The sequence below is a fragment of the Staphylococcus sp. NAM3COL9 genome (assembly GCF_001431205.1).
Classification (GTDB): Bacteria; Bacillota; Bacilli; order Staphylococcales; family Staphylococcaceae; genus Staphylococcus.
In genome coordinates this window covers 1-57,671 of sequence record NZ_LGPC01000008.1, presented here as the reverse complement: position 1 = coordinate 57,671, position 57,671 = coordinate 1, and the positions used below count along the sequence as shown (strand labels likewise).

Annotated in this window: 49 protein-coding genes, 2 rRNA genes and 1 other annotated feature (1 of these 52 running past the window's edge); of the genes, 3 read left to right on the top strand and 48 right to left on the bottom strand. The window is 34.8% G+C overall.

All coding sequences use genetic code 11. The annotated features are described in order from the left end of the window. The 16 genes from ACA31_RS02090 to ACA31_RS02020 all read right to left on the bottom strand — a co-directional run. Positions 1-596, bottom strand: partial view of a sialate O-acetylesterase gene (locus ACA31_RS02090; RefSeq protein WP_057511730.1) — the 5' portion only. 244 nt of this gene lie to the left of the window's left edge; the window shows 596 of its 840 coding nt (coding positions 1-596); it begins with the start codon at positions 594-596; its stop codon lies off the left edge, out of view. Positions 597-911: 315 nt separating this feature from the next. After that, positions 912-1,361 (bottom strand): hypothetical protein, encoded by a 450-nt coding sequence (locus tag ACA31_RS02085; RefSeq protein WP_057511729.1) that lies wholly within the window; start codon positions 1,359-1,361, stop codon positions 912-914. Further along, positions 1,349-1,711 (bottom strand): hypothetical protein, encoded by a 363-nt coding sequence (locus tag ACA31_RS02080; protein WP_057511728.1) that lies wholly within the window; start codon positions 1,709-1,711, stop codon positions 1,349-1,351. The genes ACA31_RS02085 and ACA31_RS02080 overlap by 13 nt, the downstream gene beginning before the upstream one ends. Positions 1,712-1,828: 117 nt before the next feature. Further along, positions 1,829-4,177, bottom strand: a complete 2,349-nt coding sequence (locus ACA31_RS02075; protein ID WP_057511727.1) for a CDP-glycerol glycerophosphotransferase family protein — start codon at positions 4,175-4,177, stop codon at positions 1,829-1,831. A gap of 161 nt (positions 4,178-4,338) precedes the next feature. Further along, complete coding sequence (wecB, locus tag ACA31_RS02070; RefSeq protein WP_057511726.1) at positions 4,339-5,469, bottom strand: non-hydrolyzing UDP-N-acetylglucosamine 2-epimerase; 1,131 nt, start codon at positions 5,467-5,469, stop codon at positions 4,339-4,341. A gap of 499 nt (positions 5,470-5,968) precedes the next feature. Next, entirely contained in the window at positions 5,969-6,931 is a 963-nt protein-coding gene (locus tag ACA31_RS02065; RefSeq protein ID WP_057511725.1) for an ornithine cyclodeaminase family protein, read from the bottom strand. Positions 6,932-6,940: 9 nt separating this feature from the next. Beyond that, positions 6,941-7,360: a hypothetical protein gene (locus tag ACA31_RS02060; RefSeq protein ID WP_057511724.1), complete on the bottom strand. Its 420-nt coding sequence runs from the start codon at positions 7,358-7,360 to the stop codon at positions 6,941-6,943. A gap of 108 nt (positions 7,361-7,468) precedes the next feature. Next, a complete protein-coding gene (locus tag ACA31_RS02055; protein WP_057511723.1) occupies positions 7,469-8,245 on the bottom strand; it encodes a 3-hydroxybutyrate dehydrogenase in 777 nt (258 codons plus the stop codon). A gap of 9 nt (positions 8,246-8,254) precedes the next feature. Next, complete coding sequence (locus ACA31_RS02050; RefSeq protein ID WP_057511722.1) at positions 8,255-8,902, bottom strand: 3-oxoacid CoA-transferase subunit B; 648 nt, start codon at positions 8,900-8,902, stop codon at positions 8,255-8,257. Further along, positions 8,895-9,599: a CoA transferase subunit A gene (locus tag ACA31_RS02045; protein WP_057511721.1), complete on the bottom strand. Its 705-nt coding sequence runs from the start codon at positions 9,597-9,599 to the stop codon at positions 8,895-8,897. The genes ACA31_RS02050 and ACA31_RS02045 overlap by 8 nt, the downstream gene beginning before the upstream one ends. Positions 9,600-9,776: 177 nt before the next feature. Next, on the bottom strand, positions 9,777-10,733 hold the full coding sequence (locus ACA31_RS02040; RefSeq protein WP_057511720.1) for an accessory Sec system protein Asp2: 957 nt from the start codon (positions 10,731-10,733) through the stop codon (positions 9,777-9,779). Beyond that, positions 10,723-13,077, bottom strand: coding sequence for a CDP-glycerol glycerophosphotransferase family protein (locus tag ACA31_RS02035; protein ID WP_057511719.1), 2,355 nt, complete (start codon positions 13,075-13,077; stop codon positions 10,723-10,725). The genes ACA31_RS02040 and ACA31_RS02035 overlap by 11 nt, the downstream gene beginning before the upstream one ends. 329 nt (positions 13,078-13,406) lie before the next feature. Further along, entirely contained in the window at positions 13,407-13,913 is a 507-nt protein-coding gene (locus ACA31_RS02030; protein ID WP_057511718.1) for a GNAT family N-acetyltransferase, read from the bottom strand. Positions 13,914-13,938: 25 nt separating this feature from the next. Further along, positions 13,939-14,511 carry a GNAT family N-acetyltransferase gene (locus ACA31_RS02025; protein WP_057511717.1) on the bottom strand — a complete coding sequence of 191 codons (573 nt, stop codon included), beginning with the start codon at positions 14,509-14,511 and terminating at the stop codon, positions 13,939-13,941. A gap of 245 nt (positions 14,512-14,756) precedes the next feature. Beyond that, positions 14,757-14,930, bottom strand: a complete 174-nt coding sequence (locus tag ACA31_RS13215) for a CDP-glycerol glycerophosphotransferase family protein (protein ID WP_301335867.1) — start codon at positions 14,928-14,930, stop codon at positions 14,757-14,759. Positions 14,931-15,275: 345 nt separating this feature from the next. Beyond that, a complete protein-coding gene (locus tag ACA31_RS02020; protein ID WP_057511716.1) occupies positions 15,276-16,466 on the bottom strand; it encodes a glycine C-acetyltransferase in 1,191 nt (396 codons plus the stop codon). 191 nt (positions 16,467-16,657) lie between these two features. On the opposite strand from ACA31_RS02020, the gene ACA31_RS02015 reads away from it, so the two are divergent. Beyond that, positions 16,658-17,839 (top strand): M20 family metallopeptidase, encoded by a 1,182-nt coding sequence (locus ACA31_RS02015; RefSeq protein ID WP_057511715.1) that lies wholly within the window; start codon positions 16,658-16,660, stop codon positions 17,837-17,839. A gap of 370 nt (positions 17,840-18,209) precedes the next feature. On the opposite strand, the gene tuf is transcribed toward ACA31_RS02015, so the two are convergent. The 28 genes from tuf to ACA31_RS01880 form a co-directional block, all read right to left on the bottom strand. Then, complete coding sequence (gene tuf, locus ACA31_RS02010) at positions 18,210-19,397, bottom strand: elongation factor Tu (protein WP_057511714.1); 1,188 nt, start codon at positions 19,395-19,397, stop codon at positions 18,210-18,212. Between the two features lie 222 nt (positions 19,398-19,619). Continuing rightward, the gene (fusA, locus tag ACA31_RS02005) at positions 19,620-21,710 is read right to left on the bottom strand and encodes an elongation factor G (RefSeq protein WP_057511713.1); all 2,091 of its coding nucleotides are present in this window, start codon (positions 21,708-21,710) and stop codon (positions 19,620-19,622) included. Positions 21,711-21,829: 119 nt separating this feature from the next. Then, on the bottom strand, positions 21,830-22,300 hold the full coding sequence (gene rpsG, locus ACA31_RS02000; protein ID WP_057511712.1) for a 30S ribosomal protein S7: 471 nt from the start codon (positions 22,298-22,300) through the stop codon (positions 21,830-21,832). A 70-nt stretch (positions 22,301-22,370) separates the two neighbouring features. Further along, positions 22,371-22,784: a 30S ribosomal protein S12 gene (gene rpsL, locus ACA31_RS01995; RefSeq protein WP_057511711.1), complete on the bottom strand. Its 414-nt coding sequence runs from the start codon at positions 22,782-22,784 to the stop codon at positions 22,371-22,373. A gap of 95 nt (positions 22,785-22,879) precedes the next feature. After that, positions 22,880-23,134 (bottom strand): ribosomal L7Ae/L30e/S12e/Gadd45 family protein, encoded by a 255-nt coding sequence (locus ACA31_RS01990; protein WP_057511710.1) that lies wholly within the window; start codon positions 23,132-23,134, stop codon positions 22,880-22,882. A gap of 158 nt (positions 23,135-23,292) precedes the next feature. Continuing rightward, the gene (gene rpoC / locus ACA31_RS01985) at positions 23,293-26,892 is read right to left on the bottom strand and encodes a DNA-directed RNA polymerase subunit beta' (RefSeq protein WP_172793146.1); all 3,600 of its coding nucleotides are present in this window, start codon (positions 26,890-26,892) and stop codon (positions 23,293-23,295) included. A 168-nt stretch (positions 26,893-27,060) separates the two neighbouring features. Then, positions 27,061-30,612 carry a DNA-directed RNA polymerase subunit beta gene (gene rpoB, locus ACA31_RS01980; RefSeq protein WP_057511708.1) on the bottom strand — a complete coding sequence of 1,184 codons (3,552 nt, stop codon included), beginning with the start codon at positions 30,610-30,612 and terminating at the stop codon, positions 27,061-27,063. Positions 30,613-30,811: 199 nt separating this feature from the next. Further along, on the bottom strand, positions 30,812-31,420 hold the full coding sequence (locus tag ACA31_RS01975) for a class I SAM-dependent methyltransferase (RefSeq protein ID WP_057511707.1): 609 nt from the start codon (positions 31,418-31,420) through the stop codon (positions 30,812-30,814). 259 nt (positions 31,421-31,679) lie between these two features. Beyond that, positions 31,680-32,048: a 50S ribosomal protein L7/L12 gene (gene rplL, locus ACA31_RS01970; RefSeq protein WP_057511706.1), complete on the bottom strand. Its 369-nt coding sequence runs from the start codon at positions 32,046-32,048 to the stop codon at positions 31,680-31,682. A gap of 40 nt (positions 32,049-32,088) precedes the next feature. Next, positions 32,089-32,598 (bottom strand): 50S ribosomal protein L10, encoded by a 510-nt coding sequence (gene rplJ, locus ACA31_RS01965; RefSeq protein ID WP_057511705.1) that lies wholly within the window; start codon positions 32,596-32,598, stop codon positions 32,089-32,091. 61 nt (positions 32,599-32,659) lie between these two features. Further along, positions 32,660-32,807, bottom strand: a sequence feature (ribosomal protein L10 leader region). Positions 32,808-32,892: 85 nt separating this feature from the next. Next, positions 32,893-33,588, bottom strand: a complete 696-nt coding sequence (gene rplA, locus ACA31_RS01960; RefSeq protein ID WP_057511704.1) for a 50S ribosomal protein L1 — start codon at positions 33,586-33,588, stop codon at positions 32,893-32,895. 230 nt (positions 33,589-33,818) lie between these two features. Beyond that, positions 33,819-34,241 carry a 50S ribosomal protein L11 gene (gene rplK, locus ACA31_RS01955; RefSeq protein WP_002508574.1) on the bottom strand — a complete coding sequence of 141 codons (423 nt, stop codon included), beginning with the start codon at positions 34,239-34,241 and terminating at the stop codon, positions 33,819-33,821. A 337-nt stretch (positions 34,242-34,578) separates the two neighbouring features. Next, complete coding sequence (gene nusG / locus ACA31_RS01950) at positions 34,579-35,127, bottom strand: transcription termination/antitermination protein NusG (RefSeq protein WP_057511703.1); 549 nt, start codon at positions 35,125-35,127, stop codon at positions 34,579-34,581. A gap of 14 nt (positions 35,128-35,141) precedes the next feature. Continuing rightward, positions 35,142-35,321: a preprotein translocase subunit SecE gene (secE, locus tag ACA31_RS01945; protein ID WP_002484168.1), complete on the bottom strand. Its 180-nt coding sequence runs from the start codon at positions 35,319-35,321 to the stop codon at positions 35,142-35,144. A gap of 130 nt (positions 35,322-35,451) precedes the next feature. Then, a complete protein-coding gene (gene rpmG / locus ACA31_RS13035; RefSeq protein WP_002508576.1) occupies positions 35,452-35,595 on the bottom strand; it encodes a 50S ribosomal protein L33 in 144 nt (47 codons plus the stop codon). 137 nt (positions 35,596-35,732) lie between these two features. After that, positions 35,733-36,263, bottom strand: a complete 531-nt coding sequence (locus ACA31_RS01940; RefSeq protein ID WP_253721351.1) for a sigma-70 family RNA polymerase sigma factor — start codon at positions 36,261-36,263, stop codon at positions 35,733-35,735. Between the two features lie 111 nt (positions 36,264-36,374). Continuing rightward, a complete protein-coding gene (locus tag ACA31_RS01935; RefSeq protein ID WP_057511701.1) occupies positions 36,375-36,899 on the bottom strand; it encodes an NYN domain-containing protein in 525 nt (174 codons plus the stop codon). Beyond that, positions 36,896-37,645, bottom strand: a complete 750-nt coding sequence (gene rlmB, locus ACA31_RS01930; protein WP_057511700.1) for a 23S rRNA (guanosine(2251)-2'-O)-methyltransferase RlmB — start codon at positions 37,643-37,645, stop codon at positions 36,896-36,898. Before rlmB ends, ACA31_RS01935 begins: the two co-directional genes overlap by 4 nt. 7 nt (positions 37,646-37,652) lie before the next feature. Next, complete coding sequence (locus ACA31_RS01925; protein WP_057511699.1) at positions 37,653-38,039, bottom strand: Mini-ribonuclease 3; 387 nt, start codon at positions 38,037-38,039, stop codon at positions 37,653-37,655. Position 38,040: 1 nt separating this feature from the next. Further along, complete coding sequence (gene cysS, locus ACA31_RS01920) at positions 38,041-39,441, bottom strand: cysteine--tRNA ligase (protein WP_057511698.1); 1,401 nt, start codon at positions 39,439-39,441, stop codon at positions 38,041-38,043. Beyond that, entirely contained in the window at positions 39,425-40,066 is a 642-nt protein-coding gene (cysE, locus tag ACA31_RS01915) for a serine O-acetyltransferase (RefSeq protein ID WP_031266086.1), read from the bottom strand. Before cysE ends, cysS begins: the two co-directional genes overlap by 17 nt. Before the next feature lie 344 nt (positions 40,067-40,410). Then, a complete protein-coding gene (gene gltX, locus ACA31_RS01910) occupies positions 40,411-41,868 on the bottom strand; it encodes a glutamate--tRNA ligase (RefSeq protein WP_057511697.1) in 1,458 nt (485 codons plus the stop codon). Between the two features lie 442 nt (positions 41,869-42,310). After that, positions 42,311-43,369 carry a PIN/TRAM domain-containing protein gene (locus ACA31_RS01905; RefSeq protein ID WP_057511696.1) on the bottom strand — a complete coding sequence of 353 codons (1,059 nt, stop codon included), beginning with the start codon at positions 43,367-43,369 and terminating at the stop codon, positions 42,311-42,313. 71 nt (positions 43,370-43,440) lie between these two features. After that, positions 43,441-44,817: a DNA repair protein RadA gene (gene radA / locus ACA31_RS01900; protein WP_057511695.1), complete on the bottom strand. Its 1,377-nt coding sequence runs from the start codon at positions 44,815-44,817 to the stop codon at positions 43,441-43,443. 347 nt (positions 44,818-45,164) lie between these two features. Continuing rightward, positions 45,165-47,627 (bottom strand): ATP-dependent Clp protease ATP-binding subunit, encoded by a 2,463-nt coding sequence (locus ACA31_RS01895; RefSeq protein WP_057511694.1) that lies wholly within the window; start codon positions 47,625-47,627, stop codon positions 45,165-45,167. Positions 47,628-47,638: 11 nt separating this feature from the next. Then, the gene (locus ACA31_RS01890; RefSeq protein ID WP_057511693.1) at positions 47,639-48,649 is read right to left on the bottom strand and encodes a protein arginine kinase; all 1,011 of its coding nucleotides are present in this window, start codon (positions 48,647-48,649) and stop codon (positions 47,639-47,641) included. Continuing rightward, positions 48,642-49,193 carry a UvrB/UvrC motif-containing protein gene (locus ACA31_RS01885; protein WP_057511692.1) on the bottom strand — a complete coding sequence of 184 codons (552 nt, stop codon included), beginning with the start codon at positions 49,191-49,193 and terminating at the stop codon, positions 48,642-48,644. Before ACA31_RS01885 ends, ACA31_RS01890 begins: the two co-directional genes overlap by 8 nt. 16 nt (positions 49,194-49,209) lie before the next feature. After that, a complete protein-coding gene (locus ACA31_RS01880) occupies positions 49,210-49,671 on the bottom strand; it encodes a CtsR family transcriptional regulator (protein WP_057511691.1) in 462 nt (153 codons plus the stop codon). A 155-nt stretch (positions 49,672-49,826) separates the two neighbouring features. Here ACA31_RS01880 and ACA31_RS01875 point away from each other — a divergent pair, with 155 nt between their 5' ends. Beyond that, a complete protein-coding gene (locus ACA31_RS01875) occupies positions 49,827-51,041 on the top strand; it encodes a NupC/NupG family nucleoside CNT transporter (protein WP_057511690.1) in 1,215 nt (404 codons plus the stop codon). Positions 51,042-51,092: 51 nt separating this feature from the next. On the opposite strand, the gene pdxT is transcribed toward ACA31_RS01875, so the two are convergent. After that, positions 51,093-51,668: a pyridoxal 5'-phosphate synthase glutaminase subunit PdxT gene (pdxT, locus tag ACA31_RS01870; RefSeq protein WP_057511689.1), complete on the bottom strand. Its 576-nt coding sequence runs from the start codon at positions 51,666-51,668 to the stop codon at positions 51,093-51,095. A 1-nt stretch (position 51,669) separates the two neighbouring features. Further along, a complete protein-coding gene (gene pdxS, locus ACA31_RS01865; RefSeq protein ID WP_057511688.1) occupies positions 51,670-52,557 on the bottom strand; it encodes a pyridoxal 5'-phosphate synthase lyase subunit PdxS in 888 nt (295 codons plus the stop codon). A gap of 100 nt (positions 52,558-52,657) precedes the next feature. Here pdxS and pdxR point away from each other — a divergent pair, with 100 nt between their 5' ends. After that, a complete protein-coding gene (gene pdxR, locus ACA31_RS01860) occupies positions 52,658-54,043 on the top strand; it encodes a MocR-like pyridoxine biosynthesis transcription factor PdxR (protein WP_057511687.1) in 1,386 nt (461 codons plus the stop codon). 323 nt (positions 54,044-54,366) lie between these two features. On the opposite strand, the gene rrf is transcribed toward pdxR, so the two are convergent. Together rrf and ACA31_RS01850 are read right to left on the bottom strand one after the other, a co-directional pair. Further along, positions 54,367-54,481, bottom strand: a 5S ribosomal RNA gene (gene rrf, locus ACA31_RS01855). Positions 54,482-54,562: 81 nt separating this feature from the next. Continuing rightward, positions 54,563-57,486: ribosomal RNA gene (locus ACA31_RS01850) — 23S ribosomal RNA — on the bottom strand. Positions 57,487-57,671: the final 185 nt, after the last annotated feature.

Sequence of the window (57,671 nt, the reverse complement as noted above, 5' to 3'; positions counted from 1 at the left end):
GTTAAATCTTGCGCCGTTACATAGAAACAATTATCTTTTGCTTCTGCTACAGTTTTAATCACTTCATTAATTTGAGTGTATTCTGATGCACTTTGACCAAATGCTTCTTGTCCTAAGAAATCTCCTAGCAAGCCCATTACAAACGGTAATTGAGGCACATTAAGTGCTTGTCTAAAATGATTCACGACTTGATTTAACTTAGTTTCGTAGTCAAGATGTTTGCCGTCTAAACTATCACTTTCCCCTTGATGCCATAATATTCCGATGAGATCACTGTTTTCCATTGCAAATTCAGCTTCTGAAATCGCATGTCGCGTTAACACTTGATTCTCTGCCCAATCATCAATCGATGTGCCACCATCTGCACAAGGAATTAAGCCAATCGTTTCATCTGGATGATCATCTAACCACAATTTAGCAAACGATGCTACAGGACCTATACCTGCGACAGAGCGATCACTATGTATCGGTTCGTCCATCATCTGCCATCTACCATTTTTCAACACTTGAATACGCTCATCTATGATCGGTTTCACACTATCAATAAAGCCACGCCCTGCCATATTTGATTGTCCTATAAGTAAAATTGATTTCATATAAATTCCCCTTTCCATTTTTGGAATGTATTTATTATTAATAATAAACATCATACCTTATGTGTGTATCTGGTTGAAGTAAAAAGGAATTTGAGTGTGATTTGCCATAAAAAATGACTACCAAGTTAATGATAGCCATCTTTAAGTTATTCACTTTGTTGTTTCAATAGTTTTTGGTAAAAGTAATTCGCTACTACGATATCAACGATGGCTACGCCTAGTGTATAGACTAAAGTATGAGTAATATTGTGTTTATAAACTCCTCTTACTTAGTTATTTTGTCTTTATGAATTATAACTAATTTATTTATTAAGATTATTTATCTTTCAAAAGTAACACATTTGAGTTAACCCTTTTTAATCGTGTACCTTTCATAACTTTATTACTGGTAATAATCCTTAACGCAGATTTAGTAAATGGTATATTATCCATTACTATACTGTTGTGAGATTTGAGACTAGTATTTATTATAATATTATTATTACATTTCTTTTCATCAAGTAAGTTATGAAGCTCTAATAAATCTTCAAATTGCTCATCATTGATTCCTGTATAAAAATAAATGATAGTTTGAGATAAATTTTTTTGATTATAAATGTCTGGATTAAAAAATATATTTTCGAAATAACTTTCTAGATGATTATTATCTGTTGGAAAGAAAAGTTCTTTATATTTAAATAGTTTTTGATTAATATACTTTATAACATGCACCTGTGGCACTAATGAAAAAATATTATCTATGTTTGGATTTATCAAACCAAACAATAAACAGCAGTTCCCCCTTTACTACTTCCATACGCAGTAACTGTAACATAATTTTTACTTCCAATTAATTCCGTTAAAGACTCATTCACTTCTTTTATAATATTATTCCCTTCATTAAACATATACCAACCATAACTTTTAGAATAAAAATCCTCAATAAAATAGTAATCTGAATATGTGTCTTTAGAAAAATTAAACCATGTATATTTTTCATGTGCTTTTTTTATATCTTCCATTGAAGCTTCATTATTAAGGATTTTATCAAATAAAGCATTTGAAATTCTTCCTGCGCTTTGAAAAACAATAGTTAAATTGGAGTAATTATTATCAACCAATTTACCCTGTATCAAAATTCAATCAGCCCCTAAAATCATTTCATAATTTAAATTTTTAGATAATTAGCCATTAATAAATGGTTTTAAACAGTTAATAAGATAAAGTTATTTGAAATTAACTTTATCATTCAATTATAAAATCTTTATTTTCTCAAGTTCTTTTACAATACGTTTTGTATTTTGTCCATCTGAAAACTCATTTATTTTAAGGTATTTATCTATATATTTTTGTTCTAATTTACAATCTCGTTCAATAGCCTGTTTAACGAAGTAGTATAATTCATCTATGTTTTCTGCAACAGGTCCTGGAGCATTCTGCTCATTTATTGGAGGGATTGCTTTATAATTTTCAATCAAATAGTCCTTTTCTTCCCAATAAAATATAGGATAAGCTCCCCTATAAATAGAATCATAGATTGCAGAGGAATAGTCTGTAATAAAGATTCTTGACACTTTCAAAGCATTACTAGGATTGGGTTCAATAATATCTCTATATTCAGGCATATTATCATAAATAAATTCCGAAAATTTATTATGTGGAACTATAAGTAGCTTATCTAAAAGTCCATTTTTTTCAAATACGTTAATCACTTTCATAATAGCTTGAAAATAACTGGTTTTTGTAATATCCCCTGAATATATTAATCTTTCTTCCCAATATCTATATGTTGGCATATATGCTATTTTATCAGCATCTTCGTTTAACTTTGCTTCATCAAAAGTAGCTAATCCGGTTTTTATTAAATCTTCTTTATCGTAACCCATTTTATAAAATTGTTCTGCTTCCAAATCTGATGATATAACATTTTTAATGTTATTATACTTATTATATTGTTTATGAAAACCATATGCCATCGGGTTATCAACTGGTTTTGCAAACATTATACCATGTTGCAAAAAAACGCTTGGTGTTTTCATTATTTTGTTTCTTAATGAATCTATATACAATCTATCATTAATTAAATGATTAGGTAATTCCGATGAAATGAAGTACTTAGAATTATAAATTGATTTGAAATGTTTAATACTATATTTTTTTATCAAGTTTTTTCCATACTTTTTTTTCAAAGTCTTATAATAAGGTGCATTACCATCTAATATAAAATAATTTTTACTATTATTTGAAGAGGATTTAATAGCTTCATCAAACACTTTTATTGCTGATTCTTCAGCACGTTCACTTTTCTTCTCGAAAAACAAGTTTATATTTTGATTTGTCTTATTTTTTTTGAAGAATTTAGCAATATAAATTTTCAATTTACTTGACGATTTATATTCTGGAGAATAAGGAATTGAAGTTAACGTAACATTGCCTCCGAGATTATTTCTAAATATCATTGTATTATTCTCGTAATGAGTTGTTTTAAATGTTTTCATAGGTTTTGAGTATGGGTTTAAGCTAACATTATGCAAGACATAGTTTTCGTTACCACACAATAAATTACTATGTATTCTATTAGTTTCTTTAATATCTTCATAAGCAATTTTACCAAGAACAAGTTGATTTAAGACTTTAATTTTCTTGAATGGCCTATAGAACTTCCCAACTTTATTATTTTTATTTTGCATATATAACGTATCGTATTTATGTTTTGCTTTATAACCATTATGCTTAAACAGTCCTATTAAATAAAAAGCTTTACGTGTTGATATTACTTTTAACATAGTTCTATATTTGGACATTAATTTGGCATTAGACCGTAAGATATGGACTCCATTTGATTGATTATAAATAAAATACCGTCTATTTTGGAATGAGAAGTATGCAAGAATATGTTCGTTTTTGAGACCCCTGCTAGCTCTTATGCCATTAATTGCTGTTGGAGTAATTCCTATTCTATTAATATTAATGACATAATCATCACCATTTTGTTTGTTTTCTATTTTTAAATTATTCGCATTGATAAATTCCACATTAATATATTTATTAAGATATTCGATATTAAAAGGTGTTTTTTTAAATTTTATTTCTTTTAAAAACCTATCATAAGTGATGAATATTTTAATGTTATTATATTTAATATTAGCAAGACCAATATATCTTTGCCTATCATTAAAATCAATATTCAACTTTTTAAAAATTTTATTTGCAATAATTTTTTCATCTGTTGTATGTGCAAAAAAATCATCAAGCTCAAACAACAGATCATCACCTAGTTTTATTTCTGCAATATAACCTTTTTTGAATTCTAATTTAATGTTACTTTTATTCAAATTCTTAATTTCCACATCAAAAATTTGCTTATATAATTCACATTTTGTAATGAAAACTTTATTATTTTTAACGTAAATTAATAATCGATTATCTATACTAGCTATCAAACGATTTGATACTTTAATATCACATATATACGTATTATCAATATGGTCGATATCCAAAGTACAGTTTTCTGTTGTCCTTGGATCAACATATATAATGAAATTATTTTGAATATCGAAATCAAATAAATTGCTGTATTTTTTCACTTTCATTCCTTGCATTATTTACAACTCCCTAATTTATATCCAAAAAACTTACCCTCATTTATTACTATTTCTCAATATATTATTTAAATTCTGCTTGATTTTCTATATTTAAACTATCAAAAACATTTTACTCATTAATTTCTTTCTATTTCTTTTACTCTGTATTTAAACATAAGTTACACAAATGGCTTCGGTTTTTCACTAGTAATCCCAAAATAATATTTTATATTTTCACAAATTCTCTGAGAGGCATATCCATCCCCATATGGATTACGTGCTTCGCTCATTCCTTCATAATAGTTTTCATCTTCTAACAATTGTTTTGTATTTTCATAAATAGCTTCCATTGAAGTACCTATAACTTTTAAAGTTCCTGCTTCTACACCTTCTGGACGTTCAGTTGTATCCCTTAAGACTAAAACTGGCTTACCTAAAGATGGTGCTTCTTCTTGAACCCCACCTGAGTCAGTTAGAATTAAATGACATTGATTGGCAAAGTTATGAAAATCAATCACATCTAAAGGTTCTATCAATTCTATTCGATCATGATCCATTAAATATGATTCTGCTATTTTGCGGACTTTAGGATTTTTATGCATTGGGTATACCACTACAACATCATTATATTCATCGGCAATATTTTTAACTGCTTTAAAAATATTGTGCATTGGTTCACCTATATTTTCACGTCTATGTGCTGTTAATAAAATAATTCGTTTCCCTTTATGTTTTTCAGTAATATTTGAATGATAATCGTTTTTAATTGTTGTTTTCATAGCATCTATTGCAGTATTTCCAGTAACAACAATTGTTTCTTCAGCCTTATTTTCTTCTTTTAAATTTCGAGCAGCATTATCTGTTGGGGCAAAATTCATATCAGCTATTGTCCCTACCATTTGTCGGTTCATTTCTTCTGGAAATGGCGAATACTTGTTCCAAGTACGTAATCCTGCTTCCACATGACCAATTGCTATTTGATTATAAAATGCTGCTAAACCACCAGCAAAAGTTGTCATTGTATCACCATGAACTAGTATCATATCCGGCTGTTCTTTCTGTATAACTTCATCTAATTTTGTTATAACTTTAGAAGTTATTTGTGACAAAGTTTGATTTTTTTCCATAATATCCAGGTCATAATCTGGGGTGATTTCAAATGTTTTTAAAACTCCATCTAACATTTCACGATGTTGAGCAGTAATTACCACAATCGGTTCTAAATCTTCCGATTGTTTTAGTTCTTTAACTAATGGCGCCATTTTAATTGCTTCTGGACGCGTTCCAAAAACAGTCATAATTTTTTTCATAATTATTTTCTCCCTTTTCTTTTAGATTGGCTATTTTCTAATATTTCATCCAATAACATTTCCGATATTTATTTAATCCTATTAATGAACTTCCCAAAACATTAATATAATCAAAGTTAAATAAGTTAAAACTCTATTTTTATATTTATTACAATATCATTATATATTGAAAAGTGTAGTTAGTCTATACTATTTATATTTATATATATTTCATACATTGGAATAACAAAATTCAATCTATATCTCAAACCTTTATAAATATGTTTTTTTATAAATTATATATATTAAAATTATTAATTTGATATTATCGATGATGTTATTATTATTTAAGAGCATTTTATTTCACATCCTAAAACAGAAATCTTAAATTTTCTCTAAATTCAGAGTAATGTTTTTTTACATAAAAAAAACCCCTATAAATTAGACTTGAAGTCCAATTTTCAGAGGGATTATCATTCATCTAACCTTCAGAACGCGTTTTACAGATCAAATAATTCTCTTATTCACTTTGTTGTTTCAATAGTTTTTGGTAAAAGTAATTCGCTACTACGATATCAACGATGGCTACGCCTACAGATTTGAAAATCGTAATCTCATCTTTTGATAGTCTACCTTCTAATTTTGAAGAAACAATGTTTCCGAGTTCTCCGTATAAGCTATCAGCTTTAAATACACCTTCTGCTACAGGGTTAATTAAGTCTCCTGTTTCTTCCATGGCCGCTTCTACTGCTTCTACAACGACTTTGTCAGCATCAGCAATAGCTTGAGATGGCAATTCTTGCATATCAGGTTTAAATGAACCGACAGCATTTAAATGAACACCTGGTGCTAAACGTTTATGAAATACTGGTTCTGAAGCATTGGTAGCAGTTACGATGACATCTGCGTCTTCTATTGTCTCGTCTACATTATCAAACACTGTTAAATCTAGGTCTGGATATGCACTTTGCAGTTGTTCAGCAAAGCTAACAGCTTTTTCATAAGTGCGATTGTATAGCTGTATACGGTCAATCGCTCTTACAGCAAGTACTGCTTTAATTAGACCTTCCGCTTGATCGCCTGTACCTATGACACATAATGTTTTAGCGTCTTCACGTGCAAGATATTTCGTTGCCACACCTGATATCGCACCTGTACGTATCTTCGTTAAATAAGAACCTTCAAGTACCGCTAATGTTTCACCTGTTTCATAATCAGATAAAATAACAGATCCCACAATCGTTTTCTTGCCAATTTTAGTATTATTCGGCGCCACGGTGACTGTCTTAAGCCCGACAATTTTTAATTCATCTGACAATGCCGGCATTACGAGATAACGATTTTCTTCATTAAAAGGCAACGAATAGCGCAATGGTGTATCCGTCTTACCTTCTGAATATGCACGTAAGGAGTCCGCTACCGCTTCAACAATTTCTTCCATATCTAATAATTGCGCTTGTTCTTCCGCATTTATAAAAATCATAAGACACCTCTACCCCGTATTATTTGTTTCAAAAATGTCAGTTTTCTTTTCAAATTTTTTCTCGAATAATATTAAGAGCCCAAATAAAACGACTATGATTAATAATATAAGCCAAGCTAAACTATTTTTGATAAACATAAAGTCAAAAAAGATTGCCGCCATCAGTCCATAAGCAATCATATCTTTAATGTATGAAATCCAATAGTCAGCTTTCACACTCATAAATGTGTTTATATTTGAATCTTGTGTTTGTATATCATATAAAGTTACTTTTAATCTCCGAATTACAATGAAAATCAATATTAAAATCATAACTGCAGTGAGCATTTTATGATACAAACTATTTTCTAGTATTTGTGACATTGTGATACAAGTAATAGTAAAAATAATAGATACCCAACTTGTATCATTTGCGTCTGGACCTTTCATCAGTATTTTACCCTCAAGTCATCAATATATTAAGTTCTCTATAACATAACATATTTTTATTGAAGATTATCATCTATTTAGTATTAAATATTATTTTTATCTTTTTAATTATTGAACAGTATAGCCGCCATCTATTAAAATGGCTTGTCCTGTGACACTTTTAGCACTATCACTACATAAGAATAACGCATAATCTGCGATATCTTTAATATCTAATAAGCGTTTTTGTGGAATCAGCGGATATAATACGTCTTCTAACACTTGCGCTACCTCAACGCCTCTATCTTTAGCTAAATCTGCCATTTGATTACGTACGAGTGGCGTATCTATGTAACCAGGACAAATCGCATTGACTGTAATGCCCTCCGTCGCCGTTTCCAAAGCTGAGACTTTTGTTAAACCGATTATGCCATGTTTCGCGCTATTATACGCCGCTTTTCCAGCAAAACCAATCACGCCATTAATTGAAGCCATATTTAAAATACGTCCAAATTGTTGTTCTTTCATAATCGGTAATGCATATTTTGTTCCAATAAAACTACCTGTTAACATGATATCAATCATTTCTCTGAACTTTTCAGTTGGAAATGATTCGATACTTTCAACATGCTGTAAACCTGCATTATTAAATAAAATGTCTAAACGCCCATACTTTGCTACAGTGACATTAATCATTTGCTTAACAGCTGCTTCGTCAGTGACATTTACTTGAACTGGCATGCAATCGTAACCTTGGCCTTTCAAATCATGCGTTTCTTGAGCCAATTTTTCATTATTCAAATCAGCTAACACGACTTTAGCTCCATTTTCTAAAAATACTCTAGCAATCCCTAAACCGATGCCACTTGCAGCACCTGTAATAATGACTACTTTATCTTTGACCATTCTACACACCTACTTCAAATAATTTTCAAATTGCGCTTCTGTATTTGCTTCAACTTCTTCTAAAGTGACACTATCTTGTAATTCAACAAGCTTCATCACTCCGTTTTCAAATTGAAATACGGCTAAATCTGTAATTAACGTGTTGACGACACCTGCACCAGTAAGTGGTAATTCACATTGTGCTTTAATTTTAGATTCACCATGTTTATTCATATGATCCATAATAACGACGACCTTTTGTGCGCCGACGACTAAATCCATCGCGCCACCCATACCTTTGACTAATTTACCTGGAATCATGTAATTGGCTAAATCTCCTGTTTGTGAGACTTCCATGCCGCCAAGGATTGCTAAATCGATATGTCCACCACGAATCATAGCGAAGGATTCCGCATTATCAAAATACGACGCACCTTTTGCAGCAGTTACTGTTTCTTTACCTGCATTGATTAAGTCTGGGTCCACTTCGTCATCTGTTGGGTATGGCCCGATACCTAGCAAACCATTTTCAGATTGGAAAAAGACATTCTCTACGTGGTCATTGATTTCATTGGCAACAAGCGTAGGCATGCCGATACCTAAATTAATCACTATATCGCTTTTAATTTCTTGTGCAGCACGTTGAATAATCTTCTTACGTTGTAATTGTTTATCCATGATTATCCTCCTTCACTGTACGTTTTTCAATACGTTTTTCAAAATGCTCTCCTAAATAAATATAGTCTACGTAAACGCCTGACATATGCACTTCATCCGGATCAATTTCTCCAACTTCAACTAATTTTTCAACCTCAACGACAGTGATTGCGGCAGCCATTGCGCATAATGGATTAAAATTACGCGCAGTTTTTTCAAATACTAAGTTGCCGAAAGTATCTGCTTTTTGTGCTTTTACAATACCGAAATCACCTTTAATCGCACGTTCCATGACATACATTTCACCATCAAATTCACGTGTCTCTTTACCTTCAGCAATTAATGTACCTACACCTGTTTTCGTATAAAAAGCAGGTATGCCAGCGCCACCTGAACGTAATTTCTCAGCTAATGTACCTTGTGGTGTTAATTCTACATCTAATTCACCATTAATTAATTGTTGTTCAAATATTTTATTTTCACCCACGTAGGAACTAATCATTTTATCAATTTGTTTTTTCTCTAATAAACGACCTAAGCCAAAATCATCTACACCGCAATTATTACTTACTACTGTTAAAGCTTTCGTACCCTTCGTACGGATTGCTTCGATAGCATGTTCTGGTATACCACATAATCCAAAGCCACCAGCAAGCACAGTCATGCCATCTTCTAGTCCATCGAATGCTGTATGTATATTATTAATTACTTTTGACATAAGAAAACCTCATTTCTACCTGTTGTTTTAATACCTAGTACTAAAAACAATTATACTTGAAACTTCTAGCTAAGTCTTTTATTTATGTTTGCGGTTACATTATTAAAAAAAATTAAAAAACGAAGGACTATCAAGTTAATTTACCTTCGTTTTTTAATATTATTATTTAGTTTTTAATTATGACTTATTTAACAACAATTCATTTAATATCATCAATTGTTCGGGCACGCTGTTTCTAGAAACGTCAGGGTGATTAACAATCGTATCATCTTCTAATTTTAATTTATTTATTAAACTATCATCTATACGATCTGTTTGTTCGAAATATAATTTTACATTTTCACAGCAAATCACATTTTTCTTGTATTTATTACTTTGTCTTAAATTATAATCTATCGAAGGAATTAAATCCTCTTTTCTTAAACCTTTCATAAACCTTCTATCTTTTTGTGCTAAACTTCCACCAATATTCACTATAGGGTCAACAGCAAGTGTCTTATAGTCTAAAGCAGCACCATGATAAATTGCACCTGTACCACCTTTTGATCCACCATACAATACAACATTCTCATCTTTGATACCTAATTTATCCTTAGCATTTAATATAGCTTTTTGAACGTCTTCTTCATATTCTGGATAATTGCTTGTGCTAATATAATGTGAACCATGAGAAATATTTAAATCCATAATTCTCATAGTATAAACGTTTTTTACTAAACTTCTTTCTATACCATCAAAAAACTTAGGAAACATACGCTTAGGCATTAGTGAACTATCGTATTCTTTTAAATTAGGCATACACGTAAATATTACTAATAGTTTCTTAGCTGCTTTACTATTTATTTTTCTACCTATTGGCTCATCTAGTGTATAAAATACATTATTATACTTTTTTAAATCTTTCCTTTGAAATAACTCATTTACATATTCTCTTTTATAAAATTTAGAAATAGTATCTTGATGGAAGTACAAAATATAATCATTTTTTAATATTGTTTTATAATTTTCATGTAAGTCGGGATTCTTTCTTACTGTTTCTATATAATTGTATTTACTTCCTGTATCAATTAAGATCCGCTTATTTCCATCAAATTTTATTTTATCATTAATATTATAAATAATATCAGTTCCCATTATTCTTATCAGTTCCTTTTTCAGTAGCATCATTAAATACTTCAGTCAGTATATTTTGCGCAGTACCTATTTTATCATCCGTCATTAAACGAACAATTAAATTTGTGTAATCTATGTGGTCAATACTTTTAATTTGAAGTGCTAGTTTATATTCATCTAACGATGCAATCGGGAAATTTCCTAATTCAAAAATATCGAAATAAAAACCAATATCTTTTTGATACACTTCTGCATCTTCTTGTAAAAGTAATATAGGTTTGTTTAAATGTGCAAAGTCAAAAATGGTTGACGAATAGTCTGTTATCATAGATTCACATAGTATATATAGCTCTTGTATATCTACAAATTCATTATAAAAACAGTGAATCCTGTCATCTAAATTATTATATTTACTTCTCAGCATCCCCTCATTAGGATGTAATTTAATGATAATTTCGTATTCTTTAGGCAAGTGACTTAGTAATTTTTTTAAATCAATACTTGTCAGATGTTCCCTTTCATCTTTTCTCCAAGTAGGACAAAACAAGACATATTTTTTATCGTCATTAACTGTAAATAAATATTTTCTTTGCAATCTCTTTCTTTCTTCACAATTATTATTTTCAATTAAATATTCATTTCTAGGTGCACCATACGGTAAAATGTTTAAATTTGGATTTTCTTTCAACGGAAATGCAGATTTGAGAAGCATTGTATTAGTATTCGAAGAAGTAATTAAATAGTCCCATTTCATCATACGAGGTTTAAATTGCATCAATTGGGTTGTCTTTTCAGTTTCGTCACTTAAATCGTTGACCATTTTTTTCAACGGAAAACCATGCCATGTTTGAATAAACACTTGATCATTATGCTTATATACTTTGTCCCATGAATTACCGTTCATAAAGATATACTTAGAATGTCTGAATTTCTCAATATAATTTTGTGTACCAAATCTTACAGGAGTGAACCCATAATTTCTAATTTCAATATCTACTAATGAATTAGAAGAACTCACAAAAATTTCTTTTTCGTTATAATTTTTCTGTATACTCAAGGCAATATATTTCGGATCCCCGCTAAAATTATTACCATGAAATGACTCAATAAACACTTTGTTTTCTTGTGGTGTAATGTTATCTAATAATTTCTTACTTAGCTTTTCGTTTCTTTTTTTATAATAATTTTTAAATCTACTGAAGAAAAATTCATTTTTAAAGATTCTACTTAAAAATGGCTTTTCCTTTAACTTTTTATATAATACTTTACCGCTATTTAGTTTTTCAATTTTGTTTTTAGATTTGAAAGTGTATTTGCCTTTATATTTTTTAATATCTAACGAATGGCCTTTTGCAGCTTGGTTAAAATTAGCTATATATTTTTCACTATATTCACTATCAATAAATTCTTTATTTAAATTTTCTAAATCAACATTTCTTTCTTGTTGCGTATATTTACTGTCAATCAATGATATTAAGATTTCACTATCATCTATAATGTTTTTTTCTAAAAATTGAACAGCATAGTATTTTGAATAAACTTCTTGTAATACATTATCATTACCAGGGTATACTAATGCTCTATTCCCATGAGCAATTGTTTCTAAAATAGAATAGCCTAATGTTTCATAAGGTGATGAAGATATATAAATATAGTTAAACGGTTCTTTCTCATTTATATGAACATTACCTTGTAAATCATAATAATTCACAAGGTTTTTATATAAAATCTCTGAGGGGCCATAACCTATAATATATAATTGTATATCATTTCGTTTTGTATTTTTAACGATATAATTCATCAACTTAATCACATATGATATATCCTTAATACTATCTTCAAATCTAGCTTTAATTAAGAAATTTCTTTTAGTATTAATTGGTTTCTCTTTAATATCTATGTGTTCTGCATTAACATATTGATAGAATACCGACTCATAATTATATTTATTGATAAATTTGTTTTTAATGCCTTCGGTACTAACTCTAATACTATCAATGACATCTAAAGATAAATCTATAGTTTCATCAATATACTCTAACGGACCATGTATTTCCCCAATAATTTTAATGGCCTGGTTTTTGTTCTTGACGTCTTTTGCACAAACGAATAATTCTTCCCTCGTTATAATCAATAAATTCCCAACTGCTATTTCATCTATTTTATCAAATTTCAATATATTTAAATTTGTATTATCAATGTTTTCATGGATAATCAAACGTGTAATTTCATCATCTTTAAAATCTAGTGTATTGAAATAATTTATGTGATGACCATTATTTAAGAATGATTTTATTAAGTTTATGTTGCTTCTAGATGTTCCTCCTTTGGCAAAAATATTATGCCCCAAAATATTAATATTCATTAACTCACCTTTCGTTCACTCAGTATTTCCCATTTGTTCCACTGTAATTTAAGTTGTTATTTTCCCTTTCCGCTCATCTAAAAACTACGTCCATTATACTGTACTAAAACATTTAAATCTACAATCTTTAAATAAATTTTACATTAAGTTATCATTACATATAAAGGCATTTTTATATTATTTATTATTAATACTTAATATATTAATAATAATATATTGTTAAATTATATTATAACTCTTAAAATGAGTTTTTACACAACAAAAAGAGAACGTAATAAATTACGTTCTCTTCCTTCTAACTGTTATTCTGTTATTCTGTTTTTATGCTTTTATGCTATCTCAATTTGGAAACGACGTATGACTGTACCATCATCTAATGTAGATGGTTCAATTTCTTCGCCACCGTTATGTTTAATGACAGCTATGGAAACTTCATTATCTTGATCACAAGTAATCAAAGCTTCTTGAACACCAATTCTTGATAAGTAGTCTAAAGATTTCTTCAACAACTTATTGCCAAAACCTTTGCCACGGTGTTTATTACGAATGCCGTAGCCAACATGGCCGCCGACTTTTTTTAGTCTATCGTTTAAGTTATGACGAATATTGGCAGCACCGATGATTTCATCATCATCTATTAAAAACAATGTCGTATTATCTACAGATTCATCGTGTGATTTGTTATCTGCTAATTCATGAACTATTTCTTCAAAATTACTATATTTCGTAATATTCGTAATCTCAGGCACTACCTTCTCATCATGATCAATCCATTCTCTCATATAATCACAATATAATGCTTCGTCACCCATTGTTAATTCTCTAAATTCAACCATGTTGACACTCCTTCCTTCTAAGTTATTACTCATCTATGATTTCGTTGTGTGTATTTAAATAGTACACATAATGATCTGTCCATTCGCCATTCTCAAATATAAAGCCTTTGCGCACACATTCGAATTGAAAGCCTACTTTTTCAATCAAACCGATTGAAGGCACATTATCTATATTGATATGTGCTTCAAGTCTATGAAAAAGCAGTGTATCTCGCGCTTGTTCAACTAATTCTATCACCGCTTCATAAGCAAAACCTTGATTCCAGTACTGATTATGAATAAAATAACCAATTTCAGCCCACTGGAAATTGTCTCGGCTTAAGTTTTTAATATCAAGCATCCCTAAATGATTCATCTCTTTATCAAAAATTCCAAAGATGTATAAATCATCTGCTTCAATGGCTTGTTGCTGCCTTACTATAAGTGCTGCAAACCAAGGTTCAGTCGCATGTGACATGTCTACTTGGCCTCTATCATATTTAAATTGAGACGGCTTGCGATTTACAAAACCACGCAACCATGTATCGTAATCATTTTCTTCCAACGGTCTAATGATAAGGCGTTGTGTAGTAAAATGCAACCCTAAATTATTTGTCATCTAAAATCCCCTTCATACCGCCATCTGTTATCTAAACTATAACATTTTCCACTATGAAAGCGTATCTTTCACTACGATGTTAACGCTATAGTTTATTGCCTATTGTGTTGATCATGATATTTGAAGAACATCGCACTTCTTCTTAAGTAAAACTTGCTCATTTTAAAATTATTTTTTCTAATTTTAGCGACTTCTTTTACTAATGAAACTACATGATAAGTTACAGGACCAAAACCGTTTTGTTCCTAGTTAAAATAGACTGGAGTATACACTGAATATGTATCAATTTCATCAACGTCAAATTGATAATAAATTTTTTGTTTTCTTAAATAAGCAATATCAAATGCGATAGACGATACATCTGTGATTAATAAGTTGGTATTACTAATGATATCTTTATAACTAAATTGATTAGGGATATTGATATATGTAATATGAAAATCGACACATTAATGCTAGAAGTATCGTTTTATTAATTATATTAAGAGTCATTTTTGAAAAATCTTTAAAAGTACTTTTCTGTTATTAGAAAGACCATTGATTCAAAATAAACAAACGCCCAAACGTGTTAAATCCTATAACAAGACTTTAAACGACAATGAACTCCCTGCTCGTTTCCATATGTTATCGTCAATTTATTCCCTTTCTGTTCATAAAAAAACGAGCGCGGGAGAGAAAATCAAAATTTGATTTCATCTTCCGGCCCCCATAATGATTGAGCCTGAGACACATATGGGTGACTCAGGCTCAAGTTTAATTAATAACTATTTAATTATTCCTAGTTCTTTGCCTACTTTTTCAAACGCAGCTAATGCTTGGTCTAGCATTTCTTTCGTATGCGCAGCTGTTGGCATGTTACGAACACGTCCAGTACCTTTAGGAACAGTTGGAAAGACAATTGACTTCACGTAGATGCCTTCGTCTTTCAAACGACTACTGAATGCTTGTGTTTCTTTCTCATCACCAATAATAACTGGTGTGATTGGTGTTTCTGAGTTACCAATATCAAATCCAAGTTCTTTTAACCCAGCTTTTAAATAATTACCATTATCCCAAAGTTTATCGTGTAATTCTGTAGAGGCCATTAGTTTTTTCACTGATTCAGTGATAGCTTTAGTATCTCCAGGCGCTAATGATGTTGAGAATAGGAATGGTCTTGATTGTACTTTTAACCAATCAATTAGTGATTTTGTACCAGCTACATAACCGCCTACAACACCAATCGCTTTTGATAACGTACCCATTTGGAAATCAATTTTATCTTGTAATCCAAAATGTTTTACTGTGCCTGCACCTTTACCCATCACGCCTGAACCATGTGCGTCATCAACATAAGTAATTAAGCCAAATTCTTCAGCGATTTCAACGATTTCTGGCAGTTTCGCAACATCACCGTCCATACTGAATACACCATCAGTGATGTACATGACTTTATTATATTGACCTGACTCTACTGCTTCTTTTGCTTTTGCACGTAAGTCTTTCATATCTGAGTGGTTTACACGAATAATTTTTGCTTTAGATAAACGACAGCCATCTATAATAGAAGCATGGTTTAATTCATCTGAAAGAATTGCATCATGTTTATTCATAACAGCAGAAATTGCCGCCATATTACAGTTGAAACCTGATTGATAAGCAATTGCTGCTTCTGTTCCTTTAAATTCCGCTAATTTTCCTTCTAATTCATCATGTAAATCTAATGTACCATTAATTGAACGTACTGCACCTGCACCAACACCATGTGTATCAATAGCATCTTTCGCAGCTTGTTTTAAATCTTCATCTGTTGCTAGTCCTAAATAATTATTCGAAGATAAGTTAACATAATTCTTCCCGTTGATCTTAATTTCAGCCCCGTTCGCACCTTCAATTGTATCAATTTCATTATATAACCCGTTATCCTTTAAATATTGAATATTTTCATCTAAAAAGCCATGTAGTGATTGTACCACTGCAAGTCCCCCTTTGGATTGTCATTGTGTTTAAGTTAATCATAACCTATTTTTTAATTACATGGAAGTAGAATAATAATTAAAAAGAAAGCGTTTTACACAAATGAATTTGTACGCTAATCATTACTGGTACAGTTAAGTTATTTTAAATGGTATACTGAATAAAAATGACTAAGGAAGAAGGGTTGAAGTTGTTTGATTGGTTTCAACTAGCTCAAGAAAAAGAAAGTAAAATGATACAAGTACGTCGGTACTTACATCAATATCCTGAATTATCGTTCGAAGAATATCATACCCATGATTATATTCAAAATCAATTGAGTCAATTGTCATGTGAGATACGTACACCCGTAGGTCGCAATGGTATTGTTGCGACTTTTAAAGGTCGTGGTGATGGGCCAACAATAGCATTACGTGCAGACTTTGATGCACTACCTATTGATGAACTTACAGAAGTTGATTACAAATCTAAAAATCCAGGTGCCATGCACGCATGTGGTCATGATGGTCACACCGCAACTTTATTAGGTGTAGCAGAAATTATAGAGGATCATCTACAATTTTTAAATGGCGACGTGGTACTCATCTTCCAATATGGTGAAGAAGTGATGCCAGGTGGTTCCCAAGAAATGATCGATGATGGATGTTTACAAGATGTAGACAAAATTTACGCAAACCATTTATGGAGCGGTTATCCTACAGGTACGATTTATTCCCGTGCTGGTGCAATGATGGCTTCACCAGATGAATTTAATATTACAATTCAAGGCAAAGGCGGACACGGGGCCAAACCACACGAAACCATTGATCCTGTAGTAATCATGGCTGAATTTATTATGAGTGCACAAAAAATCGTTTCAAGAACCATCGATCCTGTCAAACAGGCAGTTATCAGTTTTGGTATGGTCCAAGCAGGATCTGCAGATAACATCATTCCTGACACTGCATTTTGTAAAGGCACTGTACGTACATTCGATACAGAAATTCAAACACATGTTATGACTAAAATGGATAAACTTTTACAAGGACTTGCTGTGGCAAATGACATCACATACACAATGGATTATATTAAGGGCTATCTGCCTGTTCATAACAATCCAAATAGCTATGAAGTTGTTAAACAAGCAGCAAATGATATTAACTTAAGATTCAATGAGTCAGAATTAATGATGATTGGTGAAGACTTCTCTCATTACTTAAAAGTCCGCCCAGGTGCTTTATTCTTAACAGGGTGCGGAAATCCAGAAAAAGATACCACACATCCCCATCATAGTCCAAACTTCAATATTGATGAAAAAGCAATGAAATACACCGTTAGCCAATTTCTTAAAATTCTAGAACTCGAAAATGTGATTGTTAAAACCACTTCGTAACTTTGTTACGTTAGTGGTTTTTATGCATGCGCTTTAGCTCAATCACTTAGGAATGAAATAAATTAGTGGCGCTTATGTGATTCACTACAACAAGGCAAGTATCCCATTTTGCATATATGAAATTTTGAACATGCCCTAATCTCTCTAACTATCTATATAAACAAACAAGCACAATGTCCTTTTGGTATTGTGCTTGTTTGTTTATATTAGTATTTTTGTTAATTCAGTTATATTATTTTGGTGGTCTACAATAACCTTTGTCTCTTTTTTATATAGAAGCCCTAATACCTTCTTGAGATAAGGGCTTCTATATAAAAAAGAGCCTCCAAAAAGGAGACTCCTAAACTCTATCAAAGATAGAAATTATTTATTATTTAATAATTGTAGTTACAACGCCTGATCCAACAGTACGTCCACCTTCACGGATAGAGAAACGAGTACCATCTTCGATAGCGATTGGAGAAATTAATTCAACTTGCATTTCAACGTTATCGCCAGGCATAACCATTTCAGTACCTTCTTGTAAACTAACAACGCCAGTTACGTCAGTAGTACGGAAATAGAATTGCGGACGGTAGTTAGTGAAGAATGGAGTATGACGTCCACCTTCTTCTTTTGATAAAACATAAACGTCTGCTTTGAAGTTAGTATGCGGTGTAATAGTACCAGGCGCAGCTAAAACTTGTCCACGAGAGATGTCATCACGTGATACACCACGTAATAAAGCACCAATGTTGTCGCCAGCTTCAGCGTAGTCTAGTAATTTACGGAACATTTCAACACCTGTAACAGTTGTTTTAGTTGATTCTTCTTGCATACCGATGATTTCAATTTCAGCACCGACTTTGATTTGACCACGTTCAACACGGCCTGTAGCAACAGTACCACGACCAGTGATTGAGAATACGTCCTCAACTGGCATCATGAATGGTTTGTCAGAATCGCGTTCTGGTGTTGGGATAAATTCATCAACAGCGTCCATTAATTCTAAAATTTTGTTTTCATATTCTTCTACGCCTTCAAGCGCTTTTAATGCTGAACCAGCGATTACAGGAACATCGTCGCCAGGGAAGTCATATTCGCTTAATAAGTCACGAACTTCCATTTCAACTAATTCTAATAATTCTTCATCGTCAACCATGTCAACTTTGTTTAAGAATACAACTAATGCTGGAACACCAACGTTACGTGATAACAAGATATGTTCACGAGTTTGAGGCATTGGACCATCAGCAGCAGATACTACTAAGATACCGCCGTCCATTTGAGCAGCACCAGTGATCATGTTTTTCACATAGTCAGCGTGACCTGGACAGTCAACGTGAGCATAGTGACGTTTTTCAGTTTGGTACTCAATGTGAGAAGTATTAATTGTAATACCACGTTCTTTTTCTTCTGGAGCGTTATCAATCATGTCATATGATTGAGCTACAGCGTCACCATTTTTTGCTAATACAGTTGCAATTGCAGCTGTTAAAGTAGTTTTACCATGGTCAACGTGTCCGATAGTACCAATATTGGCATGGGTTTTTGAGCGGTCGAATTTTTCTTTAGCCATTATAAAATCTCTCCTATTCGTTAGAAAATTAATTTTTAAAATTTATCTCTCATGACAGTTACTCACTGTCACAAGAAGAATATTTGTTACTTGTAATAAAGGACTATATAGTACCTTTATAATGCATTTCAGCTAAAAAATCAATTGATAAATCTGTAAGCTGCATAATTAAGCTTTACATGTAATTAACAGATAGACTGTTTTCTTACAAAATAAATTTAATTATTCTGCTTTATTACCACTGTTTTTCTTGATAATTGCTTCAGCAACTGATTTTGGAACTTCTGCATAGTGATCAAAGTACATAGTGTACGTACCGCGACCTTGAGTGTTAGAACGTAATGATGTTGCATAACCAAACATTTCTGAAAGTGGTACAAAAGCGTTAACAACTTGTGCATTACCACGAGGTTCCATACCATCAACACGTCCACGACGAGATGTTACGTCACCCATGATGTCACCCATGTACTCTTCAGGCATTTCAATTGTTACTTTCATCATTGGTTCTAAGATAACTGGATCACATTTTTTAGCAGCTTCTTTAAGCGCTAATGACGCAGCAATTTTGAAGGCCATTTCTGATGAATCGACATCATGGTATGAACCATCATATAATTTAGCTTTAACATCAATTAAAGGATAACCAGCTAATACACCGTTTTCCATTGAATCTTTAAGACCTGCTTCAACTGATGGAATGTATTCACGAGGAACTACACCACCAACGATAGCGTTTTGGAATTCAAAACCGCCACCAGTTTCATTAGGTGAGAATTCAATTTTAACGTCACCATATTGACCACGACCACCAGATTGACGAGCGAATTTACCTTGAACTTGAGCTGATTGCTTAAATGTTTCACGGTATGAAACCATTGGAGCACCAACATTACATTCAACGTTAAATTCTTTCTTCATACGGTCTACTAAGATATCTAAGTGAAGTTCACCCATACCACCAATGATAACTTGTCCAGTTTCATCGTCTGTGTGTGCATGGAATGTCGGATCTTCTTCTTGTAACTTAACTAAAGCTGTAGTCATCTTGTCTTGGTCAGCTTTAGATTTTGGTTCAACAGATAAGTGAATAACAGGTTCTGGGAAATCCATAGATTCCAAGATAATGTCATTTTTCTCACCACATAAAGTATCACCAGTAGCAGTATCTTTAAGACCTACCGCAGCAGCGATATCTCCTGAGTATACTGTGTCTAGCTCTTGACGAGAGTTAGCGTGCATTTGTAGTAAACGACCTACACGTTCACGTTTACCCTTCGTAGAGTTCTGAACGTAAGAACCAGATGAAAGATGTCCTGAATAAACACGGAAGAATGTTAACTTACCAACATAAGGGTCAGTCATAACTTTGAACGCTAAAGCAGCGAACTCAGCAGAGTCATCAGCTTTTGCAATAACTTCTTCTTCTGGCTCATCAGCACGGTGACCGATAATTGGTTTAACGTCTAATGGTGATGGTAGGTAATCAATTACTGCGTCAAGCAATAACTGAACACCTTTATTTTTGAATGCTGTACCAACAAGAACTGGATAAAATTCAATATCATTTGTTGCTTGACGGATAGCATCTTTTAATTCAGCGACAGTAATTGTTTCGTCTGCTAAATATTTTTCCATTAATTCATCATTACTTTCAGCTACTGCTTCAATTAATGCTGAACGAGCTTCGTCAGCTCTTTCTTTATGATCCTCAGGAATTTCAATTTCTTCAATTTCAGTTCCTTCATTATTGTTATATTTGAAACATTTCATTTCAACTAAGTCAATGATTGCTTCAAATTGATCTTCAGCACCAATTGGTAATTGAATTGGTTGTGCATTAGCTTGTAAACGGTCATGAATAGTGCTAACTGCATATTCAAAGTTAGCGCCCATTTTGTCCATTTTGTTTACGAAGACAATACGAGGCACACTATAGTTTGTTGCCTGACGCCAAACTGTTTCAGTTTGCGGCTCAACACCTGATTGTGCATCAAGTACTGTTACTGCACCATCAAGTACACGTAATGAACGTTCAACTTCAACAGTGAAGTCTACGTGTCCTGGTGTATCGATGATATTTACACGGTGATCATCCCATTGTGCTGTTGTAGCAGCAGATGTGATTGTGATACCACGATCTTGCTCCTGTTCCATCCAGTCCATTTGTGAAGCTCCTTCATGAGTTTCACCAATTTTGTGGATACGTCCAGTATAGTAAAGAATACGTTCTGTCGTAGTTGTTTTACCAGCATCGATGTGAGCCATGATACCAATATTACGAGTTCTGTCTAAACTAAAATCTCTAGCCATGTATTTTTCTCCTTCCAGTATAACTGCGAATAAATACTATAAATATGGCGATGCCCTAAGCATGCGCCTTTGATAGTAAACTATCAATATGGAACATGCTCAGGGATAAAGCTACTATCCTACCAACGATAGTGAGCGAAGGCTTTGTTAGCTTCAGCCATTTTGTGAGTGTCTTCACGTTTCTTAACTGCGCCACCTGTATTGTTGGCTGCATCTAAGATTTCGTTAGCTAAACGCTCTTCCATAGTTTTTTCACCACGAAGACGCGAATAATTAACTAACCAACGAAGTCCTAAAGTCGTACGACGTTCTGGACGAACTTCAACTGGTACTTGATAGTTAGAACCACCTACACGGCGAGCTTTAACTTCTAATACTGGCATGATATTGTCGATAGCTTCATCGAAAACTTCAACAGCTTCACGACCACTACGTTCTTTAACTAAGTCGAAAGCAGAATAAAGAATTCTTTGAGCTGTCCCACGTTTACCATCTAACATGATTTTGTTGATTAATTTTGTAACTAATTTAGAGTTGTGGATTGGATCCGGTAATACGTCTCTTTTTGGTACTGATCCTTTACGAGGCATAATGTAAATCCTCCCTTCCTATTATAGTATAATTTTTTAATTTATAGCGAAAATTTACGCAATCTTAAACTTATTTCTTAGGTTTTTTAGCTCCGTATTTTGAACGGCTCTTTCTACGTCCATCTACGCCTGAAGTATCAAGCGCACCACGTACAACGTGATAACGTACACCAGGTAAATCTTTTACACGTCCACCACGTACAAGTACAACACTGTGTTCTTGTAAGTTATGTCCGATACCAGGGATATACGCATTAATTTCGATACTGTTTGACAAACGTACACGGGCATATTTACGTAACGCGGAGTTAGGTTTTTTAGGAGCCATAGTACCTACACGAGTACAAACACCACGTTTTTGTGGAGAGTTTAAACTAGTGTATTTTTTCTTTTTGCTGTTAAAGTTTCTGTTCAAAGCTGGTGAACCGTATTTTTTCGATTTGCTTTGTCTAGGTTTGCGTACCAATTGATTAATAGTTGGCATTGAATGTTTCCTCCTCTCATCATTTATAATCCCACACATCCAGGTGGTTCATTTCAAGGGCAAATAAAATTTAGTAAGAATTATTCTTACTAATCTCATTTTAATAATGCAACAATTGTTGCATTAACATTAATACCTACATATTCTCCTAAAGCTTGTTTGCTTTTGAAAAATGAAACAGGTATCTGTTTATGATTGATTTGACTTAACACGCGAGTCATTATATGAACTTCAACGTCTTCAGCAATAATCAATGATGTAACTTGGTTCTTATTCAAAGCCTTAAGCGTTTGTTTAAGTCCAATAACATGATGTTGTTTGTTAAAGCGTGCAACTTTTTCATTAGACATTAAAATATCCTCCAAAGTTCTGCTTGCATCAACCTTAATAATAATAACATCTTAGCTACTGTTGAGTCAACTTTAAATACGATAAAATCTTCAAAAAATATAAAAAAACAAGTGATCGAAATATAATATCTCGATCACCTTGTTTATTCAGTAAAAAATTATATCTTAGTTGTCTCTGATTCTTCTGTAACTTCTTTATTTGGTGAAACTGTGTCGTATTTAACGTCTCTGTAACGTCTCATACCAGTACCAGCTGGAATTAATTTACCGATGATAACATTCTCTTTAAGTCCAAGTAAGTTATCACGTTTACCTTTAATTGCAGCATCTGTAAGTACACGTGTTGTTTCTTGGAACGAAGCTGCTGATAAGAAGCTTTCTGTTTCAAGAGACGCTTTCGTAATACCTAGTAAGACTGGTTTAGCTGTTGCAGGACGTTTACGTTCTTTAAATGCGTCACGGTTTGCATCAGTAAAGTTATGAATATCTACTAATGAACCTGGAAGTAACTTAGTATCTCCAGCTTCGATAATGCGTACTTTACGTAGCATTTGTCTAACCATAACTTCAACGTGTTTATCATCAATTTCCACACCCTGCATACGGTAAACTTTTTGAACTTCTTTTAATAGATAACTTTCTGTTGCATTTAAACCTGATACAGATAAATAGTTCTTAGGTTCGATTGAACCTTCAGTAAGAACTTCACCACGTTCAACGCTTTGGCCAACCTCAACTTTCAATCTTGAAGTACCTGAAGCTAAATATGATTTAGATTCATTGGCACCTTTAATAACGATTTCTTGTTGACGGTCTTTCGCAATCTTGATGTCATCAACGACACCTTCGATTTCTGTAATCACGGCTTGACCTTTAGGGTTACGTGCTTCGAAGATCTCTTGAATACGTGGAAGACCTTGCGTGATATCACTACCTGCTACCCCACCTGTATGGAATGTACGCATTGTAAGCTGTGTACCTGGTTCACCAATTGATTGTGCAGCAATTGTACCAACTGCTTCACCAACTTCAACTTTTTCACCAGTAGCAAGGTTTTTACCGTAACATTTTTCACAAACACCATGACGTGTATTACATGTAAATGCTGAACGTATATACATTGATTCAATACCAGCTTCTGTAATTTGTTTAGCAATTTCTGCAGTTACTAATTGATCTGGTTGTACAATTACTTCATCAGTCTCTGGATGACGGACAGTTTCTTTAGAATAACGTCCTTCAATACGTTCGATGAATGGTTCGATCATTTCTGTACCTTCTTTGATATCAGAAACAAGTAGACCACGGTCAGTACCACAATCTTCATCACGAACAATAACATCTTGAGCAACGTCAACAAGACGACGAGTAAGGTACCCGGAATCGGCTGTTTTAAGTGCTGTATCGGCAAGACCTTTACGCGCACCATGGGTAGAGATAAAGTACTCTAATACGGTTAAACCTTCACGGAATGAAGAAGTGATCGGTAATTCAACAATAATCTTACCTGATGGTGCGGCCATAAGTCCACGCATACCTGCTAACTGTGTAAAGTTAGATGCGTTACCACGGGCACCAGAGTCACTCATCATAAAGATTGGGTTTGTTTTATCAAGTGATCCCATTAATTTCTTCTGAATTTGATCTTTTGCATCAGTCCAAATTTCTACGAGTGCGTTATAACGTTCAAAGTCAGTGATTAAACCACGGTTAAATTGTTTAGTAACTCTCTCAACTAATTTCTCGTGTTCATCTAAAATTTCTTGTTTATCCGGTAATACTACGATATCAGATACACCAACAGTAATACCTGCTTTAGTTGAGAATTTAAATCCTAAGTCTTTCATTCTGTCTAACATCATAGAAGTATCTGTGATGCTGAAACGATTGAAGACTTCTGCAATAATATTTCCTAAGAAATTCTTATTGAACGGTTCAATTAATTCTTGATTATCGAAGTATTCTTTTAATCCGCCTTCTCCTAATTCAGTAGCAGATATGAAATATCTAGCTGGTGTTTTATTTTCTAAATTAGTTTGTGTTGGTTCGTTAATATATGCAAATGAATCCGGAATGATTTCATTGAATATAACTTTACCAACTGAAGTTAACAAGATTTTTTTGTTTTGTTCTTCAGTAAATGTTGGATTATTAAATGATTTAGCATGTACACCAATACGTGAATGTAAATGTACATAGCCATTCGCATAAGCTTTTAACACTTCATTTGTATCATTATAAATCGTACCAGTATTCACTGATGCTTTACGCTCTAAAGTTAAGTAATAGTTACCTAGCACCATATCCTGTGAAGGTGTTACAACTGGTTTACCATCTTTAGGGTTTAAGATATTTTGTGCTGCAAGCATTAACATACGTGCTTCTGATTGAGCTTCTTTAGATAATGGTACGTGAACAGCCATTTGGTCGCCATCAAAGTCAGCGTTGTAAGCTGTTGTCGCAAGTGGATGTAGACGAATTGCACGACCTTCAACTAATGTAGGTTCAAATGCTTGAATACCTAATCTGTGAAGTGTTGGTGCACGGTTTAAAAGTACTGGGTGTTCTTTGATAACATCTTCCAATACGTCCCAAACTTCATCATCCATGCGTTCAATCTTACTTTTCGCATTTTTAATGTTTGTAGCAATTTCACGTTGAACTAATTCCTTCATGATGAAAGGTTTGAACAGTTCTAGTGCCATCTCTTTAGGTAGTCCACATTGGTACATTTTCAAGCTAGGTCCAACTGCAATAACTGAACGACCTGAGTAGTCAACACGCTTACCTAATAAGTTTTGACGGAAACGTCCTTGTTTACCTTTTAACATATGAGAAAGAGATTTTAATGGGCGGTTACCTGGTCCAGTAACTGGACGGCCACGACGACCATTATCGATAAGTGCATCAACAGCTTCTTGTAACATACGTTTTTCATTTTGGACGATGATGCCTGGAGCACCTAGGTCTAATAAACGTTTTAAACGGTTGTTACGGTTGATAACACGACGATACAAATCATTAAGATCACTTGTAGCAAAACGTCCACCATCTAATTGAACCATTGGTCTGATTTCTGGCGGGATAATTGGAAGTACATCTAACACCATCCATGCTGGATTATTACCAGAATGTCTGAATGATTCAACTACTTCTAAACGTTTAATTGCACGTGTAAGTCTTTGACCTGTTGCTGATTCTAACTCGTCTCTTAGTTGTTTAAGTTCACCATCTAAGTCAATTTCTTGAAGCAATTCTTTGATACCTTCAGCACCCATTTTAGCGTTGAATTTACCTGGGAATTTATCATAGTAATCTCTGAATTCTGCTTCAGATAATAATGTCTTTTGCTCTAAACCAGTTGGACCTGGATTAATAACAACATAAGAAGCGAAGTAAATAACTTCTTCTAACGCTCTTGGTGACATATCTAATAAAAGACCCATACGACTTGGAATACCTTTGAAGTACCAAATGTGTGATACTGGCGCAGCTAATTCAATATGGCCCATTCTTTCACGGCGCACTTTTGACTTAGTTACTTCTACTCCACATCTGTCACAAACCATACCTTTATAACGTACACGCTTGTATTTACCACAACTACATTCCCAGTCTTTCGAAGGTCCAAATATTCTCTCACAGAATAGACCATCTTTTTCTGGTTTTAAAGTACGATAGTTAATTGTTTCTGGCTTTTTAACCTCACCAAAAGACCATGAACGGATTTTTTCGGGTGAAGCAAGTCCTATTTTCATATAATGGAAATTATTTACATCAATCAAGGAGCCTACCTCCTTCAATTTAGATTAGCTGTGCAAATTGATTGATTGCTCTATATCAATAATGGAATAACCAAGATTAAGGCAAATACAAACATGTATTATACCTTAACTTGGTGTATTCTTTTATAAACTTAAATGCAATTAGTCTGTAATTTCTTTCTGTGATTGTGGTGCTTCTTTTTGTTGAAGATCCACTTTACGTTCAACGATATCATCATCTTCAGTGTCTTGCATGTCAATTTCATTGTCATGCTCGTCCATAATCTTAACGTCTAACCCTAAACTTTGTAATTCTTTCATCAATACTCTGAATGATTCAGGAACACCTGGTTTAGTGATATTTTCACCTTTAACAATAGCTTCATATGTTTTCACACGACCTACTGTATCATCGGATTTGTAAGTTAAGATTTCTTGAAGTGTATATGCAGCACCATATGCTTCTAGTGCCCATACTTCCATCTCACCAAAACGTTGTCCACCAAATTGTGCTTTACCACCAAGTGGTTGTTGTGTGACAAGTGAATATGGTCCAGTTGAACGTGCGTGTAATTTATCATCAACCATGTGCGCAAGTTTCAGCATGTACATTACACCAACTGAAATTCTGTTATCAAATGCTTCACCAGTACGTCCATCGTATAATACAGTTTTACCGTCACGAGCCATACCAGCTTCTTCAATTGTTGACCATACATCTTCGTCACTCGCACCATCAAATACTGGGGAAGCAACATGAATACCTAAGTTTTTAGCAGCCATACCTAAATGTAGCTCTAATACTTGTCCGATATTCATACGTGATGGAACACCAAGTGGGTTCAACATAATATCGATTGGCGTACCATCTGGTAAATAAGGCATGTCTTCTTCAGGAACAAGTTTAGAAATTACACCCTTGTTACCATGACGACCACACATCTTGTCACCAACGTGAATTTTACGTTTTTGAACGATATAAACACGAACTAATTGGTTAACACCTGGAGACAATGTATCGTCTCCTTCTTCACGATTAAAGACTTTAACATCTAGAACAATACCACCTGCACCATGAGGTACACGTAATGATGTATCGCGAACTTCACGTGCTTTTTCACCGAAGATTGCATGTAATAGACGTTCTTCTGCAGTTAATTCTGTTACACCTTTAGGCGTTACTTTACCGACTAAGATGTCACCATCATTAACTTCAGCGCCTACGTATATAATCCCGCGGTCATCTAAGTTTTTAAGTGCACTATCTGAAACGTTAGGAATATCACGAGTGATTTCTTCAGGTCCTAGTTTTGTATCACGTGCTTCAGATTCATACTCTTCAATATGAATAGAAGTGTATACGTCATCTTTAACTAGACGTTCACTCATGATTACAGCATCCTCGTAGTTATAACCGTCCCAAGTCATGAAACCAACAACTAAGTTTCTACCTAATGCCATTTCACCAAGTTCCATTGAAGGACCGTCAGCTAAAATTTCGCCTTTAGTCACTACATCACCAGTAGAAATGATAGGTCTTTGGTTATAACATGTACCCGTATTTGAACGTTTGAATTTAGATAATGGGTAGCGATCTAATTCGCCTTCGTATTCTTGTCCATCTTCTTCAATAAGTTGACGTACAAGAATTTCATTAGATTCAACGTGTTCAACGCGGCCTTTATGTTTAGCAACAATTGCTGCACCAGAGTCACGTGCTGCCACGTGCTCCATACCAGTACCTACAAATGGTGATTCAGGATTCATCAATGGCACTGCTTGACGTTGCATGTTTGCACCCATCAATGCACGGTTAGAGTCATCGTTTTCTAAGAAAGGAATACATGCTGTCGCAGCAGAAACAACTTGCTTAGGTGAAACATCCATGTAGTCCATTTTCTCTTTAGCCATAACTGTGTTATTACCACGGAAACGACAAACAACTTCGTCTTCTACGAAATGACCATTTTCATCTAATACAGAGTTCGCTTGAGCCACTACATAGCTGTCTTCTTCGTCAGCAGTTAAGTAGTCAATTTGATCTGTGATTGAATGCGTTTCAAGATCTACTTTACGGTAAGGTGTTTCAATGAAACCAAATTCATTCACACGCGCATAACTAGATAGTGAGTTGATAAGTCCGATATTCGGACCCTCTGGTGTTTCGATTGGACACATACGACCATAGTGAGAATAGTGAACGTCACGTACTTCCATTTGAGCACGTTCACGTGTTAAACCGCCGGGTCCTAATGCTGACAAACGACGTTTATGCGTTAACTCAGCTAATGGGTTAGCTTGGTCCATGAATTGTGATAATTGAGAACTACCAAAGAATTCTTTAATAGACGCAATAACAGGACGAATATTGATTAATTGTTGAGGCGTAACAGAATCAGTGTCTTGTATAGACATTCTCTCACGTACAACACGTTCCATTCTTGATAAACCAATACGGAATTGGTTTTGTAATAACTCACCTACTGAACGTAGACGACGATTACCTAAATGGTCAATATCATCAGTAAAGCCAATACCACTTAACAAGTTAAAGAAGTATGACATTGATGCAATAATATCTGCTGGTGTAATACATTTCACTTCTGAATCAGGGAAAGCATTACCAATCACTGTAGTTGTACGTCCTTCATCATCGTTCGGAACGTATACTTTGATTGATTGAATCTCAACAGGTTCATCAATAACAGTACCTTCTAATTCAAATACTTCACTATTTGCATTTGCTTCTAGTACATCCATTACCTCATCTAAATTACGACGATCTAAGACTGTACCTTCTTCAGCTACAATTTCACCTGTTTCTGTATTAACAATTGGTTCAGCTAATTTCTGATTGAATAAACGGTGTTTCAAATGAAGTTTTTTATTCGCTTTGTAACGACCCACACTAGCTAAGTCATAACGTTTTGGATCAAAGAAACGAGAATATAATAAGCTCTTAGCATTTTCAACTGTAGGCGGTTCGCCAGGGCGTAAGCGCTCATAAATTTCTAATAACGCTTGATCAGTATTTTCAGTGCCATCTTTTTCTAAAGTATTACGTAAGTACTCGTTTTCACCTAAAAGATCAACAATTTCTTGATCAGTTGAGAAACCTAAAGCACGTAATAATACTGTTAATGGTAATTTTCTTGTTCTATCAATACGTACATAAACAACATCTTTCGCATCAGTTTCATATTCTAACCATGCACCACGGTTAGGAATGATTGTTGCATCGAAGTTTGTACGACCATTCTTATCTAGTTTTTCATTGAAGTATACGGATGGTGAACGAACTAATTGCGAAACAATTACACGTTCAGCACCATTTATTACGAATGTGCCTGTATCTGTCATTAATGGGAAATCGCCCATAAATACTTCTTGCTCTTTCACTTCGCCAGTTTCTTTGATGATTAGACGTACTTTTACACGTAGAGGTGCAGAATACGTTGTATCACGGTTTTTCGATTCTTCTAAATCATATTTCGGTTCTCCGAGTCTATAATCTACAAACTCTAAAGATAGATTGCCTGTGAAATCTTCAATCGGAGAAATGTCTCTAAACATTTCTAATAAACCTTCTTCTAAGAACCACTCGTAAGACTCAGTCTGAATCTCAATTAAATTCGGTAATTCTAATACCTCTGAAATTCTCGCATAGTTTCTACGTTTACGATGTCTTCCATATTGGACAAATTGACCTGCCAAACAGATTCACCCCTCAAAAATTGCGTGTTTACTTTTACTAAATGAGCCAATATAATGAGATAAAAAGAAAACGGTAGCATACCAAATGACACCATTTTCCATTTCACCTCATATACATCGTTCATTTGCACGTAAAAGTACACACTTATTGAACATAAATTTTTACATTCTATTACTATATCAGATTGATACTTTTAAATCAAGCTTTCGTGCTTCTTAAAATGTAGTAGCCTTTATCTTTTGCTAAGACTTCTACATTGTTAAAAGTGTCTTGCATTTTTTGCTTAGCTGATGACATGCCTTGCTTTTTTTGAATAACTACATAAAGCGCGCCACCCTGCTTTATTACCTTATATGCGTCTTCTAAAATGCTATGAACGACTTTTTTTCCTGCTCTAATCGGTGGATTAGTCAGCATAAAATCATAAGCGTCAGCTTCTACCTGTGATAAACCATCACTTTCTTTGATTTCCACATTGTCTATACGGTTCTTTTTTCTATTTTTTCTTGATAATGATAGTGCACGTTGATTAACATCAACCATTGTCACTTCATGATGCGGGGAAGTTTTTGCAATCATTAAACCGATAGGGCCATAACCACAACCAACATCCAAGATGCGTTTAGTGGGACCAGGAGGATATGCTTTCAAAAAAGTTTTTACTAATAAATCGGATCCAAAGTCAATCTTTCCTTTTGAAAAGACACCTGAATCTGTTACTAGCTCTAATTTACAGTTATCATAGGAGTACGTAAAAAGCAACTCATCACTTTCTACTTCAGGATTTTCATCATAATAATGACTCATGACTACACCTCTTTTAACCTAATTATTCTTAGATTAATACTATACCCATTTCATATGCCACATTGTGGTCGAACCACCGCGCAAACCATAGATATAGATCAAATAAGATAAAACCCCGTTATAGTAATAACGGGGTTTTCATTTCTCAAAGATTTCAGATAAAATACATTCAACTTAAAATCAGCGTACCGAAGTAGTGATGTATTAAGCTGCATGTATCCTCTTCACTATATAATTATTAACTGTTAGACAGCAAAAATTATTTGATTTCTACTGTAGCGCCAACTTCTTCTAAAGCTGCTTTAAGTTCTTCAGCATCTTCTTTAGCTAGTCCTTCTTTGATTACTTTAGGAGCATCGTCAACTAAACCTTTAGCGTCTTTTAATCCAAGACCAGTTGCTTCTTTAACAGCTTTAACAACTTTGATTTTAGATGATCCAGCTGATGTTAATTCAACGTCGAATTCAGTTTGTTCAGCTTCATCTTCTCCGCCGCCTGCTGCGCCTGCTGCTGCTACTGGAGCTGCTGCAGTTACACCAAATTCTTCTTCAATTGCTTTAACTAAGTCGTTTAATTCTAAAACTGACATTTCTTTGATTGCTTCAATGATTTGTTCTTGATTAGCCATTTTAATATTCCTCCATTAATTGTTATTAGTTTATGCGCAATTATTCAGCGCTTTCTTCTTTTCCTTCTTTTTCTTCTCCAATTGCTTTAACCGCATAAGCGAAGTTGCGTACTGGAGCTTGTAATACTGATAAAAGCATAGAAACAAGACCGTCGTGTGATGGTAATGTACCAACAGTGTTAACTTGTTCTGCTGAGATAACATTGCCTTCCATAACACCTGTTTTAACTTCTAATGCTTTATGTTCTTTAGCGAATCCTGCGATAACTTTCGCTGGAGCAACTACATCTTCAGTTGAAGTTGCGATTGCTGTAGGACCTACTAAGAATTCATTTAACCCGTCAATACCAGCTTGTTCAGCTGCACGGCGAACCATAGTGTTTTTGTAAACTTTATACTCAACACCAGCTTCACGTAATTGCGAACGTAATTCAGTTACTTCAGCAACGCTTAGACCACGATAGTCAACGATAACTGTAGATACTGAGTTTTTAAGTTGTTCTGCAATGATATCAACTTGTTGTTGTTTTGCATCGATGATAGCAGACATTTAGACACCTCCATAGATTTAGTTTGGTGCTTTTTATCTTGAGACAATATTTTATAAACATTACTCAATAAAAAAAGCACTTTCTACCCGTGGCAAAAAGTGCTTGAAAGATCTAAATTCTTCACGTTCAAGTCAATTTTAGCCTCGGCAGGATATATTTTTAAGTTATCACTAACTCCTACTGTCTTAGGTAAAATAATACATTAACCAATATAACTGGTTTAATGCGTTATGTCAATATTTATTTAAGGCTGAAAGCAATACTTTCAACCTCGAATTTTTTTATGTTAAAAATTAAAGTTTAAAGCCTGATGTGTCAACTTTAACTCCAGGACCCATTGTTGTTGTTACAGCAACAGATTTGAAGTAAGTACCTTTAGCTGATGCAGGTTTTAATTTAGTTAAAACGTCTTGTAAAGTTCTGAAGTTTTCAACTAATTTTTCAGTATCAAATGATGTTTTACCAATTGACGCATGAACGATACCTGATTTTTCAGCACGGTATTCAACTTTACCAGCTTTGATTTCTTCAACTGCTTTAGTAACATCCATAGTTACTGTTCCAGTTTTAGGGTTTGGCATTAAACCTTTAGGTCCTAATACGCGACCAAGTTTACCAACTTCGCCCATCATGTCTGGTGTAGCTACTACTACGTCGAAGTCAAACCAACCTTGTTGGATTTTTTCTACGTATTCGCCTTCACCAACGAAATCAGCACCTGCTGCTTCAGCTTCAGCTGCTTTTTCGCCTTTTGCGAATACTAATACACTTTGTGATTTACCAGTACCGTTTGGAAGCACAACTGCTCCACGGATTTGTTGATCATTTTTACGTGTATCAATACCTAAACGGAATGCTACTTCAACTGATGCATCAAAGTTAGCAATGTTTGTTTCTTTAGCTAATGCAATCGCTTCTTCAACACTGTAGTTTTTTTCACGATCGATTTTGCTAGCTACTTCTTGATATCTTTTGCTTTTTTTAGCCATTTCATGTTCCTCCTTCAGTGGTTTTAGCGGAATTCCCTCCCACATTTACTTGTTTTCACAAGTTAAGAGCAGATAACAGAGAGGTTTAATTGTATTTTATTATTGGAATGAACTTCCTTAATAAATGACATTTATTCCTCATATTACGACAATATTGAATGCTGTCATCATGTTTGTCTTTTCTGTCATCTGCTTCTATCGTCAATCTATGTTTTCATTACTAATTTTAATTATTGAACTGTAATACCCATACTACGAGCAGTACCTTCGATAATACGCATAGCTGCTTCTTCGTCTGCAGCGTTTAAATCTTGCATTTTTTGGTTTGCAATTTCACGTACTTGATCTTTAGTTACTGTTGCTACTTTGTTTTTATTAGGTTCGCCTGAACCTTTTTCAACGCCAGCAGCTTTTTTAAGTAGTACTGGAGCCGGTGGTGTTTTTGTAATAAATGTGAATGAACGATCTTCATAAACACTGATTTCTACCGGTATGATTAAACCTACGTCTTCTTGTGTACGTGCGTTGAATTCCTTACAGAATCCCATAATATTCACACCTGCTTGACCTAATGCCGGACCAACTGGTGGTGCTGGATTTGCTTTACCTGCAGGAATTTGTAATTTAACTACTTTTTCTACTTTTTTAGCCACGATGTGCACCTCCTTGATATCGTGATGTGGTCACAGGACTCAGTTTTGTCCTCCCACTCTTCTACATTTCGTGACGAAATGAACGCTCTATGAGCGCGACCACAGTATTATACCATTAACCCGTTTAATAACGCAATGGTATAGTGTAACTTTTTTATAGAACCTCTAATCACTAAAGTGATTAGAGGTTCTTAATACATGAGCTTTAGCTCAGGTAATCCCTTTTCTAGACCTTATCAAGTTCATTGATTAGATCTTCTAAATGCATGTGAAGCGACTCTCTTTGCTTCAACAAGTTTAGTGTCGTTTATGCAAGTGCCTCTGCACCTACAATCATTTACAGTTTTTCTACTTGATCAAATTCTACTTCTACTGGTGTTTCTCTACCAAACATGTCTACAAGAACAGTAAGTTTGAATTTATCAGTCTCAATTTCTTGAACTTCGCCAACTTGATTAGCAAATGGACCTGATTTGACTCTCACTTGTTCACCTAAATCCAATTGAACATCAATTGTTTTCTCTTTCATGCCCATTTGTTTAAGAATGAAACGTGCTTCATCTGGAAGTAATGGGTTAGGTTTAGATCCAGAACCAGCTGAACCAACAAATCCTGTTACACCAGGTGTATTTCTCACAATATACCAAGATTCATCAGTCATCACTAATTCAACTAATACATAACCAGGGAATGTTTTTTTAGTTAATGTTTTGGCTTTACCATCTTTAACTTGTGTTTCTTCCTCTTCTGGTATAACAACTCTGAATATTTTTTCCGTCATATTCATAGATTCAACACGTTTTTCTAAATTCTTTTTAACTTTATTCTCATAACCAGAATAAGTATGCACAGCATACCAACGCTTTGCGTCAACTTCTTCAGACATGTCGTCACTCCTATCTATTTAATTAACTCTATAATTCTACCAATTCCTAAGTCTAAGGCATAGAAGAACACTAAGAAAAATACTACTGTAGCTACAACAATGACTGTGTACTTAAATAATTCTTCTTTCGTTGGCCAACTTGTCTTTTCCATTTCTGACTTTACGCCTTGGAAGAAATTTTCTTTTTTAGCCATTAACAAGACCTCCGTATTATTTCGATATTCCTTATTTGCTTATTCCATACAACAAATCAAGCAAATACAATACTCTCAACTTAATTGGAAAGATATATTCACTCAACTGATTACTTAATATGTCATCTTATTATTTTGATTCCTTGTGCATCGTATGTGCATTACATCTCGGACAATGCTTTTTTAATGTCATTCTAGATGTAAGGTTACTTTGTTTCGGAACATTATAATTTCTACTGCCACAGACTTCACAATTCAGTGGTACTTTTTTCATTAGACTTCACCTTACTCATTATAATACCAATCTACTATACAGAACTTCTGAGTCAATTGTCAATTGACAACATTCTACTCAAACATGCTATTTTCGTGATATTAGCACGAGATACAGCTTGGTTTCAATACATATTTTCATTTTTCCAAACAACGTCTTATCTTTATTTTACAACGATGTATAGCATTGTAAACTACTTTGATGTTTAAATTTAAAATTTGTGCAATTTCCTGTGGTTTATAGTCTATTAAAATATAACTTATAATGCGTTGTTCTAAATCGGTTAACCTTTTCAAGCACTGTTTTAGTTGGGAAGATATTTCCCGTGCAATGATGTATGTGTCTATAAGTTGTTCGGATTTCAAATTATTATAAGTGACTATAAATTCATTTACAAGCATGTCTTGACGGCGTTGTGTATACATTTTTTTGCGTACATAATCATTTTTTACATTTTTTATGACGCAATTGACATAATGTTCTAAAGGTGTAGCTTCTGTAAAATCAAAACGGCTTAACACACTATACAATTTCATTAGTACTTCTTGACACAAATCTTCTTTGTCATTCGGATGAACTGAAAAATGATTTAATCTCTTATTAATCAATGGTGTGATTTCATCAATAATTTGTGCTACATCAATTTCATTTTGTAATCGATTCTTCAAATAGGTTGTACATTCTTTGTTGTGAATTCTATCAAACATGTCCGTTATCCTTTCCTTAAAGTAAGCATAGGATACAGAGTTTGCTATAAAAAAATCAAGAGTACAAAATAGTTATTTGTGATTATCTCCACGTCTTAATTTTTCAAATTCTTTTAGAATCTCATGAGAGAGCTCGATTCGTGTTCGTGGCTTTTGTTCATTGAAACCATCAAGCTCTTTAGAAACAGATACTTCGTTCTCTCTTAAGTCTCTCCACATCTCTCTCGAAGAAATACGGTAGGCTCCCGCACCGAATATTGCATGTTGTTCACTCATATCACTCGTAACAACCGTAATGTGTCTTGTATGTTTCTCATATAAATCATAGACGTAACGTTCGATATAGCTGTCTGCTGTTTCTTTTTCTTTAGTAAATATCGTTTTAACCCCATGGTACATATATTCTGAAGGTGGTCCGGATTGTTCATAAGCATCAAAAACACATACGACTTCATCAGCTATTACAGCATTGTAATTCGCTATAGCTGTAAGTAGTTGATCGCGTGCTTCCTCGAGATTGTCTTTTGCTATACGACTTAAGTCCTGCGATTGTCCTATCATATTATAACCATCAATGATTAAGTAACGATCCTTCATCTCTTGTCTCCAATCTGATGACGTTTGCGGTAAACCTCATACATCATCAGACTTGCTGCTACTGACGCATTTAAACTATTAACATGACCGACCATAGGAATATTAATATAGAAGTCACATTTATCTTTTACTAAACGGCTCATACCTTGTCCTTCGCTTCCAATCACAATCGCTAAAGGCATAGCTGCATCCATTTCTCTATAATCCGTCGAATTCTCCGCTTCAGTACCAACAACCCAATAACCATTGTCTTTTAAAGCATCAATCGTATGAGCTAAGTTCGTCACACGAATAACAGGTATGTGCTCTATTGCACCTGTAGAAGCTTTAGCTACCGTTTGTGTCAGTGCAACTGAACGTCTTTTAGGAATGATAACTGCATCCACTCCTGAGGCATCAGCCGTTCTTAAAATTGATCCTAAATTATGTGGATCCTCTAAACCATCTAGTATAAGTACTGTAGATAATTTGTCTTGCGTCTTTTGCGTAACTAAAAATTCATCAAAATCTGCATATTCATATGGTGCAATATATGCTGCAATCCCTTGATGAGGTGACTCTGACAATCCATCTATTTTAGATTTCGGCACTGTTTGTACAACGATTTTTTGACTATTTGCCTTTTTTAAAATTTCATTTATTTGACCTTTTTTGATAGTATCTTGAATTAAAATCTTATTAATTGTATGTCCTGAGACAATCGCTTCTTTTACTGCATGGCGACCGACTATAACTATCTCTTCCACAGTACCACTACCTTTCATCTACATTTTTTACGATACATTCTAACAATGATGTTAAACGTTCATGTTCTTTTTCCAGATATAAAAAACCAATGATAGCTTCTAATCCTGAACTTTTACGATACGTTTGTATATCTGTATTCTTCGCTTTTGTATAACTTTTAGCATTTCTACCGCGCCGCACAATATCTTGTTCACTTTCAGTAAACCAATTGTTTTCCATTAAAAACTCAAGTGTTTCTGCCTGACTTTTAGCAGATACATAGCGTTTTGCTTCTTGGTGTAATCGGTTAGGCTTAGCTTTTAATTTCAACACTATATATTCTCTTACGTGTTGATCTAAAACGGCATCGCCCATATATGCCAACGTCAAGGGATTCAATAACTTGTTATCCATATTAGCCACGTTTAAATCTCACACCTTGCGCTGTATCTTCTAAAATAATATTTTGTGCTTTTAAGTCATCACGAATTTCATCAGCTCGCGCAAAATCTTTATTTTGTCTCGCCTTGTTTCTTTCTTCTATTAACGCTTCGACTTGTTCATCTAAAAGCATGTCGCTCTCCTTACTTTTAAGTGGCACACCTAGTACGTCGCTGAAAATTTTATATACTACTTTAAAGCGTTCAATAACTGTTGTAGAAGTTGTGTTTTCTAAGATATATTTATTAGCTAATTTTGATAAATCATACCAAGCAGTAATTGCATTGGCTGTATTAAAATCATCATTCATTACTGTTTCAAATTGTTTTAAAATATCATCAATTGCTTCTATATATGCAGATTGATCTTCAATATTTGACGCAATAGCTTCACGTTCTTCAATAGCTTGATAACTGTTACGTACACGCTCTAAACCACTCTTAGCTGCTTCAACAAGTTCAACATTATAATTAATTGGGCTTCTATAATGTACACTAATCATGAAGAAACGTAATACATCAGGGTCAATTTGTTTTATAATATCGTGAACAAGCACGAAATTACCTAATGATTTACTCATTTTTTCATTATCAATATTGATAAATCCATTATGCATCCAATAGTTAGCAAAAGGCGCATGGTTATGTGCTTCTGATTGTGCAATTTCATTCTCATGATGAGGGAATTGTAAATCTGTGCCACCTGCATGAATATCAATTGTTGCTCCTAGTTCATGAAATGCCATTACAGAACATTCAATGTGCCAACCTGGTCTACCTTTACCAAATGGACTATCCCAGCTTATTTCTTCTGGTTTTGCTTGTTTCCATAACGTGAAATCCAAAGCGTCTTCTTTTTGTTCACCTTGTTCTATGCGAGCGCCTACTTTCAAATCATTTAATGATTGATGACTTAATTTACCATAGTCTTCAAATTTACGTGTTCTAAAGTATACATCGCCGCCACTTTCATAAGCATTGCCTTGATTTACTAATTCTTTAATAAACTTAATAATATCATCCATATGATTCATGACACGTGGATTTGATGTTGCTTTTTTAACGTTTAGCGCACCTACATCTTCGTAAAAGGCATCGATATATCGATCTGCTATCGTTTCTACAGATTCACCTAATTCTTTAGATCGTTTGATTAATTTATCGTCAACGTCTGTGAAGTTCGACACATATACGACTTCGTATCCTTGATATTCGAAATATCTTCTTACCACATCGTAATTAATTGCAGGTCTTGCATTACCAATATGGATATAATTATATACTGTTGGTCCACAAACATACATTTTAACCTTACCTGGTTCAATAGGCTCAAACGTCTCTTTCTGACGTGTTAGCGTATTATATAATGTAATCATCTTGTATCTCTCCATTTCTTGTTTTCTCAAGTTGTTTTTCTAATTCTTTTAATTGTTCATAAACTGGATCTGGTAAGTTACGATGATCGAACGTTTTACCAATACGTCTGCCATCTTGCTTAACAATATGGCCTGGTATACCTACCACTGTTGAATAACTTGGTACAGAATTTAATACAACTGAGTTTGCTCCTATGTTCACATTTGAATCAATTTTAATATCGCCTAGTACTTTGGCACCTGCAGCTATTAATACATTATCCCCTATATCAGGGTGACGTTTACCTCGCTCTTTACCAGTACCACCTAATGTAACGCCTTGATAAATCGTGACATTATTTCCTATATTACATGTTTCTCCAATAACGACACCCATACCATGGTCAATAAATAAACGCTTGCCTATTTTAGCCCCTGGATGTATTTCAATACCTGTGAAAAAGCGCGCAACTTGCGAAATTAATCTTGCTAATATATATTTTTTCTTTTTATATAGTTCATGCGCAATCAAATGACTCCACACTGCATGTATGCCTGCGTAAGAAGTGACAACTTCCAATGTAGTACGTGCAGCTGGATCTTGTTCAAACACCATGTTTACATCGTCTTTTATTCTTTTCAATATCTTAAACAAGGTTGCTACCTCCTTATTAAAAAAGCACCTCTAACTGGCTTGTTAGAGGTGCTTTGCACGGTTCCACTCTTATTTTTAAATATAAGTTGATTATATTAACCATAAATATGGTTAATATATAAAAGTAACTTATTTTCACTCATTAAAGTTTATTTAGTTCATTAACACAAAGGTGCATTCAGCAATTTCAGTGGTGTACTCACAGCAACCGCACACTCTCTTTACACATTTCATCGCTTACTAATCCTCTGGCTATTTCAATTTAATAATAGGTGGTTCGATGTAATTTTTCAAGTATTTTCAACTTGAGACAACATCGTCGCACACAACCTTCTTTATTTAACGTAGTTTTTCAAACGTAGTAACACTTTTTCTTTACCTAATACTTCAATTGTATTTGGTAATTCTGGTCCATGCATTTGGCCCGTTACAGCAATACGAATTGGCATGAATAGTTGTTTACCTTTAATACCAGTTTCTTTTTGAACCTCTTTGATTGTTTTTTTGATTTCTGCCGCTTCAAATGGTTCAAGTGCTTCTAATTTTCCATATAAATGATTCATTAGTTCTGGTACTTGTTCACCACCAATGATTTCTTGTTCATCGTCACCTAAAATTTGTTGATCACGGAAGAATAGCTCAGATAAAGGAACGATTTCTCCAGCATAACTCATTTCTTTTTGATAAAGCGCAACAAGTTTACGCCCCCATTCCAAATCTGCTTCATTTGGATTTTCAGGAAGTAATTCCGCTTTGATCAGGTGTGGTAAAGCTAATTCGAATACTGTTTCAGTATCTTTTTGTTTCATATATTGGTTATTAACCCATGCTAATTTTTGCTTGTCGAAAAATGCAGGTGATTTAGATAAACGTTTTTCATCGAAGATTTTAATGAATTCCTCTTTAGAATAAACTTCTTCTTCGCCTTCTGGTGACCAGCCTAACAATGTAATAAAGTTAAATAATGCTTCCGGTAAATAGCCTAAATCACGATATTGCTCGATGAATTGTAGGATTTGTCCGTCACGTTTACTTAATTTTTTACGTTCTTCATTAACGATAAGCGACATATGCGCGAATCTAGGCGCTTCCCAACCAAATGTTTCGTAAATCATTAATTGTTTTGGTGTATTAGAAATATGATCATCACCGCGAATAACATCTGAGATTTCCATATAGTGATCATCAATAGCTACTGCAAAATTGTACGTAGGTACACCATCTTTTTTAACAATAACCCAGTCACCCATATTATCTGAATCAAATGAAATTTCACCTTTAACCATATCTTCAAAAGTGAATGTTGTGTCTTTAGGAACACGGAAACGAACGGCAGGTTGACGACCTTCTGATTCGAATTGTTGACGTTCTTCTTCAGTTAAGTGTGCATGTTTCCCAGCATAACGTGGCATTTCTCCACGTTTGATTTGTTGTTCACGCTCAGCATCAAGTTCCTCTTCAGTCATATAACATTTATACGCTTTGTCTTCATCTAATAATTGCTGAATAAGCGGATTGTAAATTTCGCCACGTTCTGATTGGCGATAAGGGCCATAACCTTTATCTTTATCGACAGATTCGTCCCAATCGAGGCCTAACCATTTTAAATTATCAAATTGTGAAGATTCTCCATCAGTTAGATTACGTTTACTGTCCGTATCTTCTATACGAATTACAAAATCTCCATCATAATGTTTAGCAAATAAATAGTTGAATAATGCAGTTCTTGCATTACCGATATGCAAATAACCAGTTGGACTTGGGGCATATCTAACTCTTACACGATCACTCATTATGTTCACTCCCATTTTTAATATTAATTAGTAATGTTTTGTTGCGTTCAATGCTTTATCGTTTGTTACACTCACACATCAAAAAGCTGAACGTGTATCAATTTAACTTTATGTCGTTAACAATAATAATGACGCTCAACCATTAATAAGTTTATTATTCTACGCTTATTAATAATACCATAGCTTATAATTTTTAAAAGTATCACTATCCAAAAAACTGTGTACTTTCACACACATGCTACACACTTGTAATTCCTTTTATAGTAATACAATTTCGCTATCTATTGTAGCACTTTAAAGTTTAATATGAAATCACTGTGCTTAAATTCAAAATGATTAATACGCAAACTTTATAAAAATAATATTCAAATATTAATAAAGGTTTCATGTGAAACTGTAACAATTTTAGCTACATTTCCATATAAAACCCTTAGTAATTTATTTAATTAATCTTTTTTGCAAAAATAATTCTTCCTGATGACGTTTGTAATAAACTGATTACTTCTAAATCAATATATTCACCGATATTTTTTTTAGCATTATCTACTACGACCATTGTTCCATCATCTAAGTATCCGACTGCTTGTCCTGATTCTTTACCCATTTTAGTAAGTAATAAGTTAAAACGGTCACCTTGGTGTACTGAGGGTTTAATCGCTTCAGATAAATCATTAACATTTAGGGCTTGAATACCTTGTACATGGCATACTTTATTGAGGTTGAAATCTGTGGTGATAATATGCCCTCTATAGTGTTGTGCTAACTTAATTAGCATTGCATCAATATCACTATGAGACTTTGTCGGATGAATAATGCGCGTTGGATGATCAGTATCATATAGTGAATTCAAAATATCTAACCCTCTTTGGCCTTTTTCACGTTTCACACTGTCATTTGCATCAGCAACAACTTGTAACTCATTTATGACACCTTGAGGTATGAGTATTTCACCATCAATAAAACCACACTCTATAATATCTAAAATGCGACCATCTATGATAGCACTTGTATCAATGATTTTTGGCACTGCGTTACGTGCATTGATAGACATCGAGCGTGCCATGTTTTCAGGGAAGAACAATAACATTTCATCACGTTTGCGTAAGCCAAATTGGAAACCGAAATAGCCTAAAATAATCGTAACAATGATTGGCACAAAATGGTTCAACACATTATTACCTATAATTTGAAAAATAAATGATATCATAACAGAAATGACTAAACCTATCATCAGCCCAATTGTAGCAAACAAAATTTCTACAGCACTTTGACGCATTATTGTTTGTTCTAATTCTTTCAGCATTAATGTTGCTTTTTTAATAAACCAACCAAAAATTAAAAAGAAGATAACAATACCAAGGAGTCCGTTGAAATAATTATTAGTTAATAACGTATAATCACTTAACCCAGTATCCACAGCAATTTCCGGAATAAGATAGACCCCTAAACTCGCACCTAAAATAACATAACATAAAATAACAATGATTCTTATTATGTTCAAGTTTAACACCCCTTTCTCTATAAAGTTATACAGATCAAATGTTTTTTAACTGTATATTTTTGGAATTTAATTTAATGTTTTGTTAACGCATATTTTAGGGCTTCGTGAACACTTTTCACACCAATGACCTTAATTTCACTAGGAAATTGCCATCCGCCAATATTAGATTCTGGGATAATAATACGTTTAAATCCGAGTTTCTCTGCTTCCTGCACACGTTGTTCTATACGAGATACTCGTCTCACCTCTCCAGTCAATCCAACTTCTCCTATAAAGCAATCTAAACCATCTACTGTTAGATCTTTAAAGCTTGAAGCTGTTGCCACAATGATACCTAAATCAACGGCAGGTTCCGTTAATCTTACACCACCTGCAACTTTAATGTATGCATCTTGTTGTTGAAGTAAATAATTTTCTTTTTTCTCTAACACTGCCATCAATAGACTCAAGCGGTTGTGATCAATACCCGTTGCCATCCGTCTAGGATTATTAAAAGTAGTAGGCGTGACAAGCGCTTGAACTTCTATAAGTAATGGTCTCGTGCCTTCCATTGTAGAGACGATAGTCGAGCCGGGCACATTTGTCGAACGTTCTTCTAAAAACATCTCAGATGGGTTTTTAACACCTTTCAATCCGCTTTGTTTCATTTCAAAAATACCCATTTCATTTGTAGAACCAAAACGGTTTTTCACCGCTCTCAAAATACGGTAAGCGTGGTGTTCATCACCTTCGAAATAAAGTACTGTATCTACCATGTGTTCTAGTAAACGCGGACCTGCGATTTGTCCTTCTTTCGTTACATGTCCCACGATAAACGTTGCAATATTCATTTGTTTGGCGATGTTCATTAAGCTTTGTGTACTTTCTCTTACTTGAGATACTGAGCCTGGTGCTGAACTAATTTCCGGATGAAATATCGTTTGGATTGAGTCAACTACAAGTAAATCGGGTTTTAATTGTTTTACTGTCTCGTGGATGACTTCTAAATCAGTTTCTGCAAATACATTGAGTTCGCTTGAATCTTCATCCAACCTTTCAGCTCTTAGCTTAGTTTGATTTAATGATTCCTCACCTGTTATGTATAAGACATTATGCGATTGTGATAGTGCCGCACATATTTGTAATAGTAATGTTGATTTTCCTATACCAGGATCCCCACCAATCAATACGAGAGAACCATTGACGATACCTCCACCGAGCACACGATTAAATTCCTCTGACTTAGTTGTAACACGTGGTGTCGTCTCTTGTTTAATTTCGTTTAACTTCTGTACTTTCGAAACATTGTCGCGATCACGACTGCGTACTCCATGTTTTGGACTTGCCGCCTTTTGCTCAACAATTTCTTCCATTTGATTCCAGCCACCACAATTTGGACATTTACCCATCCATTTTGCGGACTGATAGCCACATGCCATACATTCAAAAACAACTTTCTTCTTGGCCACTATTGCACCTCCATCTTTCATTGAACAAATCTATTTTATACCTCAACCTGTTTAAAAACAAATTTTAATCTTATTTAACTCACTGTGATCTTTACGATTATTTTTTCTCAATTACATTTAATTATATCTATCCCTAAATTCACTTACATAAAAGCTATTTTTATAAAATACCATGCACAGATATATACTACCAATAATATTATAAATTTATCGAAAGAAAATTATATCCAAGTTTTTTAAAGATTCTTTGAATTTTCTATTATTAAACATAAAAGCGCCTCTCAAAGGCGAACTAACACATTTGAGAAGCGCTATAATCTATAAAAATTCACTTTTAGTAATTAAACTTATGAGTCTGTTGTTTCTTTATTTTTCTTTTCTTCTTTTCTATCTTGAATATTATATTTATATTCTTTATCATCATGATCAATTTCGACTTTTTTACCTTCAATTTGGTTACCGTCTAAAATTAATTCACTTAAATTATCTTCTACAGTTTTTTGAATTGCACGAATTAATGGTCTAGCACCATACTCTGGATCGTAGCCTTCTTCAGCAATTTTTTCTTTTGCCGCATCTGTAACTTCGATATTGATATCTTGTTCAGATAGACGATTTGTTAATTTATTAATCATCATTGTTACAATTTCTTTCAATTCTTCTTTAGAAAGTTTGTGGAATACAATAATGTCATCAACACGGTTTAAGAATTCTGGACGAAACGCATTTTTCAATTCTTTCATCATTGTTTTACGAATTGTTTCGTAATCTTCACCTTCAGATGCGCCACCAAAACCTGCAAATCGTTGATCTTGTAGTTCTTGTGCACCAACGTTTGATGTCATAATAATTACTGTATTACGGAAATCTACACGACGTCCTTTTGTATCAGTAAGATGTCCATCATCAAGTACTTGTAATAAGATGTTAAATACATCTGGGTGTGCTTTTTCAATTTCATCAAATAAGATAACTGAATAGGGTTTACGTCTTACTTTTTCAGTCAACTGTCCACCATCATCGTGTCCTACATAACCTGGAGGGGCACCAACTAGACGACTCACTGCATGTTTCTCCATAAATTCACTCATATCCACACGTATCATTGCGTCATCTTCACCAAACATAGACTCTGCTAAAGCACGAGCTAATTCAGTTTTACCTACACCTGTAGGGCCTAAGAAGATAAAGCTACCGATAGGACGTTTAGGATCTTTCAATCCAGCTCTCGCGCGTCTAACTGCTTTACTGATAGACGTTACAGCCGCTTTCTGTCCAATAACTCTGTTATGAAGTGTATCTTCTAAGTTTAATAAACGGTTTGATTCAGTTTCATTAATTTTCGTTAATGGAATACCCGTCCAGCCAGCTATAACTTCTCCGATATCTTCTTCTGATAAAGAAGTATTGTCGCCATTTTGCGCGTTCTTCCAATTATTATTAGCTTCTTCGTATTGTTTTTCTAATTTCGTTTGTTTATCACGAAGATTTGCTGCATTTTCGAATTCTTGTGAATGTACCGCAGCATCTTTTTCATTTTTAACTTGCTCAATTTCTTGTTCTAATTCTTTCAAGTTCGGTGGTGTTGTATGACTTCTAAGTCTAACTTTAGAACTTGCTTCATCGATTAAGTCGATTGCTTTATCAGGTAAGAAACGATCTGAAATATAACGGTGACTTAAAGTAGCAGCTGAGATTACCGCTTCATCTGAAATATTAATACGGTGATGTGCTTCATAACGATCACGTAATCCTTTTAAGATTTCAATTGTATCTTCAACTGTTGGTTCATCAACTTGAACTGGTTGGAAACGACGTTCAAGTGCTGCGTCTTTTTCAATGTTTTTACGGTATTCATCTAATGTCGTTGCACCAATACATTGTAGTTCTCCTCTTGCAAGTGCCGGTTTCAAGATGTTTGATGCGTCAATAGCACCTTCAGCACCACCTGCGCCAACTAATGTGTGTAATTCATCGATGAATAGTATAACGTCACCCGCTTGATGAATTTCTTCCATTACTTTTTTCAAACGCTCTTCAAATTCGCCTCGATACTTCGTACCAGCTACAACTGTTCCCATATCAAGTGACATCACGCGTTTACCTTTAAGCGTCTCAGGTACTTCATTTTTAATAATCGCTTGGGCTAGACCTTCTGCAATTGCAGTTTTACCAACACCTGGCTCACCAATTAGTACTGGGTTATTTTTAGTACGACGACTTAAAACTTCAATCACTCTTGTAATTTCTTTGTCTCTACCAATAACTGGATCTAGCGTGCCATCTTTTGCAATAACTGTTAAGTCACGTGCAAGGCTATCTAAAGTTGGCGTGTTATTAGATTTATTAGCCTGCGCATTTTTATTCCCCAACTCTGGGCTACCTAATGCTTTAACAACTTGTGCACGTGCTTTAGTTATATTTAAATCTAAGTTTGCAAATACACGTGCTGCTACACCTTCATTTTCTCTAATTAAACCAAGTAAGATGTGTTCTGTTCCCACAAAATTATGGTGTAATTTTCTCGCTTCATCCATTGATAATTCAATGACTTTTTTCGCACGAGGTGTATAGTGTAAAGCGCCCATTTGTTCTTGACCATGGCCGATTAATTTTTCTACTTCTTCTACTACTTTTTCTTCAGTAATTTCAAATGATTCTAATACTTTGGCTGCAATACCTTCAGGCTCTTTCATCAAACCTAAAAGTAAATGTTCTGTTCCAATATTTGAATGATTTAAGCGAATTGCTTCTTCTTGAGCATGTGCTAATACACGCTGTGCACGTTCTGTCAGTCTACCAAATAGCATAGCATGACCTCCTAATTTATATGTTCTCTTAATATATCTGCTCTTTTTTCATTTACTACTCTGTCATCTTCATCATCTAATAAGAATGGCGATTGTATTGCTACCATTAATTCATTAAACTTGAAGTTTTCTAGTTCAATATAGCCTAAATCAATACCGAGTTTCACTTCACTTAATCTCAGTGATGCTTCCTCCATAGATATCAGTCTACTATATTTTAATATTCCTAACGAACGATATACTCGGTCTAATGTTTCAATGTGATTGTGACGGTTCATACGTTCCCGAATTTGCATTTCTTCATTAATGATTTGTTGTACAACTTCAGTTAAACTTTCAATGATTTCTTCTTCAGTTTTTCCCAAAGTTAGTTGATTTGAAATTTGATAAATATGACCATAAACTTGCGAACCTTCACCAAATATTCCTCTTATAGTAAAACCAAATCTGTTAATCGTTTGAGCGATGCGATTCATACGCTTCATAATTGTTAAACCCGGTAAATGTAGCATCACACTCGCACGCATGCCAGTACCAATGTTTGTCGGACAAGTTGTTAAATAACCTAATGTTTCATCAAAACTTACATCCAACTCACTATCAAGCGTATCATCTACAGTAGAAGCATTCTCGTACAATGTTTGCAGTGATAAATCATTTCCCATAGCTTGAATTCGAATATGATCCTCTTCATTCACCATAATACTCAACGATTCATCATTATTGAGTAACACTGCTGAGGCAGGTTGTCTGATTAATTCTGGACTTATAAGATGTTTCGCAACAAGTTTATATTTGCTTTGCTGATCCATCGTATCTAAGCGCTGTATAAACAAGTCAGGAAGCGCATCTTGTACCTCATTAATCACTCTATAACCATCCTGCGCTGACGGAAACATTAATGGATGGACATGATTTTCTAAGTTTCTAGCCAATCGGATTCTTGAAGACATCACGACAGGACTTTCTTCTTTATCGCGCATCCACTCACTCATGTATGCACTAATATCATTATCACTCATCATGTTTCACCTCGCCATCGTCTTTCAATGCTTTAATTTCGTCACGAACAATTGCAGCTTCTTCAAAATTCTGTTCTTCAATAAGCTGATTTAAATATGAACTTTTTTCTTCAATTTGTTTTTTAAGTGCTAACTTTCTATGCGAAGATCGAGGTGTTTTTCCTGTGTGTTCTATTTGACCACCTTGCACACGACGCACAATGTCGACAATGTCATCTTTAAAAGTTGCATAGCAGTTTGCACAACCAAATTTACCAACATGTGCAATATCTTTTAACGTCATATGACAAGTAGGACATCTTTTTTCTTCTTTAAAAGCAATTTCATCAAAATCAATACCATGTTTAGCTGCTAAATGTTGTAAAATTTGTTTTACAACAAATGCGCCTTCAATATCATCTTGGGATTGTAACTGCTGATTTTGTGTCCAAGGATTTCCACCTTGAGCACATGTCGAACAAACCCATTTTTCGTTTACACCGTCTTGTCCTTTTACTGCTAGTTTAACTTCTGCTTCGTTTAAATGACAATTTTCGCATAGCACGACTAAACACCTCACTTTAGTAATAATTTATTACAGGTAATAAACGTTTAATAATATTAGCCCGTATAATATCTCTCGATAATACATCCATTTTTAATGTTTCTCTATCAATGACAGCATAAATCATTTTCGCTTCACGTTCATTGATATATTTTTTATCTAATAAACCATCTATAATGTAATACGCTTGTTGTTGAGAAATGGATGGTCCTATTAATTGAAGTAAGTGATTAATGTAACCTGTTTCATCTCTATTTTCAATTTTGGTGATTCGGATGTACCCACCACCACCTCTTTTACTTTCAATCTCATAACCATGTTCATTTGTAAAACGTGTTTTGATTACATAATTCAGTTGAGAAGGCACACAGTCAAAGCGCTGTGCAATATTTGCACGTTGAAGTTCTACAACGTCTTTATTGGTGTCTTCAAATAATTTCTTAATGTACTGTTCTATGATGTCAGACATATTGTGCATGATTATCACCTCTTTTGACCTTCTTTGACTATATTATATGACCAACTTTGACCTTTTTCAACCAATATGATTAAAAAATATTAGTTTATGGATGTAAGTGCTCACACTTTTATTGTATTATAGGTATTAAGAAAAAAATAAAAGGGATGAAAATTATGCATATTATTATCGGTTTAATTGGGATTGTAGTATTTCTTGGGTTAGCCTTTCTTTTCAGCTCCGATAGAAAAAATGTTCGCTGGCAATATATTGGGTTATTACTTGTAATACAACTTATTATGGCATTTATTTTGTTAAAAACACAATTTGGGATTACAGTCATTGGTGGTATTTCAGTAGGCTTTAATTACTTATTAGCACAAGCAGCAGAAGGTGTGAATTTCGTATTTGGTGGATTTAAATATATAGATCCAGAAAATCCTCCATTCTTCTTTAATGTATTATTACCAATTGTTTTCATATCAGCATTGATTGGTATCCTACAATATACACGTATTTTACCTGTAATTATTAATGTCTTAGGTTTAGTTATATCTAAAATTAATGGTATGGGCCGTTTAGAATCATATAATGCTGTTGCAGCAGCAATTTTGGGACAATCAGAAGTATTTATTTCGTTGAAAAAAGAACTTGCTCATATTCCAAGACAACGTCTTTATACTTTAACTGCTTCAGCAATGTCTACTGTGTCTGCATCTATTATCGGTGCTTACTTCGCGTTAATTGAACCACGTTTTGTTGTTACAGCAGTCGTATTAAACCTCTTTGGCGGTTTCATTATTGCTTCTATCATCAACCCTTATAAAGTTGATCCAAAAGAAGATAAATTAATTCTTGAAGAAAGTGAAACAAATAAGCAATCTTTCTTTGAAATGTTAGGGGAATACATTTTAGATGGATTTAAAGTAGCAGTCATTGTAGGGGCAATGTTAATTGGTTATATCGCTATTATCGCTTTACTAAATGGTGTAGTTAGCGCGATTTTCACTGGTATTTCAGGTGGTAGTATTACTTGGGACTTCCAAACGCTAATCGGTTTCGTATTTGCACCATTCGCATTCTTAGTTGGCGTGCCATGGCATGAAGCTGTACAAGCTGGTTCTATTATGGCAACGAAATTATTATCAAATGAATTTGTTGCCATGCAAAGTCTAAGCGAAGTTAAAAATATGAGTGAACATGCGAAAGGCGTTATCTCAGTATTCGTAGTGTCATTCGCAAACTTTAGCTCTATCGGTATTATCTCTGGTGCAATCAAATCGCTTAATAACGAAAAAGGCGATATGGTAGCACGATTCGGTCTAAAATTATTATTCGGTGCTACATTAGTTTCATTTATTTCTGCAGCCATTGCGGGGTTCTTTATTTAAAATTAAATATTCAAAAGAGCGACAAGGTATCAATACCTTGTCGCTCTTTTTTTATACTTTTTCAGTTACGGTCGGTTTAACAATTGCTTCAATAAAATATTGTGTGACTCTGTAATCATCTGTTAATTCAGGATGAAATGAAACACCTAAATAACATCCTTGTTGAACAGCTACAATTTTATCACCAACTGTGCTAAGCACACTAACTTCACCATGCACACTTTCTATATGAGGTGCTCTAATAAAGACACCTTCAATATCTTTGGCAATTCCTTTTACATCTAACTCACTTTCAAAGCTATCAACTTGTCGGCCAAAAGAATTTCTTTGAACAGTGATGTTCAGTTTATTTAAATAACCTTCTTCTCCAACAATGTTCGTTGCTAAGATAATTAAGCCAGCACAAGTACCAAACATAGGTAATGTGGATTGTTGCAAAGTATCTTTGAATCCGTAAAGATTCATTAGGCGACGTAACGTAGTAGATTCTCCACCTGGTATGATCAACCCATCAATGTCATCCAACTGTTCGACACGCTTAACTGCTACACCTTCATGACCACTTAGCGCAATATGACGTATATGTTCTCTCACAGCACCTTGTAAGGCTAAAACACCAATTTTCATATTACCATCCACGCTCTTGCATACGTTCTTCTAATGACAACTCATTGATATCTAAACCTTTCATTGCTGTGCCTAATTCTTTAGCTAGACGTCCAATTAATTCGTAGTCTTGATAATGTGTAGTTGCTTGTACAATTGCTTTAGCAAATTTTTCTGGATCTTCTGATTTGAAAATACCAGATCCCACAAACACTCCGTCTGCACCTAATTCCATCATTAATGCAGCATCTTGAGGCGTCGCTACCCCACCAGCTGCAAAATTAACTACTGGTAATTTACCATTTTCTTTAATAGATTTTAAAATTTCGTATGGTGCACCAATATTTTTAGCCTCAGTCATAATCTCATCGTCATGCATAACTGTTAAACGACTCACTTCTGAATTGACCTGGCGTATATGTCTAACTGCTTCTACGATATTCCCAGTACCTGGCTCACCTTTAGTACGTAACATTGCAGCGCCTTCACCAATACGGCGTGCAGCTTCACCTAAATTACGGCAACCACATACAAATGGTACGGTGAATGTATCTTTACGTAAATGAAACTCTTCATCAGCTGGTGTTAATACTTCAGATTCATCAATATAGTCAACACCCATAGATTCTAATACACGAGCTTCAGTTATATGACCAATGCGGCCTTTAGCCATAACTGGTATAGAGACAGCATTCATAACTTCTTCTACAATTTTAGGATTAGCCATACGTGCCACGCCACCTGCAGCTCTAATATCAGAAGGCACGCGCTCTAATGCCATTACTGCAACAGCACCCGCATCTTCAGCTATCTTAGCTTGTTCTGCATTTACAACGTCCATAATTACGCCACCCTTTTGCATTTCCGCCATTCCTCTTTTAACTCTTTCAGATCCAATTACTTTAGACATATTTATTTAACCCCTTTACTTAGTTGATTAAATTCATTTTAAAAGATAAACTGGTATTTAAAAAGGGACAATTACGAATTAATTTAGGAGGTCAGTTAAAATGACGAAAGAACACTTATACATTAATCTTTACGAGAACTTAAAAAAACAAATCATTGAAGGGCAATATAAATCAGGCGATAAATTCCCTTCAAAACGAGTGTTAGGGCAACATTTATCTGTAAGCAATACAACAATTGAACATGCTTATCAAATTCTATCCGACGAGGGTTACATATATGCCAAACCACGATCAGGCTATTTTGTCTCTGACGTTGAAACTTTACCAATTATTACTAGAGATCTATACGCATCAAACGCATATCAAGAACAAAACAACGACAACCAGACTCAACAAATATATGATTTTTCTTTTAATTTATCAGAAATAGATGCAGAATATTTTCCCATACAACAATTCAGAAAATATGCACGTGACGCTTTTGAAGATAGTCAATTGAACTTACTGCAGCATACAAACCCCAAAGGAGAATGGACACTACGCCAAGAAATAGCACATTACTTATTTAACAGTAGAGGCGTAGCATGTCATCCAGAACAAATTATTATTGGTTCTTCTACAGAACAACTCATTAATTTATTGACTGATATTTTGAATAAAGGACGCTTTTTAATTGAAAATCCCAGCTATCCACCAATCAAACAAGTTTTAGACAAAAAACAAATTACTTATCTCCAAGTACCTGTGAATAATACAGGAATTGAGCTAGAATATTTCAATGAATCTAATAATAACATCGCTTATGTCACACCTTCTCACCAATTTCCTACTGGCTATGTGATGAATTTAAAAAAACGTACCCAACTTATTCATTGGGCACAGCAATTTGAAAATAGATACATTATTGAAGATGATTATGATTCGGAATTCCGTTACTTTGGAAAGCCTATTCCTGCATTACAAAGTTTAGATACAAAAGATAAAGTCATATATATTAGTACATTCTCAAAATCTTTATTTCCAAGTTGCAGAGTTGCTTACCTAGTATTACCTAAAAAACTGTTGGAATTATATAACACACTAGAAAATAGAGAAGGTAATACAGCACCCGCACATATACAAAAAATGGTAGCAAGCTTTATGCAGTCAGGTAGTTTTGAGAGGCATTTAAATAAAATGAGAAACGTTTATAGAGACAAACTTAAATTCATATTAGATGCACTCAAACCCTATCAAGAACAATTAGAAATTGATGGTGCATTAGCAGGTATGCACTTTACACTAACTGTAAAAAATGGTTTAACTATGAAACAATGTTTGAAAAATGCCGAAGAAAATAAATTGAAAATTATTCCATTTAGTAAATATGATAAGTCACAGCAATCTGTAAAATTCATTTTAGGTTTTGGTGGAATACCTTTTTCACAACTAGAAGACCACACCAACGCACTAATTCGTTCATTGACAATTTTGAAGAATGACTAATCTCTAAATCACTGCTTTCTTGTCTGCAAGATTAGTAGCGATCACGTAAGAGATTACTACTCTTGTATACATTTAACATGTATCAGGTTACTTCTTTGCCACCGCTTGTAAGGTTGTTATATCTTTCACTCAGATCAATAGCTTTTAAGGTTCTATTACTTAATTTATAAAGAACCACTTTTTCGCTTGCGAAATTAGTAGTTCTTATACAAGAGCACAAGCTCTTGTAATCCTTAAATTATTCCCATCTCTATTGGGCCACGCTTTTTTTACATAAAAAAAAGAGACCTCTCGGTCTCGGGCTCATCGCATCCTATAATGCTGCCTGGCAACGTCCTACTCTCGCGGAACGTAAGTCCGACTACCATCGGCGCTAAGGAGCTTAACTACTGTGTTCGGCATGGGAACAGGTGTGACCTCCTTGCCATTGTCACCAGACAATGAAATGTATAAAAATTATACATTCAAAACTAGATAGTAAGTAAAATTTGATAATGCCAAAACAAAACACTTTTAAATTTGATTAAGTCTTCGATCGATTAGTATTCGTCAGCTCCACATATCGCTATGCTTCCACCTCGAACCTATTAACCTCATCATCTTTGAGGGATCTTATAACCGAAGTTGGGAAATCTCATCTTGAGGGGGGCTTCATGCTTAGATGCTTTCAGCACTTATCCCGTCCATACATAGCTACCCAGCGATGCCGTTGGCACGACAACTGGTACACCAGAGGTATGTCCATCCCGGTCCTCTCGTACTAAGGACAGCTCCTCTCAAATTTCCTGCGCCCACGACGGATAGGGACCGAACTGTCTCACGACGTTCTGAACCCAGCTCGCGTACCGCTTTAATGGGCGAACAGCCCAACCCTTGGGACCGACTACAGCCCCAGGATGCGATGAGCCGACATCGAGGTGCCAAACCTCCCCGTCGATGTGAACTCTTGGGGGAGATAAGCCTGTTATCCCCGGGGTAGCTTTTATCCGTTGAGCGATGGCCCTTCCATGCGGAACCACCGGATCACTAAGTCCGTCTTTCGACCCTGCTCGACTTGTAAGTCTCGCAGTCAAGCTTCCTTATGCCTTTACACTCTATGAATGATTTCCAACCATTCTGAGGAAACCTTTGAGCGCCTCCGTTACTCTTTAGGAGGCGACCGCCCCAGTCAAACTGTCCATCTGACACTGTCTCCCACCATGATAAATGGTGCGGGTTAGAAATCCAACACAGCAAGGGTAGTATCCCACCAACGCCTCGACGTAAGCTGGCGCTCACGTTTCAAAGGCTCCTACCTATCCTGTACAAGTTGTACCGAATTTCAATATCAGACTACAGTAAAGCTCCACGGGGTCTTTCCGTCCTGTCGCGGGTAACCTGCATCTTCACAGGTACTATGATTTCACCGAGTCTCTCGTTGAGACAGTGCCCAAATCGTTACGCCTTTCGTGCGGGTCGGAACTTACCCGACAAGGAATTTCGCTACCTTAGGACCGTTATAGTTACGGCCGCCGTTTACTGGGGCTTCGATTCGTAGCTTCGCCGAAGCTAACCACTCCTCTTAACCTTCCAGCACCGGGCAGGCGTCAGCCCCTATACATCACCTTACGGTTTAGCAGAGACCTGTGTTTTTGATAAACAGTCGCTTGGGCCTATTCACTGCGGCTCTCCTGGGCGTTAACCCTAAAGAGCACCCCTTCTCCCGAAGTTACGGGGTCATTTTGCCGAGTTCCTTAACGAGAGTTCGCTCGCTCACCTTAGAATTCTCATCTTGACTACCTGTGTCGGTTTGCGGTACGGGCACCAAAATTCTAGCTAGAGGCTTTTCTTGGCAGTGTGAAATCAACGACTCGAGGAAAAAATTTCCTCTCCCCATCACAACTTGACCTTAAGAGTGCCGGATTTGCCTAACACTCAGTCTCATTGCTTGGACGTACAATCCAATAGTACGCTTCGCCTATCCTACTGCGTCCCCCCATCGCTTAAAACGAATTTTGGTGGTACAGGAATATCAACCTGTTATCCATCGCCTACGCCTATCGGCCTCAGCTTAGGACCCGACTAACCCAGAGCGGACGAGCCTTCCTCTGGAAACCTTAGTCAATCGGTGGACGGGATTCTCACCCGTCTTTCGCTACTCACACCGGCATTCTCACTTCTAAGCGCTCCACATGTCCTTGCGATCATGCTTCAACGCCCTTAGAACGCTCTCCTACCACTGTCCTTACGGACAATCCACAGCTTCGGTAATATGTTTAGCCCCGGTACATTTTCGGCGCAGTGTCACTCGACTAGTGAGCTATTACGCACTCTTTAAATGATGGCTGCTTCTAAGCCAACATACTAGTTGTCTGGGCAACGCCACATCCTTTTCCACTTAACATATATTTTGGGACCTTAGCTGGTGGTCTGGGCTGTTTCCCTTTCGAACACGGACCTTATCACCCGCGTTCTAACTCCTAAGATAAAATTGATTGGCATTCGGAGTTTGTCTGAATTCGGTAACCCGATAAAGGCCCCTCGTCCAAACAGTGCTCTACCTCCAATAATCATTACTTAAGGCTAGCCCTAAAGCTATTTCGGAGAGAACCAGCTATCTCCAGGTTCGATTGGAATTTCTCCGCTACCCACAACTCATCCGCTCACTTTTCAACGTAAGTCGGTTCGGCCCTCCATTCAGTGTTACCTGAACTTCAGCCTGGTCATGGGTAGATCACCTGGTTTCGGGTCTACGACCAAATACTCAACGCCCTATTCAGACTCGCTTTCGCTACGGCTCCACATTAACTGCTTAACCTTGCATCAAATCGTAACTCGCCGGTTCATTCTACAAAAGGCACGCCATCACCCATTAACGGGCTCTGACTACTTGTAAGCACACGGTTTCAAGTTCTATTTCACTCCCCTTCCGGGGTACTTTTCACCTTTCCCTCACGGTACTGGTTCACTATCGGTCACTAGAGAGTATTTAGCCTTGGGAGATGGTCCTCCCGGATTCCGACGGAATTTCTCGTGTTCCGCCGTACTCAGGATCCACTCAAGAGTGAACAAACTTTCGACTACAGGATTATTACCTTCTTTGATTCATCTTTCCAGATGATTCGTCTAATTTGTTCTTTTGTAACTCCGTATAGAGTGTCCTACAACCCCAACAAGCAAGCTCGTTGGTTTGGGCTCTTCCCGTTTCGCTCGCCGCTACTCAGGGAATCGATTTTTCTTTCTCTTCCTGCGGGTACTAAGATGTTTCAGTTCCCCGCGTCTGCCTTCAGATATGCTATGTATTCACATATCGATAACACGACATAACTCGTGCTGGGTTTCCCCATTCGGAAATCTCTGGATCAAAGCTTACTTACAGCTCCCCAAAGCATATCGTCGTTAGTAACGTCCTTCGTAGGCTTCTAGTGCCAAGGCATCCACCGTGCGCCCTTAATAACTTAATCTTTTCGACCTTCAACACGATAAAATCGGTTGAAAACCTAAAATGTTATTAATCTGTGAGTGTTCTTTCGAACACTAGCGATTATTTCTATTTTTTTGAATTCAAGCTTTTTAAAACTCTAATTCACTCGGTTTTGCTTGGTAAAATCATAAATTTTACTTACATATCTAGTTTTCAATGTACAAA

Excerpts from the sequence above, each read along its gene's own strand:
- rplL (WP_057511706.1), bottom strand. The coding sequence starts at position 32,048 with ATGGCTAATCAAGAACAAATCATTGAAGCAATCAAAGAAATGTCAGTT.
- pdxT (WP_057511689.1), bottom strand. The coding sequence starts at position 51,668 with ATGAAAATTGGTGTTTTAGCCTTACAAGGTGCTGTGAGAGAACATATA.
- gltX (WP_057511697.1), bottom strand. The coding sequence starts at position 41,868 with ATGAGTGATCGTGTAAGAGTTAGATATGCCCCAAGTCCAACTGGTTAT.
- secE (WP_002484168.1), bottom strand. The coding sequence starts at position 35,321 with ATGGCTAAAAAAGAAAATTTCTTCCAAGGCGTAAAGTCAGAAATGGAA.
- ACA31_RS01935 (WP_057511701.1), bottom strand. The coding sequence starts at position 36,899 with ATGAAGGATCGTTACTTAATCATTGATGGTTATAATATGATAGGACAA.
- ACA31_RS02050 (WP_057511722.1), bottom strand. The coding sequence starts at position 8,902 with ATGGATAAACAATTACAACGTAAGAAGATTATTCAACGTGCTGCACAA.
- ACA31_RS02035 (WP_057511719.1), bottom strand. The coding sequence starts at position 13,077 with ATGAATATTAATATTTTGGGGCATAATATTTTTGCCAAAGGAGGAACA.
- ACA31_RS01875 (WP_057511690.1), top strand. The coding sequence starts at position 49,827 with ATGCATATTATTATCGGTTTAATTGGGATTGTAGTATTTCTTGGGTTA.
- ACA31_RS02055 (WP_057511723.1), bottom strand. The coding sequence starts at position 8,245 with ATGGTCAAAGATAAAGTAGTCATTATTACAGGTGCTGCAAGTGGCATC.
- rplJ (WP_057511705.1), bottom strand. The coding sequence starts at position 32,598 with ATGTCTGCTATCATCGATGCAAAACAACAACAAGTTGATATCATTGCA.
- rpmG (WP_002508576.1), bottom strand. The coding sequence starts at position 35,595 with ATGAAAAAAGTACCACTGAATTGTGAAGTCTGTGGCAGTAGAAATTAT.
- ACA31_RS01890 (WP_057511693.1), bottom strand. The coding sequence starts at position 48,649 with ATGAGTGATAATGATATTAGTGCATACATGAGTGAGTGGATGCGCGAT.
- ACA31_RS02065 (WP_057511725.1), bottom strand. The coding sequence starts at position 6,931 with ATGATTTTTATAAATGCGGAAGAACAAGCGCAATTATTAGATATGGAA.
- rpsL (WP_057511711.1), bottom strand. The coding sequence starts at position 22,784 with ATGCCAACTATTAATCAATTGGTACGCAAACCTAGACAAAGCAAATCG.
- ACA31_RS01880 (WP_057511691.1), bottom strand. The coding sequence starts at position 49,671 with ATGCACAATATGTCTGACATCATAGAACAGTACATTAAGAAATTATTT.
- rplA (WP_057511704.1), bottom strand. The coding sequence starts at position 33,588 with ATGGCTAAAAAAAGCAAAAGATATCAAGAAGTAGCTAGCAAAATCGAT.
- ACA31_RS01925 (WP_057511699.1), bottom strand. The coding sequence starts at position 38,039 with ATGGATAACAAGTTATTGAATCCCTTGACGTTGGCATATATGGGCGAT.
- rpoC (WP_172793146.1), bottom strand. The coding sequence starts at position 26,892 with ATGAAAATAGGACTTGCTTCACCCGAAAAAATCCGTTCATGGTCTTTT.
- ACA31_RS02045 (WP_057511721.1), bottom strand. The coding sequence starts at position 9,599 with ATGTCAAAAGTAATTAATAATATACATACAGCATTCGATGGACTAGAA.
- nusG (WP_057511703.1), bottom strand. The coding sequence starts at position 35,127 with ATGTCTGAAGAAGTTGACGCAAAGCGTTGGTATGCTGTGCATACTTAT.
- ACA31_RS01990 (WP_057511710.1), bottom strand. The coding sequence starts at position 23,134 with ATGTCTAATGAAAAAGTTGCACGCTTTAACAAACAACATCATGTTATT.
- tuf (WP_057511714.1), bottom strand. The coding sequence starts at position 19,397 with ATGGCTAAAGAAAAATTCGACCGCTCAAAAACCCATGCCAATATTGGT.
- wecB (WP_057511726.1), bottom strand. The coding sequence starts at position 5,469 with ATGAAAAAAATTATGACTGTTTTTGGAACGCGTCCAGAAGCAATTAAA.
- rpsG (WP_057511712.1), bottom strand. The coding sequence starts at position 22,300 with ATGCCTCGTAAAGGATCAGTACCAAAAAGAGACGTATTACCGGATCCA.
- cysS (WP_057511698.1), bottom strand. The coding sequence starts at position 39,441 with ATGATTACATTATATAATACGCTAACACGTCAGAAAGAGACGTTTGAG.
- ACA31_RS02030 (WP_057511718.1), bottom strand. The coding sequence starts at position 13,913 with ATGGTTGAATTTAGAGAATTAACAATGGGTGACGAAGCATTATATTGT.
- ACA31_RS02040 (WP_057511720.1), bottom strand. The coding sequence starts at position 10,733 with ATGGGAACTGATATTATTTATAATATTAATGATAAAATAAAATTTGAT.
- pdxR (WP_057511687.1), top strand. The coding sequence starts at position 52,658 with ATGACGAAAGAACACTTATACATTAATCTTTACGAGAACTTAAAAAAA.
- ACA31_RS01895 (WP_057511694.1), bottom strand. The coding sequence starts at position 47,627 with ATGCTATTTGGTAGACTGACAGAACGTGCACAGCGTGTATTAGCACAT.
- ACA31_RS02075 (WP_057511727.1), bottom strand. The coding sequence starts at position 4,177 with ATGCAAGGAATGAAAGTGAAAAAATACAGCAATTTATTTGATTTCGAT.
- pdxS (WP_057511688.1), bottom strand. The coding sequence starts at position 52,557 with ATGTCTAAAGTAATTGGATCTGAAAGAGTTAAAAGAGGAATGGCGGAA.
- ACA31_RS02060 (WP_057511724.1), bottom strand. The coding sequence starts at position 7,360 with ATGAAAGGTCCAGACGCAAATGATACAAGTTGGGTATCTATTATTTTT.
- ACA31_RS02025 (WP_057511717.1), bottom strand. The coding sequence starts at position 14,511 with ATGACAAATAATTTAGGGTTGCATTTTACTACACAACGCCTTATCATT.
- ACA31_RS01975 (WP_057511707.1), bottom strand. The coding sequence starts at position 31,420 with ATGAGTCATTATTATGATGAAAATCCTGAAGTAGAAAGTGATGAGTTG.
- fusA (WP_057511713.1), bottom strand. The coding sequence starts at position 21,710 with ATGGCTAGAGATTTTAGTTTAGACAGAACTCGTAATATTGGTATCATG.